Source organism: Bacillus sp. BPN334, from assembly GCF_008368885.1.
GTDB lineage: Bacteria > Bacillota > Bacilli > Bacillales > Bacillaceae_G > Bacillus_A > Bacillus_A wiedmannii.
Genome location: NZ_QOZW01000016.1, coordinates 115,343 through 173,013, shown reverse-complemented (window position 1 = coordinate 173,013; position 57,671 = coordinate 115,343). Strand labels below are relative to the sequence as shown.

Annotated in this window: 50 protein-coding genes, 4 pseudogenes and 2 riboswitches (2 of these 56 running past the window's edge); of the genes and pseudogenes, 34 read left to right on the top strand and 20 right to left on the bottom strand. The window is 36.2% G+C overall.

The window, feature by feature from the left end:
- Positions 1-214, bottom strand: the 5' portion of a protein-coding gene (locus DN393_RS24245) for a MarR family winged helix-turn-helix transcriptional regulator (RefSeq protein WP_000942477.1). The gene continues 269 nt to the left of window position 1, outside the view; the window shows 214 of its 483 coding nt (coding positions 1-214); it begins with the start codon at positions 212-214; its stop codon lies off the left edge, out of view.
- A gap of 231 nt (positions 215-445) precedes the next feature.
- Between DN393_RS24245 and DN393_RS24240 the strand changes: the two genes are divergently transcribed.
- The 10 genes from DN393_RS24240 to DN393_RS24195 all read left to right on the top strand — a co-directional run bounded on the left by DN393_RS24240 (position 446) and on the right by DN393_RS24195 (position 11,102).
- Entirely contained in the window at positions 446-682 is a 237-nt protein-coding gene (locus tag DN393_RS24240; protein WP_001254393.1) for a YiaA/YiaB family inner membrane protein, read from the top strand.
- Positions 683-823: 141 nt separating this feature from the next.
- Positions 824-1,114 (top strand): Asp-tRNA(Asn)/Glu-tRNA(Gln) amidotransferase subunit GatC, encoded by a 291-nt coding sequence (gatC, locus tag DN393_RS24235; protein ID WP_000086999.1) that lies wholly within the window; start codon positions 824-826, stop codon positions 1,112-1,114.
- Positions 1,115-1,129: 15 nt separating this feature from the next.
- The gene (gatA, locus tag DN393_RS24230; RefSeq protein WP_000051449.1) at positions 1,130-2,587 is read left to right on the top strand and encodes an Asp-tRNA(Asn)/Glu-tRNA(Gln) amidotransferase subunit GatA; all 1,458 of its coding nucleotides are present in this window, start codon (positions 1,130-1,132) and stop codon (positions 2,585-2,587) included.
- 14 nt (positions 2,588-2,601) lie between these two features.
- Positions 2,602-4,029 carry an Asp-tRNA(Asn)/Glu-tRNA(Gln) amidotransferase subunit GatB gene (gene gatB / locus DN393_RS24225; protein ID WP_046958896.1) on the top strand — a complete coding sequence of 476 codons (1,428 nt, stop codon included), beginning with the start codon at positions 2,602-2,604 and terminating at the stop codon, positions 4,027-4,029.
- A gap of 469 nt (positions 4,030-4,498) precedes the next feature.
- The gene (locus DN393_RS24220; RefSeq protein ID WP_000977668.1) at positions 4,499-5,404 is read left to right on the top strand and encodes a diacylglycerol kinase; all 906 of its coding nucleotides are present in this window, start codon (positions 4,499-4,501) and stop codon (positions 5,402-5,404) included.
- Positions 5,405-5,541: 137 nt separating this feature from the next.
- Positions 5,542-6,285, top strand: a complete 744-nt coding sequence (locus DN393_RS24215) for an HAD family hydrolase (RefSeq protein WP_149174002.1) — start codon at positions 5,542-5,544, stop codon at positions 6,283-6,285.
- A 154-nt stretch (positions 6,286-6,439) separates the two neighbouring features.
- The gene (gene gabT / locus DN393_RS24210; RefSeq protein ID WP_179958534.1) at positions 6,440-7,804 is read left to right on the top strand and encodes a 4-aminobutyrate--2-oxoglutarate transaminase; all 1,365 of its coding nucleotides are present in this window, start codon (positions 6,440-6,442) and stop codon (positions 7,802-7,804) included.
- 115 nt (positions 7,805-7,919) lie between these two features.
- Positions 7,920-9,287, top strand: a complete 1,368-nt coding sequence (locus DN393_RS24205; protein ID WP_103655503.1) for a sigma-54 interaction domain-containing protein — start codon at positions 7,920-7,922, stop codon at positions 9,285-9,287.
- Positions 9,280-10,731 (top strand): NADP-dependent succinate-semialdehyde dehydrogenase, encoded by a 1,452-nt coding sequence (gabD, locus tag DN393_RS24200; protein WP_064477183.1) that lies wholly within the window; start codon positions 9,280-9,282, stop codon positions 10,729-10,731. Before DN393_RS24205 ends, gabD begins: the two co-directional genes overlap by 8 nt.
- A gap of 47 nt (positions 10,732-10,778) precedes the next feature.
- Entirely contained in the window at positions 10,779-11,102 is a 324-nt protein-coding gene (locus DN393_RS24195) for a DMT family transporter (protein WP_000263262.1), read from the top strand.
- Positions 11,103-11,142: 40 nt separating this feature from the next.
- On the opposite strand, the gene DN393_RS24190 is transcribed toward DN393_RS24195, so the two are convergent.
- The 4 genes from DN393_RS24190 to DN393_RS24175 all read right to left on the bottom strand — a co-directional run bounded on the left by DN393_RS24190 (position 11,143) and on the right by DN393_RS24175 (position 16,456).
- On the bottom strand, positions 11,143-12,372 hold the full coding sequence (locus DN393_RS24190; protein ID WP_064477184.1) for an aminopeptidase: 1,230 nt from the start codon (positions 12,370-12,372) through the stop codon (positions 11,143-11,145).
- Between the two features lie 116 nt (positions 12,373-12,488).
- Positions 12,489-13,571, bottom strand: coding sequence for a polysaccharide deacetylase family protein (locus tag DN393_RS24185; protein WP_064477185.1), 1,083 nt, complete (start codon positions 13,569-13,571; stop codon positions 12,489-12,491).
- Positions 13,572-13,877: 306 nt separating this feature from the next.
- The gene (locus tag DN393_RS24180; protein WP_064477186.1) at positions 13,878-14,981 is read right to left on the bottom strand and encodes a polysaccharide deacetylase family protein; all 1,104 of its coding nucleotides are present in this window, start codon (positions 14,979-14,981) and stop codon (positions 13,878-13,880) included.
- A gap of 278 nt (positions 14,982-15,259) precedes the next feature.
- Complete coding sequence (locus DN393_RS24175; protein ID WP_001200511.1) at positions 15,260-16,456, bottom strand: NupC/NupG family nucleoside CNT transporter; 1,197 nt, start codon at positions 16,454-16,456, stop codon at positions 15,260-15,262.
- A gap of 202 nt (positions 16,457-16,658) precedes the next feature.
- A riboswitch (purine riboswitch) is annotated at positions 16,659-16,760 on the bottom strand.
- Between the two features lie 121 nt (positions 16,761-16,881).
- Here DN393_RS24175 and rlmD point away from each other — a divergent pair.
- The 5 genes from rlmD to DN393_RS24145 all read left to right on the top strand — a co-directional run bounded on the left by rlmD (position 16,882) and on the right by DN393_RS24145 (position 23,359).
- Positions 16,882-18,258 (top strand): 23S rRNA (uracil(1939)-C(5))-methyltransferase RlmD, encoded by a 1,377-nt coding sequence (rlmD, locus tag DN393_RS24170; protein ID WP_064477187.1) that lies wholly within the window; start codon positions 16,882-16,884, stop codon positions 18,256-18,258.
- Positions 18,259-18,354: 96 nt separating this feature from the next.
- On the top strand, positions 18,355-19,344 hold the full coding sequence (locus DN393_RS24165; protein WP_064477188.1) for a tRNA dihydrouridine synthase: 990 nt from the start codon (positions 18,355-18,357) through the stop codon (positions 19,342-19,344).
- A gap of 182 nt (positions 19,345-19,526) precedes the next feature.
- Positions 19,527-21,542 carry a GAF domain-containing sensor histidine kinase gene (locus DN393_RS24160; RefSeq protein ID WP_064477189.1) on the top strand — a complete coding sequence of 672 codons (2,016 nt, stop codon included), beginning with the start codon at positions 19,527-19,529 and terminating at the stop codon, positions 21,540-21,542.
- A 496-nt stretch (positions 21,543-22,038) separates the two neighbouring features.
- On the top strand, positions 22,039-22,557 hold the full coding sequence (locus DN393_RS24150) for a YehS family protein (RefSeq protein WP_064477190.1): 519 nt from the start codon (positions 22,039-22,041) through the stop codon (positions 22,555-22,557).
- A 94-nt stretch (positions 22,558-22,651) separates the two neighbouring features.
- On the top strand, positions 22,652-23,359 hold the full coding sequence (locus DN393_RS24145; protein ID WP_064477191.1) for a M48 family metallopeptidase: 708 nt from the start codon (positions 22,652-22,654) through the stop codon (positions 23,357-23,359).
- A 202-nt stretch (positions 23,360-23,561) separates the two neighbouring features.
- On the opposite strand, the gene DN393_RS24140 is transcribed toward DN393_RS24145, so the two are convergent.
- Both DN393_RS24140 and DN393_RS24135 read right to left on the bottom strand, forming a co-directional pair.
- Positions 23,562-24,257 (bottom strand): GNAT family N-acetyltransferase, encoded by a 696-nt coding sequence (locus tag DN393_RS24140; protein ID WP_149174000.1) that lies wholly within the window; start codon positions 24,255-24,257, stop codon positions 23,562-23,564.
- Positions 24,258-24,271: 14 nt separating this feature from the next.
- Positions 24,272-25,381, bottom strand: coding sequence for a mandelate racemase/muconate lactonizing enzyme family protein (locus tag DN393_RS24135; protein ID WP_149173999.1), 1,110 nt, complete (start codon positions 25,379-25,381; stop codon positions 24,272-24,274).
- A 92-nt stretch (positions 25,382-25,473) separates the two neighbouring features.
- Here DN393_RS24135 and DN393_RS24130 point away from each other — a divergent pair, with 92 nt between their 5' ends.
- A complete protein-coding gene (locus tag DN393_RS24130; RefSeq protein ID WP_064477194.1) occupies positions 25,474-26,745 on the top strand; it encodes a hypothetical protein in 1,272 nt (423 codons plus the stop codon).
- Here the strand turns inward: DN393_RS24130 and nhaC are convergent.
- Complete coding sequence (gene nhaC / locus DN393_RS24125) at positions 26,734-28,155, bottom strand: Na+/H+ antiporter NhaC (RefSeq protein WP_149173998.1); 1,422 nt, start codon at positions 28,153-28,155, stop codon at positions 26,734-26,736. The genes DN393_RS24130 and nhaC overlap by 12 nt on opposite strands.
- 266 nt (positions 28,156-28,421) lie before the next feature.
- Here nhaC and DN393_RS24120 point away from each other — a divergent pair, with 266 nt between their 5' ends.
- Both DN393_RS24120 and DN393_RS24115 read left to right on the top strand, forming a co-directional pair.
- On the top strand, positions 28,422-29,537 hold the full coding sequence (locus DN393_RS24120) for a M20 peptidase aminoacylase family protein (RefSeq protein WP_064477196.1): 1,116 nt from the start codon (positions 28,422-28,424) through the stop codon (positions 29,535-29,537).
- A 193-nt stretch (positions 29,538-29,730) separates the two neighbouring features.
- A complete protein-coding gene (locus DN393_RS24115) occupies positions 29,731-30,339 on the top strand; it encodes an SAM-dependent methyltransferase (RefSeq protein ID WP_088046911.1) in 609 nt (202 codons plus the stop codon).
- A gap of 48 nt (positions 30,340-30,387) precedes the next feature.
- Here the strand turns inward: DN393_RS24115 and ahpF are convergent, their stop codons facing one another.
- Together ahpF and ahpC are read right to left on the bottom strand one after the other, a co-directional pair.
- A complete protein-coding gene (ahpF, locus tag DN393_RS24110) occupies positions 30,388-31,914 on the bottom strand; it encodes an alkyl hydroperoxide reductase subunit F (protein WP_000599491.1) in 1,527 nt (508 codons plus the stop codon).
- Between the two features lie 14 nt (positions 31,915-31,928).
- Positions 31,929-32,492: an alkyl hydroperoxide reductase subunit C gene (gene ahpC / locus DN393_RS24105; RefSeq protein WP_000924417.1), complete on the bottom strand. Its 564-nt coding sequence runs from the start codon at positions 32,490-32,492 to the stop codon at positions 31,929-31,931.
- Positions 32,493-33,082: 590 nt separating this feature from the next.
- Between ahpC and mtnK the strand changes: the two genes are divergently transcribed.
- From mtnK to DN393_RS24090, 3 genes are read left to right on the top strand one after another with little or no spacing between them, the layout of a single operon-like run.
- Positions 33,083-34,312, top strand: coding sequence for an S-methyl-5-thioribose kinase (mtnK, locus tag DN393_RS24100; RefSeq protein WP_088046912.1), 1,230 nt, complete (start codon positions 33,083-33,085; stop codon positions 34,310-34,312).
- A 12-nt stretch (positions 34,313-34,324) separates the two neighbouring features.
- On the top strand, positions 34,325-35,368 hold the full coding sequence (mtnA, locus tag DN393_RS24095; protein WP_098102449.1) for an S-methyl-5-thioribose-1-phosphate isomerase: 1,044 nt from the start codon (positions 34,325-34,327) through the stop codon (positions 35,366-35,368).
- Between the two features lie 54 nt (positions 35,369-35,422).
- On the top strand, positions 35,423-36,064 hold the full coding sequence (locus DN393_RS24090; protein ID WP_000926561.1) for an L-fuculose-phosphate aldolase: 642 nt from the start codon (positions 35,423-35,425) through the stop codon (positions 36,062-36,064).
- Between the two features lie 45 nt (positions 36,065-36,109).
- Here DN393_RS24090 and DN393_RS24085 read toward each other — a convergent pair whose 3' ends face one another.
- From DN393_RS24085 to DN393_RS24075, 3 genes are read right to left on the bottom strand one after another with little or no spacing between them, the layout of a single operon-like run.
- Entirely contained in the window at positions 36,110-37,117 is a 1,008-nt protein-coding gene (locus tag DN393_RS24085) for a FecCD family ABC transporter permease (protein ID WP_000983741.1), read from the bottom strand.
- Positions 37,114-38,154 carry a FecCD family ABC transporter permease gene (locus tag DN393_RS24080; protein WP_142289310.1) on the bottom strand — a complete coding sequence of 347 codons (1,041 nt, stop codon included), beginning with the start codon at positions 38,152-38,154 and terminating at the stop codon, positions 37,114-37,116. The genes DN393_RS24085 and DN393_RS24080 overlap by 4 nt, the downstream gene beginning before the upstream one ends.
- A gap of 48 nt (positions 38,155-38,202) precedes the next feature.
- The gene (locus tag DN393_RS24075; protein WP_000732569.1) at positions 38,203-39,120 is read right to left on the bottom strand and encodes an iron-hydroxamate ABC transporter substrate-binding protein; all 918 of its coding nucleotides are present in this window, start codon (positions 39,118-39,120) and stop codon (positions 38,203-38,205) included.
- 331 nt (positions 39,121-39,451) lie between these two features.
- On the opposite strand from DN393_RS24075, the gene DN393_RS24065 reads away from it, so the two are divergent.
- Positions 39,452-40,501, top strand: a complete 1,050-nt coding sequence (locus tag DN393_RS24065) for an NAD(P)/FAD-dependent oxidoreductase (RefSeq protein ID WP_001070939.1) — start codon at positions 39,452-39,454, stop codon at positions 40,499-40,501.
- A gap of 195 nt (positions 40,502-40,696) precedes the next feature.
- On the opposite strand, the gene DN393_RS24055 is transcribed toward DN393_RS24065, so the two are convergent.
- On the bottom strand, positions 40,697-41,065 hold the full coding sequence (locus DN393_RS24055) for a hypothetical protein (protein ID WP_048541984.1): 369 nt from the start codon (positions 41,063-41,065) through the stop codon (positions 40,697-40,699).
- 179 nt (positions 41,066-41,244) lie between these two features.
- Between DN393_RS24055 and DN393_RS24050 the strand changes: the two genes are divergently transcribed.
- The 7 genes and pseudogenes from DN393_RS24050 to DN393_RS24020 all read left to right on the top strand — a co-directional run bounded on the left by DN393_RS24050 (position 41,245) and on the right by DN393_RS24020 (position 46,310).
- Positions 41,245-41,484, top strand: coding sequence for a helix-turn-helix domain-containing protein (locus DN393_RS24050; RefSeq protein WP_002006755.1), 240 nt, complete (start codon positions 41,245-41,247; stop codon positions 41,482-41,484).
- 234 nt (positions 41,485-41,718) lie between these two features.
- Positions 41,719-42,243: a hypothetical protein gene (locus DN393_RS24045; protein ID WP_064477201.1), complete on the top strand. Its 525-nt coding sequence runs from the start codon at positions 41,719-41,721 to the stop codon at positions 42,241-42,243.
- Positions 42,244-42,263: 20 nt separating this feature from the next.
- Positions 42,264-42,713, top strand: coding sequence for a spore coat protein (locus tag DN393_RS24040; protein ID WP_098102450.1), 450 nt, complete (start codon positions 42,264-42,266; stop codon positions 42,711-42,713).
- Positions 42,714-42,875: 162 nt separating this feature from the next.
- Positions 42,876-43,544, top strand: coding sequence for an LSm family protein (locus DN393_RS24035; protein ID WP_064477203.1), 669 nt, complete (start codon positions 42,876-42,878; stop codon positions 43,542-43,544).
- A gap of 237 nt (positions 43,545-43,781) precedes the next feature.
- Positions 43,782-45,047, top strand: coding sequence for a hypothetical protein (locus tag DN393_RS24030; protein ID WP_064477204.1), 1,266 nt, complete (start codon positions 43,782-43,784; stop codon positions 45,045-45,047).
- Between the two features lie 168 nt (positions 45,048-45,215).
- Positions 45,216-45,654, top strand: a pseudogene (locus DN393_RS24025) (ATP-binding protein); the annotation flags it as partial.
- A 275-nt stretch (positions 45,655-45,929) separates the two neighbouring features.
- A complete protein-coding gene (locus tag DN393_RS24020) occupies positions 45,930-46,310 on the top strand; it encodes a hypothetical protein (RefSeq protein WP_000424111.1) in 381 nt (126 codons plus the stop codon).
- A 27-nt stretch (positions 46,311-46,337) separates the two neighbouring features.
- On the opposite strand, the gene DN393_RS24015 is transcribed toward DN393_RS24020, so the two are convergent.
- Entirely contained in the window at positions 46,338-46,970 is a 633-nt protein-coding gene (locus DN393_RS24015) for a cyclase family protein (RefSeq protein ID WP_064477205.1), read from the bottom strand.
- Between the two features lie 84 nt (positions 46,971-47,054).
- Positions 47,055-47,167: riboswitch (SAM riboswitch) on the bottom strand.
- A 149-nt stretch (positions 47,168-47,316) separates the two neighbouring features.
- Between DN393_RS24015 and DN393_RS24010 the strand changes: the two genes are divergently transcribed.
- A complete protein-coding gene (locus DN393_RS24010) occupies positions 47,317-48,426 on the top strand; it encodes a PRK06851 family protein (protein WP_098102451.1) in 1,110 nt (369 codons plus the stop codon).
- A gap of 121 nt (positions 48,427-48,547) precedes the next feature.
- The gene (locus DN393_RS24005) at positions 48,548-49,330 is read left to right on the top strand and encodes a nucleotidyltransferase domain-containing protein (RefSeq protein WP_098102452.1); all 783 of its coding nucleotides are present in this window, start codon (positions 48,548-48,550) and stop codon (positions 49,328-49,330) included.
- Positions 49,331-49,344: 14 nt separating this feature from the next.
- Here the strand turns inward: DN393_RS24005 and DN393_RS24000 are convergent, their stop codons facing one another.
- A complete protein-coding gene (locus DN393_RS24000) occupies positions 49,345-50,646 on the bottom strand; it encodes an MFS transporter (protein ID WP_088046917.1) in 1,302 nt (433 codons plus the stop codon).
- Between the two features lie 126 nt (positions 50,647-50,772).
- Positions 50,773-52,227: pseudogene (locus DN393_RS23995) on the bottom strand (FAD-dependent oxidoreductase); the annotation flags it as partial.
- A 580-nt stretch (positions 52,228-52,807) separates the two neighbouring features.
- Between DN393_RS23995 and desB the strand changes: the two are divergent.
- A complete protein-coding gene (gene desB, locus DN393_RS23990) occupies positions 52,808-53,893 on the top strand; it encodes a Delta(10) desaturase DesB (protein WP_149173997.1) in 1,086 nt (361 codons plus the stop codon).
- A 52-nt stretch (positions 53,894-53,945) separates the two neighbouring features.
- Here the strand turns inward: desB and DN393_RS23985 are convergent, their stop codons facing one another.
- The 3 genes from DN393_RS23985 to DN393_RS23975 form a co-directional block, all read right to left on the bottom strand.
- Positions 53,946-54,638 carry an amino acid ABC transporter permease gene (locus DN393_RS23985; RefSeq protein WP_064477211.1) on the bottom strand — a complete coding sequence of 231 codons (693 nt, stop codon included), beginning with the start codon at positions 54,636-54,638 and terminating at the stop codon, positions 53,946-53,948.
- Between the two features lie 93 nt (positions 54,639-54,731).
- Complete coding sequence (locus tag DN393_RS23980) at positions 54,732-55,523, bottom strand: ABC transporter substrate-binding protein (RefSeq protein ID WP_064477212.1); 792 nt, start codon at positions 55,521-55,523, stop codon at positions 54,732-54,734.
- Between the two features lie 121 nt (positions 55,524-55,644).
- Positions 55,645-56,367, bottom strand: coding sequence for an amino acid ABC transporter ATP-binding protein (locus DN393_RS23975; RefSeq protein WP_064477213.1), 723 nt, complete (start codon positions 56,365-56,367; stop codon positions 55,645-55,647).
- Positions 56,368-56,578: 211 nt separating this feature from the next.
- Here DN393_RS23975 and DN393_RS32630 point away from each other — a divergent pair.
- Positions 56,579-56,929: pseudogene (locus DN393_RS32630) on the top strand (HAMP domain-containing protein); the annotation flags it as partial.
- 369 nt (positions 56,930-57,298) lie between these two features.
- A pseudogene (locus DN393_RS32625) lies at positions 57,299-57,671 on the top strand (methyl-accepting chemotaxis protein) (its annotated part continues 200 nt past the right edge of the window); the annotation flags it as partial.

The window sequence follows — 57,671 nt, the reverse complement described above, 5'->3', positions numbered from 1 at the left end:
CGAGGCGATTTACAACACCTGTCGTTGTACTCATCGGTATATCAAGAAGGTCAGCAATTTTTGTCATTGTAATATCTGTATTTCGCTCCATCCAAAGTAAACAAAATACTTCTGTTTTAGAAAGTGTTAAATCTAGGCTTACCCATTCTTCAGGATAAAAAAGCTTCTTGGCGTTATCTAGCAGCAAGTCTAAAAAATGTTCATATTGCAACAATTATTTCCACTCCCGTATATTTCGAGGTTCGTAATATTTGTTTTTATTTTATGTAGAATTGAAATAAATGTCAATGATTTTAAATGTTTTTTCAGATTAGACAGAAAACTAACTTTAAAATAGTATTCTTTTATGATAGATTTATAAATATAAAACTAGAATTTACATAAAAATCCATCGTGGTAAATATACTTATCTATAATGGATGTACAGCTAACGAGGGGGAGAACGATGAGAAGACGTAATACGCAAGCGTTCACGTTTTTAGCATGGACTTCATTTGTTTGTGCACTTTCAGGTATGCTAATTGGAATTTATACGTTAGATGAAACGCTTAGTGTAAAAGGATATTATTTAATTGGAACATTATTTTTAACGATGTCTTGTTTTGTATTACAAAAAACAATTCGTGATAATGAAGAAGATAACGAGAGATTTCCGAAAAATAAACCGTTAGATAAGGAGTAAATTGTAAAGAAAGGCATTTGCCTTTCTTTTTTTATGTAAAAATGCCGTAAGTGCCGTGTGTTGACTTGCTTGAAGTACTGAAAATTTGGTATCATCAATAGTATTGTAGATTGAACGATATATTATGGAGGTGGCCTAGCCGTGTCAAGAATTTCCGTTGAGAATGTAAAGCACGTAGCACATTTAGCACGTCTTGCAATTACTGATCAAGAAGCAGAAAAATTTCAAAAACAACTGGATGCAATCGTTACATTTGCAGAACAGTTAAATGAATTAGATACAACAGATGTAAAACCAACAACTCATGTATTAACTATGAAAAATGTTATGCGTGAAGATGTACCAGAAAAAGGTTTACCAGTTGAAGAAGTATTAAAAAATGCACCGGATCACAAAGATAATCAAATCCGTGTTCCAGCAGTATTAGAATAGAGGAGGGGAATTTCGATGTCATTATTTGATCATTCCGTATCAGAGTTACATAAGAAATTAAACAACAAAGAAATTTCCGTTACGGATTTAGTAGAAGAATCTTACAAACGTATTGCGGATGTTGAAGATAACGTAAAAGCTTTTCTTACATTAGATGAAGAAAACGCACGCGCGAAAGCGAAAGAATTAGACGCGAAAATTGGTGCTGAAGATAATGGTTTATTATTCGGTATGCCAATTGGTGTAAAAGATAACATTGTAACTAACGGTCTTCGTACAACTTGTGCGAGCAAAATGTTAGCAAACTTTGATCCAATTTATGATGCAACAGTTGTGCAAAAGCTAAAAGCTGCTGACACAGTTACAATCGGTAAATTAAATATGGACGAGTTCGCAATGGGTTCTTCAAATGAAAACTCAGGTTTCTACGCTACGAAAAATCCATGGAACTTAGATTACGTTCCAGGTGGATCTAGTGGTGGTTCTGCAGCAGCTGTAGCGGCAGGAGAAGTATTATTTTCTCTAGGTTCTGATACGGGTGGTTCTATCCGTCAGCCAGCTGCATATTGCGGCGTTGTAGGTTTAAAACCAACTTACGGACGCGTATCTCGTTACGGATTAGTAGCATTCGCATCTTCACTTGACCAAATCGGACCGATTACACGTACAGTAGAAGATAATGCGTACTTATTACAAGCTATTTCAGGTATTGACCGTATGGATGCAACTTCTGCTAACGTTGAAGTCGGAAACTACTTAGCTGGTTTAACAGGCGACGTTAAAGGTTTACGCATTGCTGTACCGAAAGAATACTTAGGAGAAGGTGTTGGCGAAGAAGCTCGTGAGTCAGTACTAGCTGCTTTAAAAGTATTAGAAGGTATGGGCGCAACTTGGGAGGAAGTATCTCTTCCGCACTCTAAATACGCTCTAGCAACGTATTACTTATTATCTTCTTCTGAAGCATCAGCTAACCTTTCACGCTTTGATGGCGTACGTTACGGTGTTCGTTCTGATAATGTAAATAATTTATTAGACCTTTACAAAAACACACGTAGCGAAGGTTTCGGTGATGAAGTAAAACGCCGTATTATGCTTGGTACATTTGCACTTAGCTCTGGTTACTATGATGCATATTACAAGAAAGCACAACAAGTACGTACATTAATTAAAAACGACTTTGAAAATGTATTTGCTAACTATGATGTTATTATTGGACCAACAACGCCAACTCCGGCATTTAAAGTGGGCGAGAAAGTTGATGATCCAATGACAATGTATGCAAATGACATTTTAACAATCCCAGTAAACTTAGCGGGTGTTCCAGCGATTTCTGTTCCATGTGGATTCGGTGCTAACAACATGCCACTTGGTTTACAAATCATTGGTAAACACTTCGATGAAGCGACAATTTACCGCGTTGCACATGCGTTTGAGCAAGCAACAGACTATCATACAAAAAAAGCAAGTCTGTAAGGAGGCGAGCATAGATGAATTTAGAAACAATTATTGGTTTAGAGGTTCACGTTGAGTTAAAAACAAATTCGAAAATTTTCTCTGCGAGTCCAACAGAATTCGGAGCGGAGCCAAATACACAAACAAGTGTAATTGACTTAGGATACCCAGGGGTACTTCCTACTTTAAATAAAGAAGCAGTTAACTTTGCAATGAAAGCTGCAATGGCATTAAACTGTGAAATCGCAACGGAAACGAAGTTTGACCGTAAAAACTATTTCTACCCAGATAATCCGAAAGCTTATCAAATTTCTCAATTCGATAAGCCAATTGGTGAAAATGGTTGGATTGAAATTGAAGTAGACGGTAAAAAGAAACGTATCGGTATTACACGTCTTCATTTAGAAGAAGATGCTGGTAAATCAACGCATACAGCTGATGGTTCATTAGTAGACTACAACCGTCAAGGTATGCCTTTAATCGAGATCGTATCTGAGCCAGATATGCGTACGCCAGAAGAAGCATATGCATACTTAGAGAAGTTAAAATCAATCATTCAATATACTGGCGTATCTGATTGTAAGATGGAAGAAGGTTCTCTACGCTGTGATGCGAACATTTCCCTTCGTCCAGTTGGACAAGAGAAGTTCGGTACAAAAGCGGAACTGAAAAACTTAAACTCATTCACTTACGTACAAAAAGGTCTTGAGCACGAGCAAGTGCGCCAAGAGAAAGAATTGTTATCTGGTGGTATCATCCAACAAGAAACACGTCGTTATGATGAAGCAACGAAGAAAACAATCTTAATGCGTGTGAAAGAGGGATCTGACGATTACCGTTACTTCCCAGAGCCAGACTTAGTTGAACTTTACATCGATGATGAGTGGAAAGAAGAAATTCGTGCTTCGATTCCAGAACTTCCAGATGCACGTAAAGCTCGCTACGTTGCAGAAATTGGCTTACCAGCTTATGATGCACACGTATTAACATTAACGAAAGAAATGTCTGATTTCTTTGAAGCAACTGTTGCAGACGGTGCTGACGCGAAATTAACATCAAACTGGTTGATGGGTGAAGTGCTTGCATACTTAAACAAACAACAAAAAGAATTAAAAGACGTTGCATTAACGCCTGCTGGTTTATCTAAAATGGTTCAATTAATTGAAAAAGGTACAATTTCTTCTAAAATCGCGAAGAAAGTATTTAACGAATTAATTGAAAAAGGTGGAGACCCAGAGGAAATCGTTAAAGCAAAAGGTCTTGTTCAAATTTCTGACGAAGGTACACTTCGTAAGGTTGTAACAGAAATTCTTGATAATAATGAGCAATCTATTGAAGACTTTAAAAACGGTAAAGACCGTGCAATTGGCTTCTTAGTTGGTCAAATTATGAAAGCTACAAAAGGACAAGCAAATCCGCCGCTTGTTAACAAAATCTTACTTGAAGAGATTAATAAGCGATAATAGTAGTAACTTTTAAAGATTAAGCAGAAAAACACCCGTACATGGGTGTTTTTCTAGGTTAATCAAACGTTTGTTTAAATGAGAGAAGATCGTTTAAACAAACGTTTGATTAACTGTCAAAAGTGGAAAAATGTTTGTATAGCAACTATGGTATGATAGTTGCAAAAAGGTGGGAATAATGATAAATCTAGACATAGAGGTTTTTTTCATCTCATGAAATAATAGATAATTATTATTCGTTATATGTAAATTGTTGTGAGGAAATAGATAGACATAAATTTTTTGTCAAATAAAACAAAACCATTGAAATGAATATTTACTTTTGATGGACTACACGAATCGGGTTCTTACTGCCTGTTTGAGCGGGATAAAAGAAGGATAGGAAGATGAGAGGAGGTAGGCATAGGAATACTGAATAGAAGTTCGGTATGTTCTTTTTGATATATAAAGAAATTTCCTGTGCTAATAAATGATGAAGCGAGCAAGAATTATTTATAATCCTACTTCTGGGCGCGAGCTATTTAAGAAGAGCTTACCGGAAGTATTACAAAAATTAGAACAAGCTGGATATGAAGCGTCTTGTCATGCGACAACTGGTCCTGGAGATGCGACTGTGGCAGCGAGGCAAGCTGCGGATCGTAAGTTTGATGTTGTTATCGCAGCTGGTGGTGATGGTACATTAAATGAAGTGGTGAACGGTTTAGTAGGACATGAACATCGTCCAAAGTTTGGAATTATTCCAGTTGGAACGACAAATGATTTTGCGCGTGCGATCGGTGTACCTCGTGCTATTGAAGAGGCTGCGGATATTATTTGTGAAGGGAAAACAGTTCCGTTAGATCTCGGTAGAGCGAATGATACATATTTCATTAATATCGCTGGTGGCGGCCGTATTACAGAATTAACATATGAAGTACCAAGCAAGCTAAAAACGGTATTAGGCCAACTTGCTTATTATTTAAAAGGAATCGAAATGCTACCATCATTACATCCAACATATGTTGAAATTGAGTATGATGGAAAGTTGCTACAAGAAGAAATTACGATGTTTTTAATTACGAATACTCGTTCAGTTGGTGGATTCGAAAAAGTAGCACCATATGCATCGATTAATGATGGCTTATTTGATTTATTAGTACTGAAAAAAGGTTCTATCGCTGACTTAATTAAAGCAGCAACACAAGCGCAGCGTGGTGAACATATTAACAATCCAAAAGTGCTATACACACAAGCGAATCGAATTAAAGTGCATTCACCAGATAAACTAATGATTAACTTAGATGGTGAATACGGTGGAGATGCACCGATGGAATTCGAAAATATATATCATTGTCTTGAACTATTTGTTCCTGAACATCAAGAGGATGCCCTGTAAAGGCATCCTTTTTATTATATAGAGGAATTGTAAATTGGAAGTTAGTTTGATTTTTATGGTATTTTTACAATTCGTTTATTTTATATCCATACTTTATTGATACACTGGAGGAGATAAGAAAAGAGAGGTAGTGTGCTATGGAGAAGGTAAAAGCAATATTATTTGATAAAGACGGGACATTAATGGATTTTCATTCAATTTGGATAAAAGTAGCTGAAGAACTTGTGGCGGAATGTATAAAATTATATCAACTCCCACAGTCAATGCAGCCTGCTTTATTAAAAGAGATCGGCGTGGAGGGGGTGTTTGTGAACCCTCGTAGCGCAATAGCGGCAGGAACAAGCCTTGATGTTGCAAAGGGGCTTTGTAAGTATATTACGTCATCTAAGGAAGAGGAGATGCATCAGTGGGTAAGTGAAAAGTTATTTTCTCTTATGTATGAGCATCGTTCCTATATGAAAATGACGGCGGATTTACCGAGAATTTTACAAGGTTTAAAGGATAGAGGATTTATTTTAGGTGTTGTTACAGCTGATGATTTTGCACCGACAGAATTGTTTTTAAAACAGTATCAATTAGAGTCTTTTTTTGATTATGTTGTAGCTTCAGATACGTTTCCGGCACAAAAACCAGATAAAAGAATTGTAGAATCTTTTTGTGAGAAGTTTCATTTAGAAGCATGTGAAGTAGCCGTCGTTGGAGATACACCAACTGATTTACATTTAGCGAAAAACGGTGATTGCTATGCAATTGGGGTGCTATCTGGTACGGGAGACCGTCAAACATTAGAACCACTTGCGGATATGCTCGTACAATCTATTGGGGATTTTATTTCTCATTCGGGTGAGTTGACTTGGGAACAAGGAAAGTCTAATGTGTAAGGAAAATAAGTCTATAAGGACTCTTAATGAGTCTTTATAGACTTATTTTTTATGTCGACATAGAAGGTAAGTAGGATGAATGCTGGAAAAGAATGTTGGCATACATTTTGCAACGAAAAGAGAAAACAATGTAAAGAAAAGGATGGGATACGTAATGAACACAAAAAAATTTGCTAAAGTAAATGAACAAATTCCTGGACCGAAAGCAGCGTCTTTATTAGAACGCCGCCAAAATATAGTACCAAAAGGAGTAAGTAACGGCATCCCAACGTTTGTACAATCTGCAAATGGTGCTCTTTTAACAGATGTTGATGGTAATCAGTACATTGATTTCGCAGGAGCAATCGGAACAATTAACGTAGGGCATTGTCATCCAGCTGTTAAAGAGGCGCTCCATAAACAAGTAGATCAATACATTCATACTGGATTTAATGTCATGATGTATGAGCCATATATTGAATTAGCAGAAAAACTTGCGGCATTAGCACCAGGAAGTTTTGATAAGCAAGTACTATTTTTAAATAGTGGTGCAGAAGCGGTTGAAAACGCAGTGAAAATCGCTCGTAAATATACAAAAAGGCCTGGTATTATTGCATTTTCTAAAGGATTCCATGGGCGTACATTAATGACAATGACGATGACAAGTAAAGTAAAACCATATAAATTTGGATTTGGCCCATTTGCGCCTGAAGTCTATAAAGCACCATTTCCATATGAATATCGCCGCCCAGAAGGATTAACGGAAGAGCAGTACGATGACTTTATGATTGAAGAGTTTAAGAATTTCTTCATATCAGAAGTAGCGCCAGAAACAATTGCAGCCGTTGTAATGGAACCTGTTCAAGGGGAAGGCGGATTTATCGTTCCAAGTAAGAAATTTGTGCAAGAAGTACGCAATATTTGTTCAGAACACGGCATCTTATTTGTAGCGGATGAAATTCAAACAGGATTTAGTCGTACAGGAAAATATTTTGCCATTGATCATTATGATGTCGTTCCAGATTTAATTACGGTATCTAAATCATTAGGCGCTGGTGTACCGATTAGTGGTGTTATTGGGCGCAAGGAAATTATGAATGAGTCTGCGCCGGGAGAGCTTGGTGGAACGTATGCAGGAAGCCCACTAGGATGTGCGGCAGCATTAGCAGTGCTTGATGTAATAGAAAAAGAGAATTTAAATGATAGAGCGATAGAATTAGGGAAAGTTGTAATGAACCGATTCGAAGAGATGAAAAATAAATATAATTGCATCGGTGATGTGCGCGGCTTAGGAGCAATGTGTGCATTCGAGCTCGTTCAAGACCGTAAGACGAAAGCACCTGATAAAACGTTAACAGCTAACTTGTGCACAGAAGCAAACAAACGCGGATTACTTCTACTATCAGCAGGGACATACGGTAATGTTATTCGTGTGTTAATGCCATTAGTTATTACAGATGAGCAACTTGAAGAAGGATTAACAATAATTGAAGAATCATTGCAAGTCTGTTATGAGAAAGCAAATACTGCTCGTGTTTAAAAGCTAAATAATAAATCGCAAACATTCTAGCTGACTCTATATAAAATGCAGAAAATTCACTTTATAATAAAGGTAGTGAAGTGAATCGATGGATTGGAAGTTAGGGGTGGCTAGGATGGTTGGAGAAAAGGAACGAGTGTTAATGGATTTACAAGATGTATTTGAATATGCGTTTGACGAAATTTTTGTGACTGACGAAAAGGGAATCGTTGTGCGTGTAAATAGTACATGTGAAAGGCACTATCAACTAGCTGCTAAAGAGTTAGTAGGTAAGCATGTGAAAGAATTGCAGAAGGATGGTATCTTTTATCCATCGGCAACGTTAGAAGTAATTGAAAAAAAGAGACCGATTGAACTCGTTCAAACGACAAAATCAGGAGAGTATTTACACGTTCGTACAAGGCCTGTTTTTGATAATGAGGGAAATTTAAGAAGAGTAATTAGTTATTCTCGTGATCTTACAGAACTCTACCAATTACGTCAAAAGGTAGAGGAAATGGATAATCAGTTAAAAACATATAAAAAAGAATTAAGAGAAACATATGAACATGAAGGACTTATTTTTAAAAGTATCGCTATGCAAAAAATAGTCGAGACAATCAAGAAAGTATCCGTGGTAGATAGTACAGTTCTCATTTTAGGTGAGACAGGAGTAGGGAAGAGTCGATTAGTACGTCATTTACATGAAGTGAGTAACAGGAAGAATGAAAGTTTCTATGAAATTAATTGTGCGGCATTGCCAATGAATTTAATTGAATCAGAGCTTTTTGGATACTCAGGTGGATCTTTTACAGGTGCGAATCGTGAAGGGAAAAAGGGACTATTAGAATCAGCGCATAGAGGAACTCTTTTCTTAGATGAAATTGGCGAAATGCCGCTTGAAATTCAAGCGAAACTTTTGCAAGTATTGCAAGAAAAAACGTTTCGCCCTATAGGCGGAAGAGAATTAAAAAAAGTTGATGTTAGAATTGTAGCGGCAACAAACCGAGATTTAAGTATGATGGTGAAACAAGGAACATTCCGGAAAGATTTATATTATCGTCTGAATGTCATTCCAATTTTAATTCCGCCACTTCGGGAAAGAACCGAAGACATTTTGCCACTCATTTATCATTATTTACAGCACTTTAACGAGAAATATGGCCGAAATGTAAAATTAGCACCTAGCACATTGCAAATGTTTGTTGGTTACCCATGGGAAGGAAATAATAGAGAAATTGAAAATGTGATTGAGCGAATTGTTATAACTACTGATGATATCGTTACGATAGAAGATTTGCCAATAGCGATGCAAGAATCAACGGTTGAACAGTCCGGTCAAAGTCTCTATAAAATGTTAGAAGAAGTAGAACGTAATATTATTTTGAAAGCATATAAAACATATGGATCGAGTTATAAAGTAGCGGAGTTTTTAAAAATAAGTCAATCTGCTGCCACTAGGAAGATAAAGAAACTTTTAGAGGAGGAAGAAAACATTGGATAAAAAAGCGGCGTTTGTAAATGTAGAGAAAAAGGCGATGTATATAAATGGTGAGTGGATTACATTGCAAGAACAAATCGAAGTAAATAATCCAGCAACGAAGGAAATATTTGCGACGGTACCAAAGGGCGGGGTAACAGAGGCAAAGCAAGCTGTTGATGCTGCTCATGAAGCTTTTAAATTATGGTCTAAGTTAACAGCAGCAGACCGTGCAGTGAAGTTGAAAAAATGGTTCACACTTATCGATGAAAATAAAGAAGAGATTGCAGCGATCATGACGAGAGAACAAGGAAAGCCATTTGCAGAAGCACTTGGTGAAGTGAATTATGCAAATAGCTTTGTTGAATGGTATGCGGAAGAAGGAAAACGCGTATACGGTGAAATGATTCCTGCTTCTCATCCGAATAAACGTATTTTAGTTATGAAGCAACCAGTTGGAGTTATGGCAGCTATTACACCTTGGAACTTCCCGGCTGCTATGATTACGAGAAAGGTAGCACCGGCACTTGCGGCAGGATGTACGGCAGTTGTAAAACCTGCAAGTCAAACGCCGTTAACTGCGTTGAAATTAGCTGAATTAGCTCATAAAGCGGACATTCCAAAAGGCGTAATAAATATTGTAACAGGTAGTGCGAAAGCAATTGCTGATACGTGGATGGAAGATGGACGTGTTCGAAAAGTTTCCTTTACAGGATCAACGGAAATTGGGAAGGAATTAATGGCCAGTGCTGCACAAACGATGAAAAAGGTTTCACTTGAGTTAGGTGGTCACGCGCCGTTTATTGTTATGAATGATGCGGACTTAGATAAAGCGGTAGAGGCGGTAATCGGTTCGAAATTCCGTAACGCAGGACAAACGTGTATATGTACAAACCGCGTCTTTGTTCAAGAAGAAGTTTACGAAGAATTTGCAGGAAAGTTCACAAAAGCTGTAGAGCAGCTTAAAGTTGGAGACGGATTTGGCGAAGGAACAACTGTAGGTCCACTTATTGATGCGAATGCAATTTCGAAAGTACAAGAACATATTGAAGATGCAATTCAAAAGGGTGGAGAAGTTTTATACGGTGGCCATAAATTTGCAGAGTTAGATGGATATTTCATTCAGCCAACCGTAATTGGATTGGCAAATGACACGATGCTTTGTATGAATGAAGAAACATTCGGTCCGGTTGCACCAGTTGCTAAATTTAAAACGGTTGAAGAAGTAATCGAACGTGCAAATAATACACCATATGGCTTGGCTGCTTATATTTTCACAAAAGATATTAGTCAAGCATTCCAAATTAGCGAAGCGTTAGAGTACGGAATTATTGGCTTAAATGATGGACTTCCATCAGTTGCACAAGCACCGTTCGGTGGCTTTAAAGAAAGTGGTATCGGCCGTGAAGGAGGCCATTTCGGTATCGAGGAATATTTAGAAATTAAATATATTTCGTTAGGGCTATAAGTAGTATACTAGAATCTCTATAAGGTAACAGAGAAGGAGATTCTAGTATGGTATATTGGCTATTATTACTCGTAACAATTATTTTTGAAGTAGCAGGAACAATTGCGATGAAATTATCAAACGGTTTAACAAAGCTCGTTCCAAGTGTACTTATTTTCGTATTTTATGGAATTTGTTTCAGCGTATTTGCTATCGTTGTCAAAAAAATTCATTTAAGTATCGCTTATGCCATTTGGTCTGGCGTAGGAACATTACTTATTACAATCATTAGCGTATATTTCTTTAAAGAACACATTAGCTTATTCCAAGCGTTTTGTATTCTATTTATCGTTTTAGGAGTAATTGGACTTAAGGTTTCATCAGCATCATAAAAGGCTATCTTCCAGTGTGGAAGATAGCCTTTTGTTTTTATTAAAATGCCCAGTTACCTTTACGGAAAATCGGTTCATGTCTTCCGTCAGCTGTAATACCATCGATATCAAGCTCAGCTGATCCGATCATGAAGTCGTTATGTGTAATACTAGTGTTTGCTCCGTTTTCAGCAAGTTCTTCTTTAGACATTGTTTTTCCGCCTACTAAGTTGAATGCATAAGCACTTCCGATTGCAAGGTGGCAAGATGCGTTTTCGTCAAATAGTGTATTGTAGAATAAAATATTTGTATTTGAAATTGGTGAATCATGAGGTACTAAAGCAACCTCGCCTAAGAAGTGAGAGCCTTCATCTGTTTCTACTAAATGTTTTAAAGCTTCTTCTCCGGCTTCCGCTTTGTAGTCTACGATACGCCCGTTTTCAAATGTTAACGTGAAGTTATCGATAATGTTACCTGCAAATGCTAACGGTTTTGTGCTAGATACTTGGCCGTTTACACCTGTTTTAAGTGGCATTGTAAATACTTCTTCAGTTGGGATGTTCGCCATAAATGGTACGTTCTTTTCATTTAAGCTACCAGCACCAGCCCATACATGCTTTTCTGGAAGTTCGATTGTTAAATCTGTTCCAGGAGCTGTATAGTGAAGGGCTTTATAATGCTTTTCGTTTAAGTAATCAACTTTTGTATGTAACGTTTCATCGTGTTCTTTCCATGCTTCCACAGGATTTTCTAAATCCGCACGAGTAGCTTTGAAAATAGCATCCCATAGTTTTGCTTCTTGTTCTTCTGGTGCAACGTCAGGGAATACTTTCGCAGCCCATTCTTTCGTAGGAACAGAAATGACACACCAGCTTACTTTATCAGCTTGTACGTAATCACGGTATACTTTCATTGCTTCACCAGCTACTTTATGAGCTGTTGCGATACGCGTTGATTCTACACCTTTTAATAAATCAGGGTTTTCTGCATAAATAGACATAAATGCAGCACCTTCTTTGGCTAATTCTTCACGAGCGTGTGCTTTCCAAGATGGGAACTCAGCGAATGCTTCTTCAGGAGCTAGATCGAACTTTAAGCGTGTTAACGTCTCATCATTCCAGTCCACATATACGTGTTTTGCACCAGATTTATATGCTTTTTCTGTAACGAGGCGTACAAATTGTACAGCCTCAAGAGGTGCACTAATTGATAATGTTTGTCCTGGTTGAATATTAACACCAACATTGACTGCAAGGGCAGCATATTTCTCTAACGTTTGTTCAAATGACATATGTATAATCTCCTTTAATTTGAAAGATTTCTTACTATATATAATACAAGAAAATTCAAAAAATATATATAAATATAGCGTGAAAAGAGAGCTCAAAATATATTGAGCTCTCATCGTTATTTAATCGAAGAAGCAAATTGTTCTACAGTCGTCGAATTGTGTATGCGAACACGCTTCATTTTTAGTAATTCATCGGGTTCACCTTTCGTAATGAACTTTCCGGGTTTTGTTGTCGTCGCAAATTGATAATATTTCTTCGTTTCTGCAACAACTTTATCATCCACATGACCGAATGGATAAGCAACTGCAATAACAGGCTTACCTGTTATTTTCTCTAGCTTTTCCTTTGATTCTTTTAATTCTTCTTCATAGTTTGTAATTTTCGGCAAGTCTGCATGTGTTGCAGTATGAGATTGCATAGAGAAAATGCTGGAATCAACCATTTCTTTTATATCAGATGTAGAAAGTGATCCTTCTACATCAACGTTATCAACAATCATATATTCTGTTGCTGTAGGTTTAAACGTATCGTCTTTTAGTTTTTGTAAAACATGAAATGCATTCATATTATTTTTCATACCGTCATCAAATGTAACAAAGATAGGTTTATTTACTTTATTAATATCGCCCCAACGTTCAAAAGTTAGTAATGTATAGCCGTTGTCCTTTAAATATTTCATTTGGGCTTCAAAATTAGCAGGTGATACGAATAAGTCTTTAATGCCTTGTCCATGATAATCATCGATTGCATGGTACATAAGAACGGGAACCTTTTGCTCGAAAGTAATAGTAGATTTTGTGAGTGGAATGTTTTTCCCATCTTCTTTCATTCCTATTGCTTCAATTTGAAACTCACCGCGTTTTCCTTCAAATTCTTTTATGTCAAAAGGAAGTGTAAATTGTTTCTCCTTTTCTTTAGAAGAAAAAGATTTAGCACTTTCCTTCCCATCAGCTGTGCGCCAAATTTTATATTGTACCTCACTTAAAGTATCCTTTATATCTGTCATATGAATAGTAGTGTTTGTAGATTCGTGTGTAATCGGATGATAAGAAATTTTACCTTGTTCTTGCACAGTCTCTTCTTGTTTCTTAACTTCTTGAACCTTTTTCTCTTTTTTAGGCTCTTGACTTACATCGCTAGTATTACAACCTGCTAGAATGGCAGACGTACATAAAGCGATTGCTGCGTATTTTCTCATAAGATCACCTTCTATTGTGTATTATGTTGCATACGTATTTAAAATCCCCACCGCTGTAAGAGAGGTGGGGACATACCCTTGTTCATCATATCATTTTAGTAATGAGATAGGTTAGTGACTTTTAATAGAGCTATTTCTATCATCTTTTAGTAAAGTTTACTGTATCCCGCTATTTGTGGGCAGTAAGACCCCACCTCAGAATTCAGCAAAAGCAAAGAGGTTAGGTGGGATCAGCTGCCCGTAAAAGCCCGATTGGTGAGGGCTAATAATCAGTGGGGGTGAACAAAACCCCCACTGATTAAAGTTTTACTTTATAAGAGATATGAATTTTTCCATTGATGTATTAGGCCCTACAAAGTGGCGTTTAATTAAGTACTGTTCGTTTGGCATCCCTTTTGTAATGTGATTACCGTGATCAGTAGTTACTGCGAACTCATAATGTTTTTTTGTTTCTTCAACAGCTGGGTCATTATAAGAACCTACTGGATAGGCGAGAGCGATGACCTTTTTACCAGTAAGGGCTTCGATTTTTTCTTTCGAACTACGTAATTCCTCATCATAATTGCTTGAATGAGCCATCATCGTATGATTAGCAGTATGTGATTGAATAGAAAAAATGCCTGAATCCATCATTTGTTTTATCTCATCTGTTGATAGACGATTTGGTTTGTCTATCTCATTTGCAGTAAGAAATTCAGTAGCCGTAGGTTGGAATCTATCATCCTTTAATTTTTGTAAAATATGAAGAGCATTCATATTATTTTTTCGACCATCATCCATCGTTACAAAAACAGGTTTATTTACACGATTTATATCATTCCAACGTTCAAACGTAAGCATCGTATAACCGTTATCTTTCAAATACTGCATATGCTTTTCGAATTGCTCAGGTGGTACATATAAGCCGTAATCCCCATCACTTGGCCCAGGGTATTTTTCAATCGCATGGTACATTAAAACGGGTACATGTTGCTGGAATGTAATTTTAGATGTTACTAGATTTGTTTCAGTATGATCTTCTTTGATTCCTACTGTTTCAATTTGAAATTCGCCACGTTTTAAATGAAATGATTTTAAATGTAGTGGGAGGGCAAAGTCACGCTCTTTTTCTTGTGAAGTAAAAGCTTGTTTGCTTTCAGGACCGTCAGCAGTACGCCAAATAGTGTAACGTACTTGTTTGAAGGAATCTCTTAAATCCTTTGTATAAAGCGTGGTGTTTTGTGCATTATATTCATACGGATCCCATGTAATAATCCCTTGCGTTAAAGGCAGTTCAACCGCTTTCGCTTTTTTTTGTTCAACTGTTTGTTTCGCCGTTGCTTCTTTTATTTGTTTATCACTAGTGCTACTAGTGTTACAACCTACGAGAATAGCAGAAGAAAGTAAAGCGATATATGTATATTTTTTCATTCTATCATCCTTCTATTGTGTTTTAATTATCATCACTTATGTCTTGAAATTATCATTCGTATAAGTGAAACTAACTCAAATTTTCGATTTTAAAAATTTGAATTATACCCTTGTACATCATATCACTATAGAATATAGAGGGGAATACATTTTTGGAATAATTCGGAAAAAACCTTATATTTTTCTGGTGGAGTTTACATAAAAATACATATAGAAGAAAGTAAAAAACTCCACCTAAATTTCCTTTTGAAAAAGGAGAAGTAAGGTGGAGTTTTTTATTATATAAACAATCCAGCGATTGTTGCAGATAAGATAGAAGCAAGTGTTGATGCAAATAACATTTTCCAACCGAATCTAGATACGACACTTCCCTGTTTTTCAGAAAGAGCACGGATTGTCCCAACGATCGCACCAATTTGGCTAATACTTGCGAAGCTAATTAAGAATACTGTAACGATTCCAACTGTACGTGGAGATAATGTTGATGCAACACCTTTTAAATCAAGGATTGCTACAAACTCGTTTAATACGATCTTCGTACCCATAATTCCACCAGCTGGGATAATATCTTGAGTTGGAATACCCATTAAGAATGCGAATGGAGCAAGTATATAACCGAAGATTTGTTGTAAAGTAACAGCATATCCCATTGCACCTGAAGCTGCGCTAATTACGTAGTTTACAACTTCCATCACACCGATGAAGGCAATCATTAATGCAGCAACGATACCAGCTACTTTTAAACCATCAAGCGCACCGTTAATCATTGCGCCGATAAAGCTGTCTCCGAATAAAGTTCTATCAAATTTTTGAATCACTTCATCTTCTTTCTTCGTATCAACTGGTGTTAATAGCGAACAAACGATTAAGCTTGAGAATAAGTTTAGTGGAAGAGCTGCTAGTACATATTTCGCATCTAACATCATTACGTATGATGCTGTAACAGAAGCAGAAACGGAACTCATTGCAGAACAACAAATGATGAACATACGGTTTTTGTTAAAATGCTGTAAATCGTTTTTAATAACGATTAACGCTTCACTTGAACCGAAGAATACAGAGTTTACTGCGTGGAATGACTCGACGCGTGGTAAACCAGTAATTTTTGAAATTGCACCGCCGACAACGCGAACGATGAATGGTAAAACACCTAAATAACTAAAGATAGAAAGTAGTGCTGAGAAAAATACGATAATTAATAATACATTTAAGAAAAAGACAAAATCTCTTTGAATTCCATTAAAGAGAAAATCGACACCTGTCGTACCAAGTTTAATTAGTTTGTTGAAAACTTTACTAATGAAGATGATAATTTGTTGACCAATTTTGGTGCCAAACATAAACCAACCGATTAAAATTTGGAAACCAATCATAATAGCAATTGCACGGAAGTTGATTTTACTTCTATTGTTTGACAAAGCAAAGCATAAACCTAAAACGACAAGAATACCGATAATGCTCATTACATATTGCATGTAGTTGCCCCTTTCAGAAGTTCGTATAAAGTTTGTACATAAAACGCTCGTTATATTACTAAAAATAAAACAAAGAGGTTTTATGTCATACGTAAGATGTCTGACCTTTTAGAAAAATAAAAATAAAAAAAGACCCATATGGATTCACTTTCATCTATGAGAGAAAGCTAATCAATATGAGTCCTTTTTTGCACATAGGCTAATATTCATTAGTTTTCCCCATAGTCCAGCAATTTAAGGTTGCCGGGTAGAAACTCTCGATCCATATTATCGAATATATATGAGGTAACATCGTCCGTATTAAATTAGTAGTAGCGTAACATTAACAGAGAACTATCGTCAATAGCTTTTTTTCTTCCGATAGAAATAGACCATATAAGTATGATAAAATGTAACGCAGTGTTATGAAAAAGAGAGGTCGGAAAATGAGTACAAAAATGACGCCACCAGTTGAGAAAAATGAGTTTATAGATGTAGTATTTGAAGATTTAACACATGATGGTGCCGGTGTTGCGAAAGTAAAGGGCTATCCTATTTTCGTTAAAAACGGATTACCAGGTGAAGAAGCACAAATTAAAATTATTAAAGTGAAGAAAAACTTCGCATTTGGTCGTTTAATGAAGCTTCATACAGAGAGCCCATATCGTAAAGATGCAGAATGCCCAGTGTACAATCAGTGCGGCGGTTGTCAGCTTCAGCACTTAACATATGAAGGACAATTACAAGCGAAAGAAAAACAAGTACGTGACGTTATGCAGCGCATTGGCGGATTAAGCGATGTTCCTGTGCACCCTGTACTTGGTATGAAGAACCCATGGGTATACCGTAACAAAGCACAAGTACCAATTGGAGAACGTGAAGGTGGACTTGTAGCTGGTTTCTATCGCCAAGGAACACATGACATTATTAATATGGAATCATGTTTAATTCAGGCAGAAGAAAACGATACATTAATCCAGGAAGTAAAACATATTTGTGAAAAACATGGTATTTCGGCATACAACGAAGAGCGTAATAAAGGAACACTTCGCCACGTAATGGCTCGTTACGGACAAGTAACAGGGGAAATCATGCTTGTCTTCATTACTCGTACAGCAGAATTACCAAACAAAAAAGCAATCATTGAAGAAATTGCAGCGAAATTCCCAGAAGTAAAATCGATTGTTCAAAACGTAAACACGAAACGTACAAATGTAATCTTTGGAGACACAACGACAGTACTGTACGGATCCGAATACATTTATGACTTTATCGGTGACATTAAATTTGCAATTTCAGCACGTTCATTCTATCAAGTAAATCCAGAACAAACGAAAGTACTATACGATAAAACGTTAGAATATGCAAAATTAGATGGCAACGAAACAGTAATTGATGCCTATTGCGGAATTGGATCAATTTCCTTATTCCTAGCGCAAAAAGCGAAAAAAGTGTACGGCGTTGAAATCGTCCCAGAAGCAATCGAAGACGCAAACCGAAACGCAGCACTAAACAACATGACAAACGCTGAGTTTGGCGTAGGAGAAGCAGAAGTAGTTATTCCAAAATGGTACAAAGAAGGCATAGTCGCCGACACAATGGTCGTAGATCCACCGCGTAAAGGTTGTGATGATGCACTACTAAACACAATCATCGACATGAAACCAAAACGCGTCGTATACGTATCATGTAACCCAGCAACGTTAGCACGTGACTTAAAAGTACTAGAAGAAGGCGGATATAAAACGCAGGAAGTACAACCTGTTGATATGTTCCCGCATACGACTCATGTGGAGTGTGTGGCTTGGCTTAAGTTGGTATAATAGGAAAGCAGTTGATATAGGAGAATCTATACCATCTGCTTTTTGGTTTATTGAGAGTTTGAAATTGTATTCATAGTGAGAGGATTTGAATTTGAAATGATAGATAATTTTTGGCGTGATTTACCACGACCATTTTTCGTACTTGCACCAATGGAAGATGTGACAGACGTTGTTTTTCGTCACGTAGTAAGTGAAGCTGGTAGCCCAGACGTATTCTTCACAGAGTTCACAAACTCGGATAGCTATTGTCATCCAGAAGGTATGAAAAGTGTACGTGGCCGTTTAATTTTTACAGAAGATGAACAACCAATCGTGGCGCATATTTGGGGAGATAATCCTGAATATTTCCGTCAAATGAGTATTGGTATGGCAGAGTTAGGATTTAAAGGTATTGATATTAACATGGGTTGCCCTGTACCGAACGTAGCATCAAGAGGAAAAGGTAGTGGTCTTATTCTACGTCCAGACGTTGCGGCAGAACTTATTCAAGCAGCAAAAGCGGGCGGACTACCTGTCAGTGTAAAAACACGACTGGGCTTTAAAGAATTAAGCGAATGGGAAGATTGGTTAACGCATATTTTCAAACAAGATATTGCAAACCTTTCTATTCACTTACGTACAAGAGAAGAAATGAGCCAAGTCGATGCGCACTGGGAGCTAATTCCGGAAATTAAAAAATTACGTGATCGTATTGCACCAAATACGCTAATAACAATAAACGGAGACATCCCTGACCGTAAAACAGGGCTAGAACTTGCTGAAAAATATGGCATTGATGGCGTTATGATTGGAAGAGGAATCTTTAAAAATCCGTTTGCTTTCGAAAAAGAGCCAAGAGAGCATAGCAGTAAAGAACATTTAGATCTTTTAAGACTACAACTTGATCTTCAAGATCAATATGCAGAAGTACTGCCACGCTCCATCACAGGGCTTCATCGCTTCTTCAAAATTTATGTAAAGGGCTTCCCTGGAGCTGCTGAACTAAGAAATCAATTGATGAACACAAAATCAACTGATGAAGTACGCGCATTACTTGATAAGTTTGAGACGAGTGTTAATGTGGTAGAAGGTAGTGAAACAGTGTAACTTTTGAAAGTTACACTGTTTCATTTTAATTAAGGTAAACCGTATCATAAGTAAGTGAGGTATTCTATGTAAAAAAGGGTAAGAAAAGAATACAGGAGAAAAGTGAAAATGGTAGGTTGGTCTTGATTTTCAATGATAGTATCATGTTTATTTTATTATGCCTATAATTGGAGGCCATGTGAATGTTAAGTGATCAGGCGAGATATTCTAGGCTCGCGAATATAACAAAAATAATAAATACAAAATTAGAACTACGTGAAGTATTGCAGCGTGTAACAATGGCGATATCAGAGGAGATTGTTAAGTGCAACGCTGTTGGAATCTATTTACCCCAGGAAGATGGAACATTTAGAGGATTTGCAGGAAAACCAGAGACAATAAATGGCGTAACGCTCGATACTCAGGTAATTGATCCTGAAATAGACTTACTGGCAAAAGAAGTTATTGAAACTAAAAAAACCATTTATATTCCTGATACATCAAAGGATCATCGGCCGGATCCGAGACCAGTTGCTGCGTTCAAAATTAAGTCCTTATTAGCTCTACCTATCTCATTTGGGCAAGAGTTATTTGGTCTGGTTTTTTTATTTGATTATGGAATTCCAATGAACTTAACAAATTCAGAAATTCAAAGTGTTGAAGCTTATGTAAATATGGCTGCGGTCGCAATTCAAAACGCAAATAATTTAACACAAAAGGAAAACCTTATTGCCGAGAAGCAGCTGTTACTAAATGTTACCCGTGATTTATCAATGTGTTCCTCGATACAGGAGAGTTTTGATAAATGTTTTCTTTACTTAGGACAGATTTTAGAGAGTAAAAACATGGCAGCCCACCTTTTAGCCCCCCTAGACAAAACAACGATTAAAACAACGAAGTTAAGCAAGAACTGTGATTGGACAGAAGCGGATTGGATGGAGAAAAGCTATGAAGCTAGGATCCAAGAGGTTATTCAAACAAAAAATATAGATAGTAAGGGTCTACTGATGATTCCATTGGTTTCAATGGGAGAAGTATTAGGGGTAATCGTCGTTGGCAAAGAGGGAAAAGCTCACAATTATGATAATTCCCAAATGCAACTGGCAAAATCTATCGTTGATGCCACAGCGCCTACGTTTTCCAACTTGTTATATATGGATCGACTTGAAAGCATGGTGGAAGAGCGAACGAGAGAACTAGCTGTTGCTAATGAAAAAGTTACAAGTGTTATTGAAAGTATTACGGATGGATTTTTTACTTTGAATAATACATGGGAATTTACGTACGTAAATAAGCATCAATATTTTCCACAAAGAAAAACAGCAAAAGATGTATTAGGTAAGAATATATGGGAGATTTTCCCGAGTAGCGTGGACGAAGTTATGTATAAGGAACTTCATCGTGCAATGTCAGAGCGAACTACAGTGTATTTTGAATTTTTTTCTACCTCTGATGAATATTGGCACGAAGCTATTGCATACCCGTATGATGATGGTATTTGTTGTATTTTTAAAAACATAACGGAAAAAAAGCAATATGAGCAGGAATTGAAAAGGTTATCGAACATAGATTTAATAGGGCAAATGGCAGCAGGTATCAGCCATGAGATTAGAAATCCAATGACAACAGTACGAGGATTTTTGCAGTTATTAAAAGAAGAGCCCACCTATGAGAAACATAATAAGCACTTAAATTTAATGATTGAAGAACTTGACCGTGCCAATTCTATTATTACTGAATTTCTCTCAATGGGTAATACAAGGAAATCGGATTTGCAGATGTTAGATTTAAATTCAATTATCCGCGATATTATTCCTTTAATAAAGATTGATACGTATAATCAAAATAAAGATATTCAAGTCGATACAAATGACATTCCGGAATTACTGTTAAATCGTAATGAGATACGGCAATTATTAATAAACCTATATCGTAATGGCTTAGAAGCGATGGGCACAGAGAAAGTTCTAACCATTAGCACCTACAAAGAAGGTCGAAATTGTGTGGTGCTTGCAGTGAGGGATCAAGGAAAAGGTATCAGGCCTGAAGTATTAGAGAAACTGGGTACTCCATTTTACACGACAAAAGATAATGGAACTGGATTGGGGCTAGGCATATGTTATGCCATTGCTGCCCGTCATAATGCAAAAATAGAAATTCAAACAGGATCGGAAGGCACGACCTTTTTTGTTAAATTTAATCATGAAAATAATGAATAATAACCTCATTTAGATTAGTTACGGTGAACCGTACCACAAATAAAAAGTAAAACCTAAGTAAACATAATCAATCTATTTCACCTGGATTTTGCGTAACATTTACGTTTGAGTTGCCTACTAAATTAGAGTTGCATAAAAAGAAATGGACTAACCTATATCAGGTTAGTCCATTTTTTAGTGTGTTAATTAATAGTAAATCCCCATCTTTTTTTGCTTTATTACTATCATCCTTAAAGGAAGGAGTTATCCGACTACCAACTAAAATACTTTTTACAGTATTTGATTGAAGGCGTTTCTATCGATAGGACCTTTCTTAATTTCTAATACAATAAATTCGTTATTAGAAATATCTCTTAATAAATAAAATCACCCCCATAAGCATTAATCCACCTAAGACTACAAAACCTCCCATTAAAATGTTAAAGTAGTAACTTGACGACATTAATTTATACATGCTAAAAGCATTACTATAATCAACATTTCAGGAGGAAAAACAATGGCAATGAGCAACAACGATATATTAAAGAGAGTAAGGTACGCTTTAGATATAAGAGATATAGATATGGTAGAAATCTTTAAACTTGGTGGTATGGAAGTAACGAAAGAAGACGTAGTTGATATGCTTACAAAAATAAAGAGAGCACCTCAGCATGAATCTGAAAATGATGATGTAATAGAAGATGAGTACGTATTAACATGCGACATGATGATGTTAGAGGCATTTTTAAATGGATTTATTACTTTAAAAAGAGGGAAGCAAGATCCGAAACCAGGACAACCGGCACCTGTACAAAGCAAAGAGAGTGCGAATAACCTTCTGCTAAAGAAAATGAAAATCGCACTATCTTTAACGAGTGAGGATGTACTTGATATATTAGATAGCGTAGGCGTTATAGTAACAAAGGGAGAACTAGGCGCACTATTAAGAAAAAAAGGCCATAAAAATTACAAAGAGTGCGGCGATAGATATGCAAGGAATTTCATTAAGGGATTAGGTGTAAAGTATAGAGGGTAATGAGTCCGATGAATTGGTAAATGATATAATAGGTAGAGTAGGGCTTTTGTGTCCTATTCTTTTTTATTTGTAAAATAATACACTAGGTGATGAAATGGTACATACATATTTAGGTGAGACAATTCATTTTCATATAACTTATAAAAAGAAAAAGTCGGTGCGTCTTTTTGTAGATTCGTACGGAAATGTGGAAGTGCAGGCTCCAAAGGGAACACCTGTTGAATACTTAGTCCAGTTGCTAGAGGAGAAATGGGATTGGATTCAGAAAACACGTAAGGAAATGCAAGAGCGAGCGCTTGGACCACAGGAAAAGGATTATGATCAAGGAGAGGGATTTCTGTATTTAGGAAGTACGTATCCGATACAGATTTCTCAAGATGCAAGTATTACGCAAGACAATGCAGTATTTGAAGGGAATAAGCTACATATTTATGTGAAAGAGCTTAAGGATGAGAAAATACAACAAGCGTTAAAACGATTTTACTATAAGCAGTGTAAGTCATTAGTAGAGAAGAGTATTAAAGTGCATCAAAGTAACTTCAAAACAAAACCGCGTTCTATTCGTATTACAGATAGTAGTCGTACGTGGGGAACTTGTGATTCAAATCTACAACTAACATTCAATTGGAAGCTAGCGATGGCACCACAGCAAGTAATTGATTACGTAGTTGTTCATGAAATGTGCCATATGGTTCATTTAAATCATGATCGATCTTTTTGGCGTCTTGTCGGGAAAATAATGCCCGATTATAAGGAAATGGAGAATTGGTTAGCGTTATCTAGTTGGAAGATGACGGTTTAATGGTGAACTTTATATAGGTTGCGATTATTATCAATACTTGTCGGTAAGTCGATATATTTCAAAAATCGCTGATATATTTGGAGTTACAATCGATATGTTCAAAAAAACGCTTATATAATTTCATTTACCAATGCATTTTTCAATGAAGAGAAAGTAAAAGGAGATGTCACAGCAGACATCTCCTTTTTTTCAGGTATATAAATCATCGTCTAAACTTCACAACAAAATCTCCGTCTACTTTCTCCATTCCATACCCACGATACCCCTCCGAAAGTAAAGCCTGCTGTCCAACAGCGTCACTCATCGGAACACTCTTAACATCCGTCCAATTTCTTTCCTTGCCTCCACGCAATTCCTTCACAAAAACATACCGCATACTCCCGCCATATTTCGCCTTCAATGCAGCAATCTCCATTCCTTGCGCAAACTTATCTTTTAAACTTGGAATGTTAAAAGGAGCAACGGTGCAGCAAACGTAATCGTATTTGCTATCTTTGTTTTGTAATTCGTCCATGATGACTGTCGCTAATATTTTTTGCATCCCATTTCCTCGGCTGTTCGGGTGAACATTTGAAATTTCTTGATAGATGACGCGATGTAGTTCGCTTTCTGCTATGCCAATATCAAGTCCTAAATGTTCGTCGTCGATAGGAGGGACGAGTAGGGCACGAAATGCGATGAGTTTGTTCTCGATAAAAGCACCGATCATCATACCGTTTCCTTCTAGAATGTATTGAAACTCTTCTAGCGAGAGTGGTTGTAAGCGACTTTTATCTTCTAGCGCCTTAACTACAACGTTTTGTAGTGATAAGATGTGTTCGATATGCTCAAGTGATAGTAATGTAACGTGAAATGACTCGTTATTTTGTTTTAATGCTCCTTTGTATAGAACTGTCATGCGTTAGTCCTCCTTTAGCGTACAACGTCTTGAAAGACGGTTAGTTCTTGTAATATATCTTCATTTATTTCAATGCCGAGTCCTGGCTTTTCGTTTAAGCGAATAAATGGTACTTCGTAATGTAAGTTTCCGATGTCTTTCGTGAACTTTAATGGACCTGTAAGTTCAACGCTCGTAATGATTTTTTTCGAGAAAGCGACATGGAATCCTGCGGAAGAGGCAACGGATGATTCGACCATGGATCCAACTTGGCATTCAATGCCGACCATTTCTGCTTGATGAGCGAGTTTTACAGCGGGATATATGCCGCCGCATTTCATTAGTTTTATATTTACTTTATCAGCCGCATCTAATTTAATGATTTGGCGCATTTCACGAGAACCTTTTAATCCTTCATCAATCATAAGCGGAAGGTCTGTTTTAGAACGAATGTGAGCCATTGCGTCAATATCTTCTGCGACAACAGGCTGTTCAATCCAGTCGATGTTTAAATGACCTAATGAACGAAGTGCCGTTAATGTGTTGGCGCTATTTTTCCATCCTTGGTTTACATCAACACGAATCGCGATATCATTTCCTACACGTTCACGTACCGCTTCAATTCTTTTTACATCTTCTATTACATTTGTACCGACTTTCATTTTGAAAGATTGGTAACCTTTTTGAATCATAGAGGCAGCCTCTTCAGCCATGTCTTCAGGTTCGGCGATACTTAAGACGTGAGTGACAGGGAAGTCTTCATGGTAGCGTCCGCCAATTAATTGATATACAGGTTGATTTAGTTTTTTGCCCATTATATCAAAACAAGCAATATCTATTGCGGCTTTTGCAGTAGGAACACCGTAAATTGTATTGTCCATTATATCGTGTATTTTCTCGATATTCATTGGATTTTGCCCAATGAGCGCAGGAGCAAGTGTATGTTTTAAAGTATGGAAAGTACTTTCCCATGATTCGCCTGTAACGTGATCATCAGCGACGCCCTCACCGTATCCGATAATGCCTTCATCTGTTTCCATTTTGACGATAATAGAAGGCATATCAGAATAAGAACCATAACTAATAACAAACGGATCGCGAAGTGGTAAACGAATTGCGTAAAGATGAATAGCTGTAATTTTCATTAGGTAGAGACCCCTTCCTGTTTACAATAGTTTTGTACATTTGATATAGTTGACGTTAAATAGTCGTTAATTAATGATAAGGAGTTAGAGAAATGATGATAAAAATTGCAGTTGTCGGTTCAAAAGAGTTTATGGAGACACTTTTACCTGTCGCTCATAAACTAGAAGAAATAGAGATTGATCCATATATTTACCTTCATCCGGCGGAATCTTCTGAACTTTTAAAGCGTTTAAAGCCTTGTGACTTCATCTTTTTCTCAGGTGCTTTACCTTATTATATGGCAAAAGAAATAAGAGAACAATTACGAATTCCAAGTACGTACTTACAGCAAGACGAGACAACGGTCGTATCTTCCATTCTTTCTGTCATGTATCACCAAGGTATTCAACCACATAACATTTCAATTGATTTAGTAGACCGCTCATTCATTACAAATGTGTTCCATGATATCGGTATAAAAGAAAGTCCGCAAGTGTTTGATTATGAAAATATGCTGTGGAGTAAAGATGAAATAAAGAGAGTTATTGATTTTCATGTAACTAAACATCGATCTGGGGAAGCTCATTTAGCTTTAACTAGTATTCATGCTGTCTATGATGAACTTCAAAAAATAGGTATTCCTTCAGAGCGTATGATAGATCTGAAGCAATCGATTATAAATGGGTTAAAAGATGCGAAAATAAAAGCTGAGCTAGCGAAAAGCCATTCAGCTACTGTTGGTGCTTGTATGATTTCTTCTTTAGAATTACGAGAAGGTTTGCTTGAGCAATTAGATGTCATTTCAAAAGAACTGCGTGGTTCATTTAAAAAAGTTGATGAAATGACGTTCATTTTGTATACGACTCGTGGTGATATTGAATCGATTATAAAAACAAATATGATAAATAATTTATTTGCGAGTATAAAAGGAACGATAGCTATTGGGTTTGGTTACGGAAAAACTGTGAAGGAAGCAGAGCAAAATGCTAAAATCGCTCAAAGTTTCGCGAAGAATAATCCAATAGACCACTGTTTTTATATACTAACAAGTGATAAAGAACTATTTGGTCCGTTCCCGAAAGAACAGAGAGTACAAAGTTTGAAGAATGAAAACCCGGAACTCATGAAAATAGCGAAGGAAACGAAACTGAGTCCAGCAAACTTATCAAAAATTATTCAATTTAGTCAATCACATCCGTCATTGAAGTTTACAGCAGCGGATCTTTCTGAATACTTACAAGTGACTCGGCGATCAACAGAAAGGTTATTAAAGAAACTAGTTGATTATGGGTATGCTCATATTTGCGGCGAGGAAATGCCCTATCAACAAGGGCGCCCTCGCGCAATATATGAAATGAATTTACCGGTATCTTTAAGCTTCTAGTTGTGCCTTTTGTTTTTTTAGTAGTTCCGCTTTTTCAATGTCTGATAGTTTCGTAATTGTGAGACCAGTTATGCCGTAAATGATTGAAATAATAGGTACGATGAAATTCAATATAGCATAAGGAGCATATTCGAATGCGCCAACTCCAAGTGTTGCGAGTATAAATACACCACATGTATTCCAAGGTACGAAAACAGAAGTTAATGTTCCGCCATCTTCTAATGCTCTGGATAAATTTTTAGAATGTAGTCCTTTTTCTGTGTATGCATTTGCGTACATTCTTGAAGGAACAACAATTGAAATATATTGTTCAGAGCAAGTAAGGTTGGTTGCAAAGCAAGACGCGATAGTAGAAGCGATAAGTCCTTTTGCTGATGTCGCTAATTTTAAAATTTGATTTACAATTGAGCGAAGAATGCCAGTATGTTCTAATACTCCTCCAAAAGTCATAGCGACAATTGTCATAGAAACTGTATTCATCATCGAATCTAAGCCACCGCGGTTAAAGAGTTCGTCTACTAGCTTGTTGCCAGTGTCTATGACAAATCCATTTTGGAGTGCACCGATAGATGCGGAGACAGAACCACCTTGAATAAAGACTTGTGATAAAAATCCTAAAATAATACCTACGAGAATAGCTGGTATAGCAGGAACCTTTTTAGCGACCAATACCATAACGACTACAGGTATGATTAGTAGGAAAGGTGAGATAACAAAGTTTTGTTGCAATACTTGTAACGTTTGATCGATACCTTTTGCATCAATATTGTTATCGCCGAAGCTTCTTCCTAAGAAAGCATAAACGATAAGAGTAATAATTAAACCTGGAATTGTAGTAAATAACATATGACGAATATGTGTGAATAGATCTGTATTTGTTAATCCTGCGGCTAAGTTTGTTGTGTCTGAAAGCGGTGACATTTTATCGCCGAAATAAGAACCGGAAATGATAGCACCGGCAACCATTGGAGCTGGGATTCCCATACTTAGGCCAATCCCCATTCCTGCAACACCAATTGTTCCCATTGTAGACCAAGAGCTACCGATAGCTAATGCAACAATAGAACAAATAATTGTAATTGAAACTAAAAATAGTGATGGAGTTAAAAGATTTAAACCGTAATAGATCATTGTTGCGACGATTCCGCCGCCAATCCAAGCACCGATCGTTAAACCTACTAGAATAATGATAACGATAGCGGGTAATGCGAGGCGAATTCCTTTATACATTGCTTCTTCGATATCGTGCCATTTGTAACCGTAACGCCAAGCGACGATAGAAGCAACGGTTGTACCGATAATAAGTGGGACGTGAGGGCTTTGTTTTAATACAACAATTGTAACCATCATAACTGCAACTGTAATGATAATAGGGATTATTGCTACGCCAAAAGGTATTTCTTTTTTCATAAACTGCCTCCTCATTATGTATGTTTGTATTTTTAGAATTGTCGCAAAATAGACGTTATTAAATTATAATAACTAAAAATTGATATGAGCGTCAATAAAAAACAGAAAATAAGGAATGTTCTATCGTTATGAAGTGAGTTGTCGATCGTATTTAAAAATAAACAATTGACTTTTTTCTTAAAATTCAATATGTTCATAAAAACATCTGTTTTTCATAAGTATAATTAACCTGAATGGTTTTGGAATTTGGGAAGGAGAATGTAGCTTTGAAAACATTAGAACTACAAGAGCGGTTAACTGAAATTTTTCAGCATTTACATGAAAACCCTGAAGTGAGTTGGAAAGAGTATGAAACGACAGCGTATATTACTAACTTTTTAAAAGAAGAAGGAATTTCATATAAAATATTTGATGATTGCCCAGGCGTGATTGCTGAAATTGGAAGCGGAAATCCAGTTATTGCAATTCGTGCCGATATGGATGCACTTTGGCAAGAAGTGGACGGAGAGTTTAAAGCGAATCATTCATGTGGTCACGATGCTCATATGACAATTGTGATGGGGCTTATTTTACAATTGAAGAATACGAGATGGGATAGCGGTACTGTTAGATTTATTTTTCAGCCGGCAGAGGAAAAAGGAAATGGTTCTCTAAAGATGGTAGATAAGGGTGCTGTGGATGATGCTGATTTCTTATTTGGTGTTCATCTAAGACCGATTGAAGAACTACCTTTGAAACAAGCTGCCCCATCTATTCGTCACGGAGCAGCAGGATTTTTAGAAGGAACGATTCATGGAGATGATGCACATGGGGCACGCCCACATCAAGGGATAAATGCAATTGATGTCATTTCTATGATCAATATCGGTTTGAAAAATATATGGCTACCACCGCAAAGTTCATATTCAGTGAAGATGACAAGGTGCCAGGCTGGCGGGGATAATTTGAATATTATTCCGGGTAACGGGCATTTTAGCTTAGATGTTAGGGCAGAGAGTAATACATTATTAGAAGAATTGAAGAAAAAAATAGAGCATGTAATAGAATCGGCCGCATCTATGGGATCGAAAACCTCATACAAATGGATCGACCTTGCACCAGGAGCTGAAGTGTCAGAAGAAGCTGAGCGCTTTATGCGAAAAGGCATTCTTGAAGTGTACGGGGAAGAGGGATGCACTGGACCACTGTATACGACAGGAAGCGATGATTTCCATTACTACACAGTGAAGAGACCACATTTAAAAGCTGTCATGCTTGGGCTAGGGGCCAACCTACAACCTGGATTACACCATCCATATATGAAGTTCGATCATAGTTGTATTATGGATGGAGTAGAAATATTGAAACAAACTGTATGGAAAGTATTAGAGGACAGGGGCTAGAGAGCTCCTGTTTTTTTGTAGTAATTTGTCGTTAAGTCGATATATTGAAAAAATCGTTGATATATTCTAAGTTACGATAGATATATTCAGAAAATCATTTATATAATTTTACGTACCAGTAAACTTGATGCAAAATGAGTCTCCAGTACATGGTGTATAATAATAAGTACCATTTTCTAATAGGAGAAGACGAATGAACGAACAATATTACGATGCTGTATTACATATAAAAACTGTCGGTGAGCAAAAGGGCTTTAATAAATCTATGCATTATCACCGTTATGAACCGACGCCATATAGCGGATTAGATGAGTTATTGAATCAATATGAAATAAGAAGTAGCGACCGAATTGTAGATTTTGGGTGCGGAAAAGGACGATTAAACTTTTACATGCACCATAAGTGTGGTGCTTCAGCGGTTGGAATTGAAATGAATGAAGAGTTTTATAAAGAAGCAATGGATAATCTAGAGCGCTATGCACGAAAGGTAAGAAACAGTAAAGATAAAATTGGGTTTGAATGCTGTTTAGCGCAAGAATATGAGATTGATTCACGTGATAACCGGTTTTATTTCTTTAATCCATTTTCTGTACAAGTATTTATGAACGTAGTAAATAACATTTTACTTTCGGTAGAAGAAGCGGAGAGAGAAGTGGATATTATTTTATACTATCCTTCTGAAGATTATATTTTCTTCTTAGAGAACCAGACTGCGTTTGAGCTGAAGAGGGAAGTAAGGTTGTCGGGTGCTTATGAGAAGAATGGGAATGAGAGATTTTTAGTTTATACATTAAGAATATAAAAAAGCAGGTGCCTTGGCACCTGCTTTTCTTTACTCACGTCTATATACTTAGTTACGGATTAAGTAATCAAATGCACCTAAAGCTGCGTTTGCACCTGAACCCATAGAGATGATGATTTGTTTGTACGGATTATTTGTACAGTCACCTGCTGCAAACACTCCTGGTACGTTTGTAGCGCCGTGCTTGTCTGTTACGATTTCACCGCGAGCGCGTTCAACTGTTTCGCCTAACCAGTCTGTGTTTGGCACAAGACCGATTTGTACGAATACACCTTGTAATTCAACGTGATGAACTTCTTCAGTTTCACGATCGATGTAAGAAATACCGTTTACTTTATCAGTACCAGTGATTTCTTTCGTTTGAACGTTTTTCAAAACAGTTACGTTTGGTAAGCTGTTAAGACGCTCTTGTAATACAGCATCAGCTTTTAATTCTGGCATGAATTCAAGAACAGTAACGTGCTTAACAATACCTGCTAAGTCGATAGCTGCTTCAATACCAGAGTTACCTCCGCCGATAACAGCTACGTCTTTTCCGATGAATAATGGACCGTCACAGTGTGGGCAGTATGCTACACCTTTATTTTTGAACTCAGCTTCACCTGGTACGCCAACGTTACGCCAGCGAGCACCTGTTGAAACGATTACGCTCTTACTTTTCAGAATAGCGCCGTTTTCAAGTTCCACTTCAATAAGTTCTTTTTTCTCTAAACGTTTTGCACGTTGTAGATTCATTACATCGATGTCGTATTCTTTTACGTGCTCTTCAAGACTTGCTACTAGCTTAGGACCTTCAGTGCGTTTTACGCTGATGAAGTTCTCAATACCCATAGTATCCATTACTTGACCACCGAAGCGCTCAGCAACGATACCAGTACGGATGCCTTTACGTGCTGCATAAATCGCTGCACTTGCACCAGCAGGGCCGCCACCAACAACAAGAACATCGTATGGATCTTTATCAGAAAGCTCTGATGCATCTGGACCGTTACCCATTTTAGCTAAAATTTCTTCAAGTGTCATACGACCGCTTCCGAAAGATTCGCCGTTTAGGAAAACTGTTGGTACTGCCATGATGTCTTTGCTTTCTACTTCCTCTTTGAATGCAGCGCCATCAATCATAGTATGTGTAATACCAGAGTTTAGAACGCTCATTACGTTAAGAGCTTGTACAACATCAGGACAGTTATGACAACTTAGGCTGATATAAGATTCAAAATGATATTCGCCTTGAATGTTTTTGATTTGATCGATTAATTTTTGTTCAACTTTTGGAGCGCGTCCACTTACTTGTAGTAAAGCTAACACTAATGAAGTAAATTCGTGTCCTAATGGAATACCAGCGAATACGACACCAGTGTCTTCACCAGGACGATTTACGCTAAAGCTTGGTGTTCTCTCTAATTCAACTTTTTCTACTGTAATCTTAGATGACATAGTAGCTAATTCGTCTACTAGAGCTAACATATCTTTAGATACGTCGTCGTCTCCAGCGCTTACTTTAAGTAAAATATCGTTCTCCATTAACTGAAGGTATTGGGATAGTTGTGTTTTTATATCTGCATCTAGTATCATTTTGATCGAACTCCTTAGATTTTGCCTACAAGGTCAAGGCTTGGTTTAAGTGTTGCAGAACCCTCTTGCCATTTAGCTGGGCAAACTTCACCTGGGTTGTTACGTACGTATTGAGCTGCTTTAATTTTGTTAACAAGAATGCTTGCGTCACGGCCGATACCGTCAGCATTGATTTCCATAGATTGGATAACGCCGTCTGGATCGATGATGAATGTACCACGAGCAGCAAGACCTTCTTCTTCCATTAAAACGTTGAAGTTTGTAGTGATTGTGCGAGTTGGGTCACCAATCATAATGTATTCGATTTTGCCGATAGTTTCTGAGCTATCATGCCATGCTTTGTGAGTGAAGTGAGTGTCTGTAGATACAGAGTATACTTCAACGCCTAAGTCTTTAAGAGCTGCGTATTGGTTTTGTAAGTCTTCAAGTTCAGTTGGGCAAACGAATGTGAAGTCAGCTGGGTAGAAACAAACTACACTCCATTTTCCTTTTAAACTTTCGTCAGTAACTTGGATAAATTCTCCATTATGGTAAGCATTAGCTTTAAACGGTTTTACTTCTGTGCCGATTAATAACATATTAAAATTCCTCCTAAATGTTGGTTTTGAGCATCAAAAAATAGTGTGCTCATAAAATATATTTTTTAATTAACTATAATAATTCTAATTCGATATTAATTATCATATAGAAGTGGTTATTTTGTCAAGAGAATAAACCAACTTTATACCAATTTAATTAATATTTATTCTCAATTAAGGTTGTTAGGGAATTAAAAGGTAATTTTCATGTCATAAATTTTCAATGAGTGTTTGAAAGAGTAGTGTGTATGTTAGAGATATGGTGTAAGTATAAATTCTTAGGAAGGAGATATTTCTTAGAAGTTGTAGATTTGAAAAGGAACTGCTTATTTCTATTTTACAAAGAATTGTGCGATAAATAAAATAAAATGTATCGGAATCTTTGTGAACAATTATTGTCATCTTAAATGCATATAATAAGAAGTAGATTGCAATGAGAAATAGAAATATTGACGCTCATTTCTAACAAGATATAATAAAAACGAGATATGTATTGCAACAATAAAGATATAGTATAGATCGAAAAGATTTCAGTCTATTATTTTTTACGGCTTTTAGAAAACGCTTACAATTAGTGTGGAGGGGAAACCATGTCTAAGTTCACGAAGTATTTTTTAATGGAAGCTAACGATGTGATTGCATATGTGAAAGAGAAATTATGTAAGTTTGAGAGTGCAAAGGGGTTACAGTGTAAAGAAATTGGTGATGGGAATTTAAATTATGTGTTCCGCGTTTGGGGTGAACAGAAGAATATTTCTGTCATTGTAAAGCAAGCTGGGCATACAGCGCGTATTTCAGATGAGTTTAAGTTGTCGACGAATCGTATTCGTATAGAATCGGATGTATTGCAGTTAGAGGAGGAGTTAGCACCTGGGCTTGTTCCAACGGTGTATTTGTTTGATAGTGTTATGAATTGTTGCGTAATGGAAGATTTATCGGACCATACAATATTACGTACAGCACTTATAAATCATCAAATGTTTCCAAAGCTTGCGGATGATGTAACGACCTTTTTGGTAAACACACTCTTATTAACATCAGATGTTGTAATGAATCATAAAGAAAAGAAGGAACTTGTGAAAAATTATATAAATCCTGAGTTATGTGAAATTACAGAAGAACTCGTCTACGCTGAGCCATTTACAAATCATAATAAGCGTAACGAGTTATTTCCGTTAAATGAAGGATGGATTAGAGAGCATATTTATAGTGATAAAGAGCTTCGTATGGAAGTAGCAAAACTTAAGTTTTCTTTTATGACGAATGCACAGGCGCTTATTCATGGTGATCTGCATACTGGTTCTGTTTTTGTGAAAAATGATTCCACGAAGATTATTGATCCTGAGTTTGCCTTTTATGGACCGATGGGATATGACGTTGGGAATGTAATGGCAAATTTAATGTTTGCTTGGGTGAATGCAGATGCGACCATGGCGCTTGGAGCTGAGAAAGATACGTATATGGGTTGGCTACAATCGACAATGGTAGAGGTAATTGATTTATTTAAGAAGAAGTTTTTAGATGCTTGGAATATCCATGTGACCGAGATTATGGCGAAGGAAGAAGGCTTTAACGAAGTATATTTACAATCTGTATTAGAAGATACGGCTGCAGTGACGGGCCTTGAGTTAATTCGTCGTATTGTTGGGCTAGCGAAAGTGAAAGATATTACTTGTATTGAGAATGAGGAAGCACGTGCTAGAGCGGAACGCATTTGTCTTCAAGTAGCGAAGAAGTTTATTTTACGAGCGAATCAATATAAAACAGGCACAAGCTTTGTAGAAACGTTAAAAGAACAGTCAATGCACTACGCGAAGTAAGGGGAGAAGATGATGGAAGAGCAATTAATACCAATTCAGTGGAAAGAAGATGCTTTAGTTTTATTAGATCAAACATTATTACCGAATGAAGTTGTCTATGAATCTTTCAAGACAGCTGAAAGTGTGTGGGATGCCATTCAAGTAATGAAAGTAAGAGGAGCACCAGCGATTGGTGTTTCAGCAGCTTATGGTGTGTATTTAGGAGCTAAGGAAGTTAATCAAAGTACGGTGGAAGAATTTATAGAGGAAGTCAAAAAAGTATGTGCATATTTGGCAACATCAAGGCCGACAGCAGTAAACTTATTCTGGGCACTTGAAAGAATGGAGGCGGTAGCGACAGAGAACGCGCACTTATCAATCGCCCAGTTGAAAGATAGATTACTAGAAGAGGCAAAAGAGATTCATAGAGAAGATGAAGAAATTAACCGTCAAATTGGAGAACATGCATTAACATTATTCCATGATGGAATGGGGGTATTAACACATTGTAACGCTGGTGCGTTAGCGACGACTAAGTATGGTACTGCGACGGCTCCAATGTACTTAGCGAAAGAAAAAGGATGGGACTTAAAAATCTTTTCGGATGAAACACGTCCTAGATTACAAGGTTCAACGTTAACAGCACTAGAACTACAGCGAGCGGGGATTGATGTTACTGTTATTACGGATAATATGGCAGCTATGGTCATGTCACAAGGAAAAATCGACGCTGTAATCGTTGGGTGTGACCGTGTGGCAGCAAACGGTGATGTAGCAAATAAAATTGGGACATTAGGCGTATCTATTTTAGCGAAATACTACAACATTCCGTTTTATGTAGCAGCACCAACACCGACAATCGACTTAAAAACACCGACAGGAAAAGAAATTCCAATTGAGGAAAGAGATGCTTCTGAAGTGATTAATCGCTTCGGACAATATTCTGCTCCGAAAGAAAGTAAAGTATATAATCCGGCATTTGATGTCACATCACATGAAAATGTAACAGCGATTATTACGGAAAAAGGGATTGTAAAAGCACCGTTTACGGAGAATTTAAAAAAGCTATTTCAATAAGTAGATAGATTTAAAAAGTCAGTCATCATAAGCTTCATACTTAGGGGGATGTATATGTTATTACAAAAAGAAAGAGAAGAAATTGTAGCGTATGGAAAGAAAATGATTTCTAGCGGTTTAACAAAGGGGACAGGCGGCAATATTAGTATTTTCAATCGCGAGCAAGGTCTTGTTGCAATTAGCCCAAGTGGTTTAGAGTATTATGAAACAAAACCTGAAGATGTAGTTATATTAAACTTAGATGGTGAAGTGGTAGAGGGAGAGAGAAAGCCATCAAGCGAGTTAGATATGCATCTTATTTATTATAGAAATCGTGAAGATATAAATGCGCTTGTGCATACACATTCACCTTATGCGAAGACGATTGCATCATTAGGATGGGAGCTTCCTGCTGTATCGTACTTAATTGCTTTTGCAGGCCCGAATGTTCGCTGTGCACCGTATGAAACATTTGGTACGAAGCAATTAGCAGATGCTGCTTTTGAAGGAATGATAGATCGCCGTGCCGTTTTACTTGAGAACCACGGTTTAATTGCAGGTGCAAATAACATAAAAATGGCATTTACTGTTGCGGAAGAAATCGAGTTTTGTGCGCAAATTTACTATCAAACAAAAAGCGTCGGAGAGCCGAAACTATTGCCAGAAGATGAGATGGCGAATTTGGCTAAGAAGTTTGAAGGGTATGGGCAGCAGTAGAATGAAATAAAAACCCCCTCAAGAAAAAATCTTGAGGGGGTTTCTTTACGCCTTCTTAAGCAACAAATACATAAAGTAAGGAGCACCAATTAAAGCAACGACAATACCTGCTGGGATGCCATTAGGTTCAACGATGTTTCGGCCAATTGTATCTGCTAATAGCAATAGCCATCCGCCGATTAAAAGGGCGATAGGCATGAAAATTTGATGTCTTGGACCTACTAAAGATTTCGCGATATGAGGAGCCATTAGTCCGATAAAACTAATTCCTCCTGTTACGGAAACAGCTGCAGCAGCAAGCGCAACGGCTGCAACTAATAAGTATCTGCGTTCTTTTTCAATTTCAATTCCAACACCGATTGCGACTGGCTCGTTTAATGCTAGAATGTTTAATCGGTTTGCTTTATAGAAAACGAACGGAATTAATACGATTAACCATGGGAGCATTGCTAAAACGAAGACCCAGTCATCTCCCCAAATGTTTCCGGCAATCCACTTGGCGATAAAGTCCACTTTCATACGATCAGCGGATGAAATAAGGACAATCATCATTCCAGATAGTGCAAATGAAAAACCAATACCAGTTAATGTTAGTCGAATTGGCTGAAGCCCAGTTGATTTGCTATATGAAAATACGTAGATTAGAACAGCTGTAAGAAAAGCTCCAATAAATCCAACGACTGGTAGTAAGTAAAGAAATGAACCTACATCTATTGGAAAGTATAAAAAGAAAATAGCAACAGCAACACCGGCCCCAGAGTTGATTCCGAGAATACCAGGTTCAGCTAAATCATTTCGAGTAATTCCTTGGAAGATAGCCCCTGATAAAGCGAGAGCCATACCAGCTAATAATGTAATAACAATTCTAGGTAGTCTTAAAGAGTATAAAACAAACTCCTCTTTAAAAGTCCCTTGTCCCATTAATGTTGGGAGTAGTCGATCATAAGATAAAGATGCTGAACCAAGTCCCATTCCAACTACAATGGTGGTGATGGTCAGTATTAGTAAAGCGAGTATAATAAGACGTTGTTTTCTTAGAATAGATTGCATCATGAGAATGTTTTTCCTCCTTTACGTACAACGAATAGGAAGAATGGCAGCCCTACAATTGCGACAATAGCGGCAACTGGTGTTTCATATGGAGCGTTAATAGTACGTCCGATTGTATCTGCAAGTAGCATAAAGGAAGCTCCAGCAATTGCTGACATCGGTATAACAAATCGGTAATCTGGACCGACAATTGGGCGTACCATGTGAGGTACCATTAAACCGATAAATGCCATATTTCCGACAAGCGCTACAGAAGCACCAGCAAGTAAGATAATAATGATAAATAGAATGGTTTTAATAACAATAATTTTTTGACCTAGTCCAATAGCCACTTCTTCACTGAAACTAAGAACTGTTAATATTTTTGCTAGTAAGATAGCGATAAAGATACTAATTGAAATGACTGGAATAATAATTTTCAATTGGCTCCAAGTAGTTCCAATTACGCCCCCGGCAGTCCAAAGTGATACATCTTGTGAAATTTTGAAGTAAATACCGACTCCTTCTGAAATTGCGAGTAGAAATGCTGAAACGGCAGCACCGGCTAATACAATTCGAAGAGGGGACAGCCCGCCTTTTTTCACCATACCAATTCCAAATACCATAATCGCGCCAATTGCAGCACCGATAAAGCAAGCAAATGTTAAGTAAAGATAGCTTATGGAAGGGTTGAAGGCTAGCGTTAACGCAAGTGCAGCATTTGCTCCACCAGATAGCCCTAATAATCCAGGATCTGCAAGTGGATTTCGTGTTAATCCTTGCATAATTGCTCCAGAAACAGCAAGGCCCGCTCCTACAAAAATAGCAGCAACTTCACGTGGCAAACGTATTTCGCGAATAATAGATATTTTGTCCCCTTTAGCGGAGGATGTGAGTGCTAACCATACGTCTTTTATTGAAGTATCTGCAGCACCTAATACCATTGCCACCATAAAAATAAGAAAGAATGCAATTATGCTCAAAATGAGTTTGTATGTAAAAGCTATAGAACGTGGATTGTCGTGATCTTTTGTCATTCGTTTCACATCTTTTCTGTTCATAGAATAAAGGAAGAGGAATTCTTAATTTAAGAATTCCTCATGTTTGTATTATTTACCAAGAAAGCTCTTCTTGAAGAAGTCTAGTTGGAAGTCTAATGTAAGTGGATCATTGAAATAGAATTCCATCATGTTTGCTTCGTATACGCGATTATTTTTTACTGCTGGGATGTTTTTATATGATTCTGTCTCTTGGAATGAGTTATCAGTATCTTTGTTTTTACTTACGATTAAGTAATCACCAGCAAATTCAGGTAATACTTCAGTAGATAATGCGTAGTAACCTTCTTTTAATGCTTTTTCTTTTACTTTTTCAGGCATTTTTAATTTCATTTCTTGGTACAGAATTTCTGTTCCACGGCCCCAGTTTTCGCCGTATACATAAAGCTGTTTGTTGAAGTTTTCTACAACAGAAACTGTTGCATCTTCACCAATTTTTGCTTTAATTTCTTTACCAGCGTCTTGTGCACGTTTCTTGAAGTCATCAACCCAAGTTTTTGCTTCTTTTTCTTTGTTTAATAACTTACCGATTTCTAAATGCTGTGTTAAGTAATCAACTTTTCCGTAAGTGTACGTTACAGTAGGAGCGATCTTCTTTAACTTATCAACATTTTTAATATTTGATAAACCAATGATTAAATCTGGATTTAGTTCAGCGATTTTTTCAACGTTTTCATCTGATACTTCAGCAACATCTTTAAGTTTGCTATCAAAGCGTGGGTTTTGTTTAGACCATGAATCTACCCCAACAAGATTTACATCTAATGACATTACGTTACCAGCGAATGATGATAAAACAACAACGCGTTTTGGATTTGCAGGAACTTCTACTTTACCATTTTCAGATTGGTATGTAATTGTTTCTGATTTACTACCTTTTGCATCGTTCTTTTTGTCTGTAGAGCCATTACTACAAGCGCTCATAACAAGAACGAAAAGAACTGTTAGTGAAATAAATAACTTTTTCATTGTCTTTCTCCTTTAACATAGATGATATGTGTATATAATAATTTGTTTAACTGCAATCTTTTTGAAAGAGTAGTGGTAATGCAAAATGCTTATTAAAAATCTTGAATATGAGATACTACAATATAGTATTAACCATATTAATAAAAGAAGATGTAATCTCAAATTTGCTAATTATTAACAAATTGATAATGATTATCACTATTGATTCTTTAAATAATATAATTTTATATAGGTGTATTGTCAATAGTAATTTTGATTGTAAATTTTGCGGAAACAGGTTATATTTTATTGAGAATGATAATCAACGACTAGTAGCTGAGGAGTGACACGAATGAATCAAGAAGAATTGTTTGATGTAACTGTGATAGGCGGAGGACCTGCAGGGCTTTATTCAGCTTTTTATAGTGGACTCAGAGAGATGAAAACGAAAATAATAGAATTTCAACCACAGTTAGGTGGAAAAATACATGTTTATCCAGAGAAGATGATATGGGATGTAGGAGGGCTGCTGCCAGTTACAGGTGATAAACTAATTGAACAACTTGTACAGCAAGGGCTAACATTTAAGCCAGAAGTGGTATTAAATACAAAAGTAGAATCGATTATTCGTAATGAAGATGGCACTTTTACGTTAAAAGCGAGCACTGGAGAAGAACATTTTTCAAAAACAGTTATCGTCGCAACTGGAAGTGGTATATTGAAACCTCAAAAGTTATCAATTGAAGGTGCTGAGCGATTTGAAGTATCTAATTTAAATTATACAGTGAAATCTTTAAAGCGTTTCAAAGGTAAGACGGTCATTATTTCCGGCGGAGGAAATTCTGCTGTTGATTGGGCAAATGAATTAGAACCAATTGCGAAAAAAGTGTATGTAACATATAGAAAAGAAGAATTATCTGGTCATGAAGCACAAGTAAAACAACTGCTGAACAGCTCGGCGGAGTGTTTCTTTAATACATCGATTACAAAACTCATTGCTGGTGATAATCATGAAGCGATCGAATATGTAGAATTAACGAATCATGAAACAAGTGAAATTTCACATTTACCTATTGATGAAGTGATTATTAACCATGGATATGAACGTGACATTACGTTATTAGAAAATAGTGAGTTAGACGTTGCAATTATAGATAATTATTATATTGCAGGTAATGCGAATAGTGAGTCCTCTGTAGATGGATTATATGCTGCGGGAGATATTTTAAAGCACGAAGGGAAATTACACTTAATCGCGGGAGCATTCCAAGATGCTGGAAATGCTGTAAATAAAGCGAAACAATTTATTCAACCAGATGCAAGTGAGTACGGAATGGTTTCTTCGCATAATGAAGTATTTAAGAAGAGAAATCGTGAATTGATCAAGCAGATGATGAAATAATAAAAAAACAAGTATACCCCCATTTACTTCTCTATTCGAGTGATAAGAGAGGTAAATGGGGGTTTTCCTGTTTACTATATTTTCAATCATTATAATGACACCGGTTTCATCAGTTCATGTGATATGAACGTTTTATTTGTAAATCTTCCTAGAAAACAATGAATCTATGTTTTGCTGACGCAGAACAATATTACATTATGCTGTCCCTTTAGCTCGTTCGTTAGGAAATGGCATATTTAATATAGACGCAATATACTGTTTTCCATGCATTCGAGCTAATGATTCTAATATTTGACGGACGCGTTTTGTAAGATGTCCTTGTCCCTTTATAGCTTCACAATATGCGTCATAGAAAGCGTATTTAGCCCAAAGGAAATCATCTTGTTGGAATAAAAAATGATTTTTGTACCATTCCCCAATTGTATGGTAACAATTGTTTTCATGTATTACTGAGCTTTGAGAAAGAATACGATCAGATAAAGATGTAGTTAAATGAGAAATTGTGTTTTCTGTTTCAACCTGTAATGTTTTTTCTAACATTGTAATGATGTGACGAGTAGCCATATGTTAACTCTCCTTTGTGTAAATGGGTAATACCATTCTATATTTAAAAAATCCTTACTATATTATTATACAATATATGGAATGCATCCACCTTCTTTTTAAATTGCATTTACAAAATCTTTTTTATTTGTTTACAAAAATAAAGTAAGATACAGTATATATGAAAAAATAATAAAGGAATGAACGCGTTGTATATAACAGTAGAAGAAGCTGCGGAGTATTTGAATTTACCAAAGTCGTATATTGAAGAGCTAATTCAGCAAAAGAAAATTCGTGCATTATTTGATGGAGAGCAATATTTATTAAATAAAGAACAATTCAATACACATTTAGAACAAATGGAGAAATATAAGCAATTAGTGGAAGATATATTGAACGAACCAATTCCAGAAGATATGGATGTTAAAGACGAAGATTAAACTATGGGAGATCCCGTATGAAGATATGCAGAAATGTATCTTCATACGGGATTTTTAGTTTCAAGATATCAAAATTTTAAGGAGTCCCCAGGATTTTTTGGAATTTGATAGGTAGTAGTCTACCATGTTAAAAGCATATTTTTTTACAGCTAGGACAAACATAGAGCACGTAACCTGTACAGATACATATACTATCAGTGCAAAAGCTTATAAATTAATGGAAGGGGTTTTCTCGTGAGTTTATTTCATTGTGATTTTCTGAAAGACTTAATTGGATCTTATGTGAGAGTAAACAGGGGTGGTCCGGAATCTCAAAAAGGAACAATAATATCAGTATGTCCGGACTACTTCGTATTGCAGAATGAAAAAGGTGAGCTTTATTACTATCAACTTAGTCATCTAAAAAGTATTACAAAAAATGCGAAAGACTGTGGATCAAGTGATTCCGAGTGGGAAGATTGCGAATGTGCAGAAGACTTTGAGGCACTACTTCAAACTTTCAAATATTGCTGGGTAAAAATTAATCGCGGTGGTCCAGAGAAAGTAGAAGGCATTTTGCAAGATGTATCTTGTGATTTCGTAACATTAATCGTAAAAGAGGAACTTATATTAATTGCAATAAAGCATATTAAAAGCGTTAACTATAATGCATTAGCATGCGGAGAGAGCGATGAGAGCGATGATAGTAGCAGTAAGGAAAATAGTAGCAATAATTCAGGTCGCGCTCGTGCACAAAGACAATCAAGTAGAGGAAGATAAGAGGAAAGGGGGATACGAAATTGGAGAATGTATTATGCTGTGACCAAATTAAATGTTTAGTTGGTGAGGCTGTAAAAGTAAATCTTCGCGGACCAGAAAGTCGAGTGGGTGAGCTCGTAGCGTTAGGCAAAAATTATCTAACGCTACAATTACCTCATGGTGAATTAGTATATTATCAGTTGAAACATGTGAAGAGTCTAGTTAAGAAAGTGAAAGAAAGTAAATGTGGCGATTGTTATAGTTCATATTTCTGCTCTGATGAAGATACTTTTGTCGATGTATTACGTGACTTGAAGTATAAGTGGGTAAAGATTAATCGTGGTGGTCCAGAGTGCGTGGAAGGTTTATTAGGTGAAGTGCATGAAGAATGTATTACACTAGTAAACTGCGATGAAGTCATTTATATCATTAATTATCATATTAAGAGTGTGAGTCAAGTAGTGAAATGTAAAAAGAATGAAGATGAATAATGTTTAATAAATAAGAGGGGCATTATGAGGGAAAGAGAAGAACAATTTCTTATTTCGATAGTATGAAAAGGAATTACTTACTATTAAAACAGAACTTTGCCCTGATTATTTTTTTAGAAATGAAAGACAGGAAAGAAGAAATCCATAGGAAGGAGGATACAGATGAATGAGTTAAACAAAAGTATTGGAGAAAATATATATGTTAAATTAATCGGTGAAAAAAGATTTAAAGGTGTATTAATAGACGTAGGAAATGATATTGTTGTTCTTTACAACGGACAAGACTACGTATATATATCTTTATACCATGTACAATATTATAAATTTTTAAGACCACATGATGAAGAAATATCAAAACCAGATGTTGATTCTGTAATTAAGAGGGAATCACCTTCCATTTCTTTGAGAAAAGTATTAAGTACTTCTAAAGGGATTTTTACAGAAGTTTATGTAGCAGGAAATGCTCCAATACATGGTTATGTTACAAGTGTAATGAACGATTATATTGTTTTTTATAGTCCAGTTTATAAAACAGTATATATATCTTTAAAGCATTTGAAATGGTTAATTCCGTATAAAGAAAATCAAGTCCCGTACGCCCTCAATAAAAATGAACTCCCCGTGAATCCATTAAATATTACGTTAGCTAGAACATTTGAAGAACAGCTTATTAAAATGTCCGGCAAAATTATGGTGTTCGATTTAGGTGAGGAATCTAATAAGATCGGAAAGATGGCAAAGATTGATGAAGGGCATATTGAAATATTAAAAGCACGTGATGCAAAAATGTATGTGAATATTCAACACGTGAAATCTGTCCATTGTCCGTAGACTAGTTGAAAGGGCTGGCTTTTTCTTTTATATGCAGAAGAAAAGGTCGAGCCTATTTGTTTAGCTCGATTTGAATATGAGGGGGAAAAATGAATTGAATATAAATGTGTTAGTGTGAACGTTGAAGAGGAAATCTTGTGCTAAATCATAAAAAATATGTACGAGCTGTCTTTTGATGTATTCAATTTATTTTTTGAGGGAGAACTGCTTAACTAATTTATTAAAGGGGTTTTGTTTGTGGAGCAGTTTCCAAATTCGTTATCGATTACATTACTTGGTAGTGCTGGTGGAGCAGCAAAAGCAGTTTTAGCAATTTTAAATCAAGCGATAGTAAATGAAAAAGACCCGATTTATGAAGTGATAAAGAATGTTACATTTCATTTGGTTGATATAAAACAAAAAGATAGGACTTATTATGATGAGTTGTTTCCAAATTTGAAAGATCAATTGTTTTTATATGAAATCGACCTTCAAGATGTAGTGACATTTAAACAGCATTTAAAAGAAAGTAGTACGAGTGTTGTTATTGATGTTTCAGGGGCAGATACAATCAGAGTATTAAGTTGTTGTAATGAACTTGGAATTTGTTATATTAATTCAGCTTTGGAAAATGAGGCAGTAGATCAGGACGATAGTTTAATCGGCTTTCAGCTTACGGAAAGATATACGAGGTTTGAGAAGGAGAAAGAGAAATTTACAGGTACAAAGGCAATTATAGGCTCAGGTATGAATCCAGGTGTTGTTCAGTGGATGGTTGTTGAACTTATGAAGGAACGCCCACAGGAAAAGCCAAGAGCATGCTATATAGTAGAACATGATACGTCATTTTTGAATGATACAGCACTAATAAAGCCACATACACTGTATGCTTCATGGGCAGTAGAGCGATTTCTAGATGAAGCGATATGGAGTTATCCGATGTATATGAGTCATCATCGTCCCCTTTATTTTTATGAAGATGTATATGCTTCAGAGTATAAAGTAAAGTTAGGAGAGAAAGAGTTTTATGGTTGTTTAATGCCACATGAGGAAGTTTTAATTTTAGGGAAAAACTTCAATATGGAAGTTGGGTTTCTTTACCGAATTAACGAGTATACAACAAATGTAATTAGGCAGAATTTAGATAAGGTAGAAGATTTATGGAACTGGAATCGTAAAGTATTTAATCCAGCGGAAGAAGAGATTGCTGGCGAGGATCTAGTTGGTGTATTACTCGTTTATGAAAATAGCGAGACATATATGTATAACGTGATGAATAGCAGTCAAGTTTTTCGTAAATATAAAACAAATGCAACTTACTTCCAAGTAGGATGCGGAATTTATGCTGGTTTGTGTAGTTTACTTTTCGATAACTTTAAACAAGGTGCCTATTATGTAGAGGAATTATTATTAAATACAGAAAGTAAGTATGGAGAATATTTAAATTTATATATGAAGGATTTTGTAGTAGGGGGAAATGATTTTACGGATGGATTGCTACATGATCGGGTAAGATGGATATAAGTTATAGTGAAAAGGGAGGGGGATGGGGATCCCCTTCCTTTTCGTATTGCCCTGAAAGCAATTTCATACTGATAATTTAAGGAGATAATATGTAGAGTGTTTGTATAGAACATGAGGAGTATTTATATGAACAAATTTAAAAGCTTTATTTATGAGGAAAAAGAAGCCTTAAAAGTATTTGAAAGAATTAACGGGTTTGTTAGTGAATTGATGTTATTAGGAAAACCGAAATCAACGAATTATGAATGGTGTAATATACGGGAATCCTTTTATATGTTGTACAGCTAATGGAAAGTTATGTAGCGCGATATAGAGTGACATTTCATATGCAAGTAGATGGAAATCTACCTGTTATAAATGGTGATGATAAAAAATTAAAACAAGTGTTATTAAAAATGGAATAGAATCAATGCCAGAAGGTGGAGATATTCATATTCGTGCATATCAAAAAACTGAAAGGCATTTGTATATTTCTGTTGAAGATCAAGGCTTTGGTATAGAGAAGGTTGAAAAGGCTTTTTACACAACAAAGGAGAATGGTACGGGACTTGGGTTAATGATTACATATAAAATTATTTAGGAACATCAAGGAAGTATCGCGATTTAAAGTAGCATGGGAATAGGAACGAAAGTGGAAATTTTTTTACCGACAGCATAATATGCTAGAGGAAAATATTTTTCAGAAAAGTGTTCTTGTTGTGTAAATATAAACATTTTATAAAATGTTTCAAGAAGGGTTTTTTTTATAAAATACTTCGTTTATAATGGAGGAAAATATCGACATGAGATTTGTTATTCATGTAACGGTTCGGTAGTGTTAGAGAAAGAAGGGGTGCACGCGCATCCTTTTTTCTATGCAGATATTATGAAAGAGGTGGTATGATGGAATTAACATTAAATTCGACTGTATGTTTACACACGATTCAATTTCGAAAAGAGCAAAAGAATTATATTGTAAAAGATACAATTACAGGAGAAAAATATGAAATGCCGCCACTTTGGATTGATGCATTGGCAATGATGCGTGACGGTTTTTTATTAGGGGAAATTGAGGAGAAATTAAAAGAAGAGTATCCAGACGAAGAAATAAATATGCTAGCATTTACGAGGCAACTGTTAGAGCTAGAGCTTGTCGGAATGGTAGATGGGGAAGAAATAGCTTGTACAAAGAAGAAAGAGAAAGATTATTTAGCTTGGTTACGTCCTCGTGTTGAGCAATTCTTTCTTAGTTTAAATAAAAAAAATAGAAGCAAAGGTCAATGATGATCTTTGCTTTTTTGTATAGTTTGTTTAAAAAATTACAGCGAATGCTCTTGCGAAAGCACCGTCGCTATCTTTAATTTTTAAAGGTGCCGCTGAGAAAAAGAAACGTTTCGTGTGAATTGCATCTAAGTTTGTTAAGTTTTCAATTAAATAAATATTATTCCCAAGTAGTATGTGATGTATTGGTGATGTTTCTGTCGTTACCTCATCAGGAGAAATGAAATCTAGGCCGACCGATTTTACTTTTAATTGAACTAATTCCTCGGCTAATTCTTCAGAAAGATAAAAAGCTTCTTGCTCATACGCCTCTGTATTCCATTTAGTAGATAGATTGGAATGGAAAATAACAATATCTCCTTCTTTTATGTCAGCGTTGTGTAATACTTCCTTACGTAACTTTCGCTCTTGAATATGAGTTACATCAATAAGAACAGCTTCGCCTACAAATTGATCTAGGGGTAATTGATCAATAGTCGTTGCGCCTGAAATGAAATGAGCAGGAGCATCACAATGCGTGCCAACATGAACGACAGAATGAAAATCTGTAACTTGATAGCCTGTCTCTTCAACGCTTGTAATGGCTCCTAAATTGATTTTTGGTGTTCCAGGGAATTGGGACATATTGTTTTCAAATGTTTGTGATAGGTCAATTACTTTCATTTTAAATACCTCCAATATATGTTTTGAAATAAAAAAACTCACCCTTCATAATCAAGAAAGATGAGTTTTGCACACAATAGTTACGTTTTATCTTTCAAAATGCAATGCATTTTGCAGGAATTAGCACCTATTCAGTTTATATAAACTGAGGTTGCTGGGCGTCAAAGGGCCGGTCCCTCTGCCTCTCTTGATAAAGACATATTAAGTTTTCATTTCTGAATATTCACTACTTTTAAATTGTAATTCATTTCCTTTTTTCGTGCAATACAAAATAGGTATTCACCCAAATAAAGTTGCTCGCATATTGTAGCTTATGTAAATAGAATGCTGCGAAGGAGTGAGTGCAGTGACAGGAAATGTATTGAATTATTACGCTGGTGGAAATACAGCTAGAGGATTTCATAATTTATACGACGAGAATTTAAAAGGGCTAAACAGGTTATTTATTTTAAAGGGTGGTCCTGGAACCGGGAAATCTTCTTTAATCAAAGCAATAGGTCGTGAGTGGGTTGAAAAAGGATATGATATTGAATTTTTACACTGTTCTTCTGATAATAAATCGGTTGATGGTGTAATTATCCCGAAGTTAAAAGTAGGAATTGTTGATGGAACATCACCGCATGTTATTGAGCCGAAAATGCCAGGAGTTGTCGAAGAGTATATTAATTTAGGGGTTGCTTGGGACTCAGATAAATTAAGAAAGCAGAAGGTGGAAATTGAACGATTTGTTTCAGAAGCAAGTAAGGCTTTTCAAACTGCTTACGCATGTTTTAACGAGGCACTAGTTATACATGATGAGTGGGAGAACATATATATTAATAATATTGATTTTAATAAAGCAAATGAACTAACCGATCAGCTGATTCAGAAGTTATTTACAGATAAAGGCGGGAAACAATCGCTTGTGAAACACCGGTTTTTAGGGGCAGCTACACCGAAAGGAGCAGTTGATTTTGTTCCGAATTTAACAGAGGGATTACCACATCGTTATTTTATAAAAGGACGCCCAGGCTCTGGGAAATCAACAATGCTTAAAAAATTAGCTAAGGCAGCAGAAGAAAAAGGATTTGAAGTTGAAGTATATCATTGTGGATTTGATCCAAATAGTCTTGATATGGTTATCGTAAGAGAATTAGGGTTTGCAATTTTTGATAGTACCGCACCACATGAATATTTTCCGAGCCGCGAAGGTGATGAAATTATAGATATGTATGCCTTGATTGTGACACCAGGGACAGATGAGAAGTATGCGACAGAAATTCGTGACGTGTCGATTCAATATAAAGCAAAAATGAATGAGGCGATGTCTTTCCTAGCGAAAGCGAAATCAGTTCGTGATAAATTAGAACGAATTTATATTGCTGCTATGGATTTTTCAAAAGTAGACGCATATAAAGAGGAGATTCAAAAAGAGTTTGAACGAATTGCGGTTAGTGTAACAGAAAAGAACAAGTAAAAAATAAGGAACTTTGGTAGGCTGTCGGGAATTTTCTGACAGCTATTTTAGTATGTAGTAAACTTAGTAGTATATTTGTCGAATTTCCAAGGAAATAATCAAAAAATGGAGAGGGTATGAAATGAGAGAGAAAATTAGGTTGGAGTTAGCAAGAATTGAACAAGAGAATGATGTGAAAATTTTATTTGCAGTGGAATCAGGGAGTCGTGCTTGGGGATTTCCATCGAAAGATAGTGATTATGATGTTAGATTCGTTTATATGCACCCGGTCGAATGGTATTTATCAATTCATGATAAACGAGATGTAATTGAGTATCCGATTAGTGATGATTTAGATATAAGCGGATGGGATATTAAAAAAGCGTTACAATTATTCGCAAAGTCAAACCCAGCTTTACTCGAATGGATTCGATCGCCGATTTTTTATTCGAAAAACTCTCATTTTCCAGAACAACTTCAGCAAATGAGTGATAAGCACTTTGATCCAAAAGCAACGATATATCATTACCTACATATGGCTTCAAAAAATTATCGTGAATTTTTGCAAGGTGAGAATGTAAAGTTGAAAAAGTACTTCTATGTATTACGTCCTATTTTAGCTTGTAAATGGTTAGAGGAGAAAGAGACTTTACCACCTGTAGAATTTGATCGGTTGATTACAGAGTTATCATTAGAACGCAGTGTATTAGATGAAATTGAACAGTTGTTAATAAAGAAAAAGGCAGGTACTGAATTAGATATTGGATTAAAAATTGAGGTGTTGAATCAATTTTTAGAAGAACAACTTCATTACTACCAGCAATATGTAAAAGGAATTGAAAAGGGATTAGGAATCGACATTGAGAGTTTAAATACATTGTTTCGAGATATGTTGTTTGCAGTAAATGAAAAAGAGCACAAGTGAGTTTGTGCTCTTTTTCATTTTGTAGGAATAAAGAAAACAGATATAGCTGCGAGAAGACCTGCGAATGAGAATAAGTAAAAATTCCATGCTAAGTCGTACTGCATTGTCATAATAATACCGACAAGAATAGGACCAGCAATTGCACCAACTCGGCCAAGTCCAAGTCCCCAGCCTAAGGAAGTAGCCCGGATATGGGATGGGAAGTATTGTGTTACATATGCATTTAATATTTGAGTAATGCCGACTGATCCAATTCCAGCAAGACCAATTAAAAGGTAGATGGTTGTAACAGATGGTTTAATTGTTAATAGTCCAATACATATAGCTGCCATAAGATAGGAGATGCTAATAACAATTTTAGCTCCTATACGATCCGCAATTGCTCCAGCAAATAATGCACCGATAGCGGCAGTAATATTTAGCATAAGTAGAAATGATAAACTAGATCCAAGAGGGTATCCTGCTTGGCGCATCATCTGCGGTAACCAAGTATTTAAACCATATATTAAAAACATTCCCATTATATAAGTGATCCAAAAAAGCAGCGTTGCTTTTATGTATTCTTTTGAGAATAAAGTAAGAAATCCATTTTTCTTTCGTATATTAGATGAGGTTTGATGAGTTTCATCGTTTTCATGGAATTCAATTTGAAAACGATGAAGGATTTTTTCTACTTCTTCTTGGCGATTACGTGATAATAAAAATTGAATGGATTCAGGTAAATAACGAATGATGAAAGGAATGAGGAGCAGTGGAATCATTCCGATGCCAAACATAGTTCTCCATCCGAAATCTTCTAACAGGAACATAGACAAAATAGCGCCTAACACGATACCTAAAGGATAGCCAGTAAACATAAGAGCATAAATAAAAGATTGCCGCTTTTTTGGTGAATATTCAACGGTAAGTGCTGAAGCTGTTGGAATAACACCGCCTAATCCGATTCCTCCAATAAATCGAGATAAACCAAATAATTCAGGAGAAGGAGCAAGTGCAGCTAGACCCATTGTGATAGAAAAAAGTGCTAAACAGCATATAAGCGTCCATTTTCGCCCAATTAGATCTGTAATGGTTCCAACTAGAATAGCGCCAATAAACATCCCAAATAAAGCATAGCTAGCAATTGTACCAGCGTGTGCTGGTGAAAGTGCCCAGCTTTTGTCTTCTAGGAGCTTTGGCAGAACGGCCCCGTAAATACCTAAATCATATCCATCAGCTAGAATAGCTAGCCAACAAATAAAAACAACAAGTTTTGTAATAGAGCTCGAAAAGATAGTTTCTGTAGATTCTAGATGAGGTGGAGCTGAAGGTTGCATAATATTCACTCCTTTTAATTTGTAGATGAATATATTATTTTATTTTATGTTAATATTTTCCTTCTTGTATCGGGATTTATCTGAAAATGTTTTATAACAAATAAAGAAGTTCAACAGGAAACCTGTTGAACCGTGGCAAGGACAGTCCCAAGTACAATCACCATTATTCCATTCAACTTCGCAGCCGAGATGTGTACAAGTTGTATCGACAATATGTAATTTTCCATCTTTGTCTTTATAAGCACCTGCTCGTTTTCCGTTAACATGTACGACAGATCCTTCACCAACTTCGAGATCTTCTGGCTTACGTAATGTGGTTTCAATCTTTCCTTCAATTAAATGTTTCGCAACATCAATGTTCTGGGAGAGGAATGTTTTTATATCTGGATTTGCATGGAAGCGTGATGGTGCATACAGTTCCTTATAGGGATTGTGGACTTTTAGAATGGAGTCCTTCAGTAAATGAGCGGCAGCAGTTCCAGTTGTCATTCCCCATTTACGATATCCAGTTGCAACAAATATATTTGGATTTCTTTCGTTAATATGTCCGATATAAGGAAGCTTATCTAGCGTGATTAAATCTTGTGCTGACCATCTATAGGGAACTTCATCTACTCCAAACGTTGCTTCCGCAAAAGAATACAGTGCTTCATAATGAAGCATTGTGTTTATTCCTTGTCCTGTTTTATGACTTTCTCCGCCAATTAAAATTAATTTTTCTCCATTGTTTGTTGTATAGCGCAAGGAACGTTTTGGGTCATCAATACTTAAATACATGCCACCTGGATAATCCGTTTTTGCTTTGATTGCAAGAGCATAAGAGCGTTCGGCATACATTCGCGTAAAGAAAAAGCTATTCGCATCATAGAAAGGAAAATGTGAACAAGAGACAACATATTTGCAAGTGATGCGATGTCCGCCCTTTGTAATGACTTGTGGATAATCACCCTTTTCCACATCAATAGCTGTTGTTTGTTCATAAACTTTTCCGCCCATCTCCACAAACTTTTCTAAAAGTGTTTTCAAATAAAGGAGGGGATGGAATTGTGCTTGGTTTTTCATGACAAGTGCAGATTGTACTGGGATCGGAATTGATAGAGATTGAACATAGTCACAAGGTATATTTAATTTTTGATAGGCTTCATATTCTTTCGATAAACTTCTTAATCCATTATCAGTAGTTGTATATAAATATGAATCTTCATTTGAGAAATTACAGTCGATTTTATATGTTTGCACCGTCTCATTTATGAATTGTAGAGCATGATTATTTGATTCATAGTAAAGCCTCGCTTTTTCCACACCGAAATGATTTATTAATTCATCATAAATAAGATCGTGTTGTGCTGTTACCTTTGCTGTTGTATGCCCAGTCGTTCCATTTAAAATAAGCCCAGAATCAATTAAAACAACGTTCATACCTTCTTTTGCAAGTAAATAGGCAGTCGTAATGCCTGTAATACCAGCTCCGATAACAGCAACTTCTGTCTTTGTATCTTCAGATAAAGGGGGAAAAGCAGGGACCTGAGTAGATTCAATCCAATAAGATAATGGGAATTGTGGAAATGTATCGCTTGTCATTATAAAACCTCCCGATTTTAGAACAATTTTCCTTTTAATATTTCCATATGATATGAAATTCATGTGCGCTGTTTTAGAAAGAGTCTATTTTTATTAAAAGAGAGATATAATTATTTTAATATAATTATTTGGTGTTGTCGGTATGAAGAGGTATGAGTTGTGTAAAGCTAGATTCAGGTGAGTTTATTTGTTGTTTATAACGAGAGTTCTTGAATAAAATAGAGTTTGTAGGATGGAATTGTATGTATATAAATAAGGAGCGAAACCTTATAAAATATATGTTTATTCTTTAGTGAAATAAAGTATAATTATAAAAATATAACCAACTTTTATTACTAGGTCATAAAAGTTGTTGACAATATAGAAATTCTATTGATATGATTCATCATGTGGAAAGGTTGATAGAGAGTAAAAAGAGAAATGTTTTTCATTGATAATAAAAGCGAAAAATAAGTGACGATAGAGTGAGTATATTTTCCTTATAATAGATGCTTTTTTAATCACCTAGTAAAATCAATCTGGAAGCAAGAATTGATATATGTAAGTTGCGCAAGGCGCGGCATAAGAAAGGGGCAAAAGGATGAAGGAGCTTCATACGTTTGGGTGGTATGCAGCACGTGTATCACCACATTTGCCGAAAAAAGCATTTAAACCAGTTCCTACTCGTTTATTTGGTGGACTGGCTTATTTGCTTGTGGCATTGGCGGGGTTAATATCGATTGGTGTATTTGAATTGAATGTGTGGGCGAATCTAGGAATTGCGATTGTTCTTGGATTATGTTTTGCTTCACTTGGATTTTTAGGACATGAAATTTTACATGGAACAGTGGTAAGAAAAGCATGGCTTCGTGATTTTTTAGGCGCGATAGCATTTATGCCATTATCAACTGGCCCGAAGCTTTGGAGAAAGTGGCATAATGCAACGCATCATGTTCATACACAACATGAAGAGAATGACCCAGATGCATGGCCTACACTGGAGAAACTGAAAAAGAGTAAGTTTTTGAGGTGGGTATATCGCATGCCTCTTTATGTTCGTTCATTCTTTAGTTTTCTGTCACTAACCATTCAATTTACGTTACATTCGACTCGAATGTTCTTTCATTTTATAAAGGAATTTAAGTCATCCAATCAAAAATCTGTATGGCTTCAACTTCTTTTGCCTTGGACTGTTTGGATTAGTTTATTGTTTATTATGGGACCTGGAAAATGGTTATTTGCATATGTAATTCCATTGTTAATTGCTAACTTTATTGTAATGGCATATATCGCAACAAATCATCGCTTAAATCCAATTGTTCCAGTAAATGATCCGTTAGCGAACTGTTTATCAGTAACAGTGCCGCGCTGGGTAGACGTTTTACATTTCAATTTCTCATATCATACAGAACACCATTTGTTCCCTGCTATGAGCTCTAAATACTATCCGTTAGTAAAAGAGAAAATTAAAGAAATGTGGCCGGAACGCTATCATGAGATGCCAATGACAAAAGCTTTGGCAGCGCTATGGAATACACCACGTGTGTATTATCAAGGAAGTGAATTAGTGGATCCGCATAGAGAGCATTTCTATGGTTCTTTAGGAAATGGACTAGATCCTCATAATATTTCATATCGTGAGGAACATATAGAGGAAGAAGAGAGTATTAAAAAAGTAAATCAGTAAAAATTGATATATTTTGCAGTGAAAAAGCAAGCCATTTCAGGCTTGCTTTTTTTTATAAAGAGACTTCTTTTTTATTCTTTTTACTAAATTGAACTGAATTTGTTTCTTTTCGTTGTAGGCGTTTTTCTAAAAGATTAACAAAATAAGTAAATACAAGAACAAGTACGAGGTAATATAAACCAACGATTATGTATGTATCTAACTGTTGGAAGTTACTTGCAGCAATTGATAAACCTGATCCCCATAATTCGGACAATCCTACATATGCAACGAGAGAAGAGTCCTTTAATCCAATAATAAACTGATTTCCTAAAGGAGGAAGAGATTGACGAAATGCTTGTGGTAATACAATACGGCGCATAGCTAAAGGATAAGGCATGCCTAAAGAACGAGCAGCTTCCAATTGTCCACGGTCGACAGATTGAATGGATCCGCGGAAAATTTCAGTAATATATGCACCGTTATGGATTGCTAAAGCAATTGCTCCTGCCCAAAAAGGAGTGAAGACAATAATCGATGTAATACCGAAATAGAGAATGGCAATTTGAACAATTAAAGGTGTACCACGAATAATGGCGATATATACATGAGCAATACTATTTAAAATCTTATTGTTAGAGATTCGAAAAAAAGCGAATAGTAATCCAATTAGTGAACCAATTAATAGGGATGTTAGTGTTAATTGTAATGTGACAATAGTAGCCTTTAAGAGTGTGGGATAAGTAGACATAAAAATTTCAAACATATGTGTCACCTCATATTGTATGGATTTTGGTAGGGAATGAAATACCCCACATAAAAAGTGGGGCATAATGTCTGAAACATTTGACTAGCTAATTTACTTCGTTTTTTCCTCTTCACCGAGAATATTACGTCCAAACCATTTTTTACTGATCTTTTCATACGTACCATCTTTAATGATTTCATCTAAAGCTTTATTTACTTTCTCAACCATTTCTTTATCATCTTTACGAATAGCAATTCCCATTTCATCAAGATTTAATGGTTTTCCAGCTTCTTTTATATTTGATTTACCTTCTTTGATCATGCGTAAACCAACCATTTGATCAGTGATTACTGCATCAATACGTCCAGGTTCTAAGTCCATAAGTGCAGTAATATCGCTATCATATTCTGTGATTTGATTTGTATGTTTTGCAACAAGGTCTTTAAAGGTACTAGCTTTTACAACACCAATTTTCTTACCTTTCAAATCTTCTGGAGAAGAGATAGATGTATTCTTTTTAGCAACAAAAATTTGGGCACCAGAACGATAATAAGGATTGGAGAAACTAACGGCTTTTAAGCGTTCTTCTGTAATTGCCATACTGCCCAATATAGCATCATATTTTTTCGATTGTAGACCTTGAATTAGCGTTTCCCACGGATTTGTAATAGGAGTGGGTTTCATATTCATTTTTTTCGCAAGTGCCTCACCAATTTCCACATCAAAACCGGCAAGCTTTCCGTCATTTTCTTTATAGTTAAAAGGTTTATATAAGCCACTCATCGCATAACGAAATTCTTTTTCACCATTTGAAGTAGTAGCACTTTCCTTACTACAGGCTCCTAGTATGAAGGATGTACATAATGTAATACTCGCAACAATGGTTAATAGTTTTCTTTTCATAAAACCCCTCCTATATATTGATCATACGGATGGTTTTAAGTATGTTACTGAGATATTTTATTTGGACAATTAGTTGTGCACCGTATGAATGTATTTCTTTTCATTTGAAACAGAAGTTACATTATAAAACGTTGCGTAAAAATTGCTTTGCTCGTTCATGTGATGGAGCTGAAAAGAATTGTGCTGGCGGAGCGTCCTCTACAATCTTTCCATCATCCATAAATATGACGCGATCTGCTACATCTCTTGCGAAATTCATTTCATGAGTAACAATAACCATGGTCATTCCTTCTTCAGCAAGTTCTTTCATAACTTGCAATACTTCTCCAACAAGTTCAGGGTCTAAGGCTGAGGTAGGTTCATCAAATAGCATAATTTTAGGATTCATAGCAAGAGCTCGTGCAATGGCAATACGCTGCTTTTGACCACCTGACAGGAGGTGGGGAGTTACATCTGCTTTATCTTGTAGACCGACTTTTTGCAAAAGCTGATTTCCAATTTCCTTTGCATTTGTTGTTTCTAATTTTTTTACATGGATAGGTGCTTCTATGATGTTTTCTAGCGAGGTCATATGGGGAAAGAGGTTAAAGTGCTGAAAAACCATTCCGACATTTTCACGGACTTTGTTTAAATTTGAATGCTGTGGATCAATTCGTTCACCTTGTAAGTGAATTTCACCTTCATCATACATTTCTAAAAAGTTAAGACAGCGAAGTAATGTACTTTTACCGGAACCACTGGCACCAATTAAAACAACAACCTCTTTTTCTTTTACTTGTAAATCAATTCCTTTTAAAACATCAAGCGAGCCGAATGATTTTACTAGATTTCGAACCTGAATCATACAAAACCCCCAGTCAAAAATATATTTTACAAATGTTTCCCCTTATTTCTGTTATTAGCCACAAATTGTCAGAATCCTTCATTTTTTTCGTGGGATTTGATATTCAAGGAAATAATAAATTTTAAAAATCCCTATATCCTTCTATAATGAAAATATGGATAATAATATATAGGTAGTATTTATATTGCTTATAAAAAGGGGGAAAGAAAAAATGGAAAAAGAAAGGAAGACATTTTCCTTTGGCTTACGTATGCAGCTTATGCTATTCACTACAATTTTAGCTTTTATTACATATTCGACAAGTTTAATTTTTATTTACGTTATATATGATTATTTTCAAGATTATGTAAGTCAAACCGTTTATAATATCATTGTTATGCTATTAGGCGTAGTATGGTCTGGAATATTAGCGTATGGAGCAGCCATATTTCTAATTAAACCGCTTCGAAAGTTAGAGGAGGCGGCAAGGAAAGCGGCTGAGGGTGATATTCGTGAAGATGTTCCATTACCGAAGGCAGATGATGAAATTAAATCTTTAAGTGTCGCATTTAATATGATGTTAGGAAACTTAAGGGGCATGGTAAAAAATATTGATACAACATTTTCGTATACAAACAATCAAGTACAGCAAATTAGAAGGCAAACAGGGGAAGCAACAAAGCAAGCACGAGGTGTGTCTGAAACTCTTACAGAGATTTCTTCTGGCGCTGAGCAATCAGCTGCTTCCATTCAGGCGATTGTTTCTGCTGTTGATACAACAACTTCTATTGCGAGTGAAGTAGAAGAAAAAGCAAAACAGTCTGACGAGTTGTCTTTAGAAATGGTTCAAGCTTTAGGGCAAAGTACACGAGTCTTTACTTCTTTAATTCAAGGTATTCAAGCATTGGCAAAAGAAAATGAAAATTCGATGCAAAATGTACAGAAATTAGAAGAACGAATGAAACAAGTAGAACATATTGTTTCTGTTGTGAGTGAGATTGCTAGTCAAACGAATTTGTTAGCACTAAATGCTTCTATTGAGGCGGCTCGTGCTGGAGAGCATGGAAGGGGCTTTGCAGTTGTTGCGGAGGAAGTACGGAAACTTGCTGATGAAAGTGATCATTCTGCAAGAAACATATCGCAGTTATTACGAAATATGCAAGATGAAGTACAACAAGTTGCAATGAAAATGACAGAACAAGTGACAATAGCTAAAGAAGAGGCACAACGTGGGGAAGCTACGGAATTAATTTTAAAAGAAATGTCATCAAGTGTTATGGAAGTAGCCGATGCAACGAAGCAAATTAGTGGCTATATGAACGAAC

Excerpts from the sequence above, each read along its gene's own strand:
- DN393_RS24020 (WP_000424111.1), top strand. The coding sequence starts at position 45,930 with ATGGAATTAACATTAAATTCGACTGTATGTTTACACACGATTCAATTT.
- rlmD (WP_064477187.1), top strand. The coding sequence starts at position 16,882 with ATGAGTACAAAAATGACGCCACCAGTTGAGAAAAATGAGTTTATAGAT.
- gatB (WP_046958896.1), top strand. The coding sequence starts at position 2,602 with ATGAATTTAGAAACAATTATTGGTTTAGAGGTTCACGTTGAGTTAAAA.
- DN393_RS24205 (WP_103655503.1), top strand. The coding sequence starts at position 7,920 with ATGGTTGGAGAAAAGGAACGAGTGTTAATGGATTTACAAGATGTATTT.
- DN393_RS24190 (WP_064477184.1), bottom strand. The coding sequence starts at position 12,372 with ATGTCATTTGAACAAACGTTAGAGAAATATGCTGCCCTTGCAGTCAAT.
- ahpC (WP_000924417.1), bottom strand. The coding sequence starts at position 32,492 with ATGTTATTAATCGGCACAGAAGTAAAACCGTTTAAAGCTAATGCTTAC.
- DN393_RS24055 (WP_048541984.1), bottom strand. The coding sequence starts at position 41,065 with ATGGCTACTCGTCACATCATTACAATGTTAGAAAAAACATTACAGGTT.
- DN393_RS24130 (WP_064477194.1), top strand. The coding sequence starts at position 25,474 with ATGATGATAAAAATTGCAGTTGTCGGTTCAAAAGAGTTTATGGAGACA.
- DN393_RS24050 (WP_002006755.1), top strand. The coding sequence starts at position 41,245 with ATGAACGCGTTGTATATAACAGTAGAAGAAGCTGCGGAGTATTTGAAT.
- nhaC (WP_149173998.1), bottom strand. The coding sequence starts at position 28,155 with ATGAAAAAAGAAATACCTTTTGGCGTAGCAATAATCCCTATTATCATT.
- desB (WP_149173997.1), top strand. The coding sequence starts at position 52,808 with ATGAAGGAGCTTCATACGTTTGGGTGGTATGCAGCACGTGTATCACCA.
- DN393_RS24160 (WP_064477189.1), top strand. The coding sequence starts at position 19,527 with ATGTTAAGTGATCAGGCGAGATATTCTAGGCTCGCGAATATAACAAAA.
- DN393_RS24175 (WP_001200511.1), bottom strand. The coding sequence starts at position 16,456 with ATGCAATATGTAATGAGCATTATCGGTATTCTTGTCGTTTTAGGTTTA.
- DN393_RS23975 (WP_064477213.1), bottom strand. The coding sequence starts at position 56,367 with ATGATTCAGGTTCGAAATCTAGTAAAATCATTCGGCTCGCTTGATGTT.
- gabT (WP_179958534.1), top strand. The coding sequence starts at position 6,440 with ATGAACACAAAAAAATTTGCTAAAGTAAATGAACAAATTCCTGGACCG.
- DN393_RS24075 (WP_000732569.1), bottom strand. The coding sequence starts at position 39,120 with ATGAAAAAGTTATTTATTTCACTAACAGTTCTTTTCGTTCTTGTTATG.
- DN393_RS24005 (WP_098102452.1), top strand. The coding sequence starts at position 48,548 with ATGAGAGAGAAAATTAGGTTGGAGTTAGCAAGAATTGAACAAGAGAAT.
- DN393_RS24035 (WP_064477203.1), top strand. The coding sequence starts at position 42,876 with ATGAATGAGTTAAACAAAAGTATTGGAGAAAATATATATGTTAAATTA.
- DN393_RS24240 (WP_001254393.1), top strand. The coding sequence starts at position 446 with ATGAGAAGACGTAATACGCAAGCGTTCACGTTTTTAGCATGGACTTCA.
- mtnK (WP_088046912.1), top strand. The coding sequence starts at position 33,083 with ATGTCTAAGTTCACGAAGTATTTTTTAATGGAAGCTAACGATGTGATT.
- DN393_RS24195 (WP_000263262.1), top strand. The coding sequence starts at position 10,779 with ATGGTATATTGGCTATTATTACTCGTAACAATTATTTTTGAAGTAGCA.
- DN393_RS24220 (WP_000977668.1), top strand. The coding sequence starts at position 4,499 with ATGATGAAGCGAGCAAGAATTATTTATAATCCTACTTCTGGGCGCGAG.
- DN393_RS24165 (WP_064477188.1), top strand. The coding sequence starts at position 18,355 with ATGATAGATAATTTTTGGCGTGATTTACCACGACCATTTTTCGTACTT.
- DN393_RS24090 (WP_000926561.1), top strand. The coding sequence starts at position 35,423 with ATGTTATTACAAAAAGAAAGAGAAGAAATTGTAGCGTATGGAAAGAAA.
- DN393_RS24080 (WP_142289310.1), bottom strand. The coding sequence starts at position 38,154 with ATGAACAGAAAAGATGTGAAACGAATGACAAAAGATCACGACAATCCA.
- DN393_RS23985 (WP_064477211.1), bottom strand. The coding sequence starts at position 54,638 with ATGTTTGAAATTTTTATGTCTACTTATCCCACACTCTTAAAGGCTACT.
- gatA (WP_000051449.1), top strand. The coding sequence starts at position 1,130 with ATGTCATTATTTGATCATTCCGTATCAGAGTTACATAAGAAATTAAAC.
- DN393_RS24015 (WP_064477205.1), bottom strand. The coding sequence starts at position 46,970 with ATGAAAGTAATTGACCTATCACAAACATTTGAAAACAATATGTCCCAA.
- DN393_RS24000 (WP_088046917.1), bottom strand. The coding sequence starts at position 50,646 with ATGCAACCTTCAGCTCCACCTCATCTAGAATCTACAGAAACTATCTTT.
- DN393_RS24140 (WP_149174000.1), bottom strand. The coding sequence starts at position 24,257 with ATGACAGTTCTATACAAAGGAGCATTAAAACAAAATAACGAGTCATTT.
- ahpF (WP_000599491.1), bottom strand. The coding sequence starts at position 31,914 with ATGATACTAGATGCAGATATAAAAACACAACTATCCCAATACCTTCAG.
- DN393_RS24150 (WP_064477190.1), top strand. The coding sequence starts at position 22,039 with ATGGCAATGAGCAACAACGATATATTAAAGAGAGTAAGGTACGCTTTA.
- DN393_RS24145 (WP_064477191.1), top strand. The coding sequence starts at position 22,652 with ATGGTACATACATATTTAGGTGAGACAATTCATTTTCATATAACTTAT.
- DN393_RS24215 (WP_149174002.1), top strand. The coding sequence starts at position 5,542 with ATGGAGAAGGTAAAAGCAATATTATTTGATAAAGACGGGACATTAATG.
- DN393_RS24115 (WP_088046911.1), top strand. The coding sequence starts at position 29,731 with ATGAACGAACAATATTACGATGCTGTATTACATATAAAAACTGTCGGT.
- DN393_RS24185 (WP_064477185.1), bottom strand. The coding sequence starts at position 13,571 with ATGAGAAAATACGCAGCAATCGCTTTATGTACGTCTGCCATTCTAGCA.
- DN393_RS24065 (WP_001070939.1), top strand. The coding sequence starts at position 39,452 with ATGAATCAAGAAGAATTGTTTGATGTAACTGTGATAGGCGGAGGACCT.
- DN393_RS24135 (WP_149173999.1), bottom strand. The coding sequence starts at position 25,381 with ATGAAAATTACAGCTATTCATCTTTACGCAATTCGTTTACCACTTCGC.
- DN393_RS24180 (WP_064477186.1), bottom strand. The coding sequence starts at position 14,981 with ATGAAAAAATATACATATATCGCTTTACTTTCTTCTGCTATTCTCGTA.
- mtnA (WP_098102449.1), top strand. The coding sequence starts at position 34,325 with ATGGAAGAGCAATTAATACCAATTCAGTGGAAAGAAGATGCTTTAGTT.
- DN393_RS24085 (WP_000983741.1), bottom strand. The coding sequence starts at position 37,117 with ATGATGCAATCTATTCTAAGAAAACAACGTCTTATTATACTCGCTTTA.
- DN393_RS23980 (WP_064477212.1), bottom strand. The coding sequence starts at position 55,523 with ATGAAAAGAAAACTATTAACCATTGTTGCGAGTATTACATTATGTACA.